Source organism: Peribacillus sp. TH14 (assembly GCF_016651145.1).
GTDB lineage: Bacteria > Bacillota > Bacilli > Bacillales > DSM-1321 > Peribacillus > Peribacillus butanolivorans.
Genome location: NZ_JAEKEK010000001.1, coordinates 5,206,932 through 5,264,602, shown reverse-complemented (window position 1 = coordinate 5,264,602; position 57,671 = coordinate 5,206,932). Strand labels below are relative to the sequence as shown.

Sequence of the window (57,671 nt, the reverse complement as noted above, 5' to 3'; positions counted from 1 at the left end):
TTGTGCGCTATAGAAAGGAAATCGCTATGGAGATTATATACAATATTTGTTTTATTACTCGAAAAAAATCTGGCAAAAATGAAGTCTTAATGCTTTTTCGCAAAAAAGAGCCAAATAAACATAAATGGAATGGTGTAGGCGGGAAAATTGAACCAGGTGAAACAATCGATGAGTCGATGGAACGAGAAATTATTGAAGAAACTGGTTTGAAGGTAAAAGGACTGACCTTTCGTGGGATTGTGACATGGAATCAAACGGGAGGAATGTATGTATACCGAGCCGAAGATACCGGGGGTGGACTTCTAGCTTGCGATGAAGGAGAACTTGCCTGGAAGCCATATCAATGGGTTATGGAGGCAGATGAAGTTGTGCCCAACATAAAGTATTATCTAAGCGATATTTTACTGGATGACCCTCCATACGAATTTGCTTGTACATATGAAAACAATCTTTTACTCTCCGTTAAAAAGAAGCCATTGCCTAACATGAAAAAAAGTATTTCTCCAACTAAAATCCGCCTTTGAGCGGTTTTTTTGAATTCAACGGAAGTATTTATTATGTCCTTAGCTATATAACATAAATTAGCAGATGAATATTTGGAATATTGGTATTATAGTGAGTTAAGCAAGCTTTTTATAGTTCCAATAGAATATTTCGGAAACTATACAATGTGAAGATATAGTGATAGATCATCTAATTTAGAGGGGGTAGCTGATTTGCGGAAAACAGAGCTGCTAAAAGGGAGTACGGAGATGGTGCTGCTTTCACTATTAGCTCAAAAGGATATGTATGGGTATGAAATGATTGAACAGCTTAAACAGTTAAGTGATGGCTATTTGCATTATAAAGAAGGTATGCTATACCCCGCTTTAAAAAGGCTAGAAGGCAAAGAGTATCTAATAAGTTATTGGCGAGATTCTTTAGAAGGTCCTAAAAGAAAATACTATTATGCGACGAAATTGGGTGTTGCTCAATTTCAAGTTCAATGGGAAGAGTGGAACGCCTTTCAAGATGTAATCGGTAAGGTTGTTTCACCTATCTATGATCGCACACAAAAATAGCTGCAATGTCTGCAGCTATTTTGTTTTTTCTTTGGCTTCAGCCTCAGCCAGCTTTTTCAGCAAGATGGGCGTGGGCATATGCATGATTTGCTCTAATGGCATGTTGAGAGATTCGGATAACTTTAATGCAGTTTCAGTTGATATTTGTAATGGTTTCATGGCTCTTCTCCTAAAGACGATTTTTGGTTAGTTCTAGTGTAGCCTCAATGCTTCAATTATTCAATCCTTATGAGGGCAATTTGCATGAATCAATCAGTCAGTCTTTTGCTTCCGCTAGTAGGTAGGAGATTAAAAGGTGAAACGTAATACTGCTGAACATATTTAATATTAACAATGAAGTTTGTTAAAAACATAATGATTTAGAAAATTGGGAATTATTCGGAAAAGGTGTTAGGACATGCCAGGATTCTGAAGCATATGGCCAATTAATTTTAGAATAGAAATAAGCCCGTAAAGACGGGCTTTTATTTTTGTTTAAAAAAGCCAATGGCCTCCTCTTACAACCATTTTACTTTTGGTTCAGTTTTATCGATTATTCGTTTGATGTTCGCACGGTGGCGGTAAAAAATGAAAATCGTTAAAATGCCAATTACAATAATAAGAGCCCAATCATCGGTATGAAACACTAAGCTGTAAATGAGAGCTAGTAGACAAGCAATCATGGAAGATAGTGAAACATATTTGGATATGTATAAGGATATAAAGAATATGATAAGGACAATAAGAAAAAATAATGGTTCATATGCAAGGATAACACCAGCCGATGTTGCGACTGCTTTCCCACCCCTAAAGTTTGCAAAAATAGGGAACATATGACCGATTACTGCAAAAACTCCGGCTAGCAATAGATTCATTTCCACGCCTAGCATTAACGGAAGAAAAGTTGCTAGAGTCCCTTTAAGTATATCCATGATAGTTACGGTTAGCCCTGCCTTGACACCAAGTGTCCGGAAGGTATTTGTCCCGCCTAGATTTTTACTGCCATGCTCCCGAATATCGATTTTGTAAAAGGTTTTTCCGATTATTAGACCGGATGGAATCGAACCAATCAAGTAGGCAGACAGTAAAGTGATAAATGTAAGCATTCTATGACCCTTTCTTTAAAGAAAAATCTTCTTATTTTATCTCGGTTAACAGGCTGAATGTTCCTTTTATCGATATTGGACGTGGAGGAACAGCTAAAACAGCCTTTAAATACCTGATAAGCTCCTCTTATTGTAACATTTTCGTGACAAAATGGTATGGCTGTCCAAAAAAAAATCCTCTAAAAAAAGATTTTTCCTTGATGAACATACATCATTTGATATACGTTTATGTTCATATAGGGTGGAGAGGTTTATGAATTCGTTTTTTCGTAAATATAAGATATGCGGGTTACCTATAGTGTATAAATTGATGCAATCCGTGGTAGTCTGTATGAAAATAAAGGAAGTTAAGAGAGACTTACCTTTTCGAAGCAAGTTATTTCTTGTATAATTGTTTTTCTTAATAATGGTAATAGTCAGCTTTTCTCTGTAAAATATCCATGTTGAGGAATACTTTATGCGTAAGAATACATTTTATTATAAAGGGGATTGATAAAAATGATAGAAAATCCAAGCAGAGAAGAAATGGGTCAGATGTTAAAAAAATCGAAGCGCATTGCTGTTGTGGGATTATCAAATAACCCCGAGCGTACTTCTTATATGGTATCAAAAGCAATGCAGGATAGCGGATATGAAATCATCCCGGTAAATCCAGCTGTATCTGAAGTGCTGGGCGTTAAGGCCGTAAAAGCACTTAAAGATATTGAAGGACATGTTGATATCGTCAATGTTTTTCGCCGTTCTGAATTCCTCCCGGGGATTGCAAAAGAATTCGCAGAAATCGATGCTGATATTTTTTGGGCGCAGCTTGGGGTTGAAAATGAAGAAGCTTATGATTATCTAAAAGAAAAAGGTTATACTGTCATCATGGATCGATGTATAAAAGTTGAACACGCCCTTACGAAGTAAATTGGAAAGAGCGGATTTTCCGCTCTTTCTTAAAGGTATCGAAAGCTTCATCCGAAGAAATCCAATAATGCCTAGCTATGACTGGATTTGGAGAACGTGGGGGCATATCGATCATTTTAAAGAATAATTTAAGCGAAATAGTAAAAGTGTATTTGCCAAATGAAAAATTACCGCTACAATTAGAACGGTAGCTAAGATACGTTTACAAAACTAACAAGTTCTAACGGATGGTGCTAACGCTAATAAAAGGGACTAAAAAAATAGAACACTTGTTCTTTGTTCGTGAAAGTATTATACTTTTTGTATGATTATCAACGTATGAATTATTTTGTAAGAGCTAGAGAGTCATTTCATTGCAGTATGATTTGGCCCGGAAATTGTGTTTAGTAAGGAAAGGGGAATTTCTGTGGCAAAGAAAGTAAAAACAATCGAGTACAATGATGATGCAATTCAGGTACTGGAAGGACTTGAAGCGGTCAGAAAACGTCCCGGTATGTATATCGGCAGTACTGATGCACGTGGACTTCATCATTTAGTGTACGAGATTGTAGATAACTCCGTAGATGAGGCTTTGGCTGGATATGGAGACCAGATTAGTGTGAAAATACATAAAGATAACAGTATAAGTGTGACAGATAAAGGGCGTGGGATGCCCACTGGAATGCATAAATTGGGGAAACCAACACCTGAAGTCATTTTGACGATTCTTCATGCAGGCGGTAAATTTGGACAAGGCGGATATAAAACGAGCGGTGGCCTTCATGGTGTGGGTGCCTCTGTCGTTAACGCATTGTCTGAATGGCTTGTCGTGACGATTAAAAGGGATGGCTTTGTTTATGAACAACGGTTTTTCAAGGGAGGAAAACCGGAAACGACCCTAGAGAAAATTGGAAAGACCAACCAAGTTGGGACGAAAATCCATTTCAAGCCAGACCCGAAAATTTTTTCGGTTACGACTTTTAATTATGATATCCTTTCTGAACGTCTACGCGAATCAGCCTTTCTTTTAAAAGGCATGAAAATAGAATTGACGGATGAACGTAATGACCTGCATGAGACTTTTCATTATGAAAACGGAATTGAAGCCTTTGTAGCCTACTTAAATGAAGAAAAGGAAACCCTTCATAGTGTTATTAGCTTAGAAGGAGAACAGAATGGGATAGAAGTCGACCTGGCTTTTCAATTTAATGATGGGTATTCAGAAAATATTCTAAGCTTTGTAAATAATGTTCGTACAAAAGACGGCGGCACCCATGAGATTGGCGCAAAAACGGCTATGACACGGGCATTTAATGATTATGCTAGAAAAATGGGGCTGCTTAAGGAAAAAGATAAAAACCTCGAAGGTACCGATATACGAGAAGGCTTATCTTCAATTATTTCTGTGCGTATCCCTGAAGAACTTTTGCAATTTGAAGGACAAACCAAGAGCAAGCTTGGAACAAGCGAAGCCCGTTCGGCTGTTGATTCAATCGTGTCGGAGCACTTGGCTTACTTTTTTGAAGAAGATCCGACTACTAGTGCACTGCTGGTGAAAAAATCAATTAAAGCATTCCAGGCACGTGAAGCTGCTCGTAAAGCGCGTGAAGATGCAAGAAGTGGGAAGAAACGGAAAAAGTCGGATGCCATCCTTTCTGGTAAATTGACACCAGCTCAATCTAAAAATCCTGAGCGGAATGAATTGTATCTTGTGGAAGGGGACTCTGCAGGAGGATCCGCAAAACAAGGCCGCGATCGCCGTTTCCAAGCGGTACTGCCATTACGGGGTAAAGTTATCAATACAGAAAAGGCAAAACTAGCGGATATTTTTAAAAACGAAGAAATCAATACGATTATCCATGCTATCGGTGCAGGCGTCGGGGCCGAGTTTAATACCTCGGACACTAATTATGATAAAGTGATTATCATGACTGATGCCGATACGGATGGCGCCCATATCCAAGTGCTGCTGCTAACATTCTTTTACCGCTATATGAAGCCGTTAATTGAGGCAGGTAAGGTGTTCATAGCCTTGCCGCCGTTATATAAAGTGAGTAAAGGGACCGGGAAGAAAGAAGTCATTGAATATGCATGGAGTGATGATGAACTTCAGGGAGCGATAAACAAGGTGGGGAAAGGCTATATGATTCAGCGCTATAAAGGGCTGGGTGAGATGAATGCCGATCAATTATGGGATACGACAATGAACCCGGAAACCAGAACATTAATACGCGTGAAAATCGATGACGGTGCGCGTGCAGAAAGACGTGTGACAACGTTAATGGGAGACAAAGTGGAACCACGCCGTAAATGGATTGAAACCAATGTCGCTTTTGGTCTCGAAGAAGAATCGAATATTTTAGATAATGAAAATATGTCGATTGAAGAGGAGGTCAATAACGATGGTATTTGAGGAAACGTTTCGTGATTTGCCGCTTGAAGAGGTTATTGGAGACCGTTTCGGGCGTTATAGTAAATATATTATTCAGGATCGAGCACTTCCAGATGCACGGGATGGGTTAAAACCGGTACAGCGCAGGATATTATATGCGATGTATGTAGAAGGAAATACACAGGAAAAAGGATTTAGAAAATCTGCAAAAACAGTCGGAAATGTAATTGGTAATTATCACCCTCATGGAGATTCTTCGGTTTACGAGGCGATGGTACGGATGAGCCAGGACTGGAAGTTGCGTAAAGTCATGGTCCAAATGCACGGAAACAACGGTAGTATTGATGGAGATCCGCCTGCTGCAATGCGATATACAGAAGCAAGGCTTTCATCAATTGCATCTGAGATGTTACGTGATATTGAAAAACGAACTGTTGATTTTGTCCCGAATTTTGATGATACCTCAGAAGAACCTATCGTATTACCTGCGATGTTCCCTAATTTACTTGTTAACGGCTCGACAGGAATTTCTGCAGGCTATGCAACGGAAATCCCTCCGCATCAATTAGGTGAGGTCATTGATGCTGCTATAATGCGAATTGATAATCCAGAAGCAACAGTAGCAGAATTAATGACGGTCATTAAAGGTCCGGATTTCCCTACAGGTGGTATCATTCAAGGAATTGAAGGTATCCGTAAAGCCTATGAAACAGGTAAAGGGAAAATCATAATTCGTGGCTTGGCTGAAGTGGAAACAATCCGTGGTGGTAAACAGCAAATCGTCATCACTGAAATCCCTTATGAAGTCAATAAAGCGAACCTTGTTAAGAAAATGGATGAATTCCGTCTTGATCGGAAAGTAGAAGGCATTGCAGAAGTACGTGATGAAACTGATCGTACAGGTTTACGTATTGTAATTGAACTGAAAAAAGAAGCAGATGCAAATGGTGTCCTGCATTATTTATACAAAAATTCAGATCTTCAAATTGCATACAATTTTAATATGGTCGCGATTTATAAAAAACGACCAACGTTAATGAGCCTTCCAAAAATGCTCGATGCGTATATCAATCATCGTAAAGAAGTAATTGTAAACCGTTCTCGTTATGAATTGCAAAAAGCACATGACCGGGCACATATTGTCGATGGTTTAATGAAAGCACTGTCAATTTTAGATGAAGTTATTGCTGTCATCCGTGCGTCTAAAGACAAACGTAATGCTAAAGATAACCTTATCGCTAAATTTTCTTTTACAGAAGCCCAAGCAGAAGCTATTGTATCCTTACAATTATACCGCTTAACAAACACAGATATTACGGCTCTTGAAGAAGAGGCAGCGGAGTTGAACAGCAAAATTGAGGAATTGACCAAAATCCTAGGCAGTGAAAGGGTACTTCTTCAAGTAATAAAAAAAGAATTACGATTCATTAAAAAAGGGTTTGATGACGGACGCCGCTCTAAAATTGAGAAAGAGATTGAAGAAATCAAAATCAATCTTGAAGTCTTAATCGCGAGTGAAGACGTGATGGTGACAGTGACGAAAGAAGGATATGTCAAACGGACGTCCTTACGATCGTATTCAGCATCAGGCGGGCTTGATTTTGGAATGAAAGATTCCGATCGAATGCTCCAGCGGCTGGAAATGAATACAACAGACGTTCTGTTGCTGTTTACTTCCAAAGGTAATTACCTTTATTGTCCAGTTCATCAGCTTCCTGATATTCGCTGGAAGGAAACCGGCCAGCATATCGCGAACATCATTCCTATTGATCGAGAAGAACAAATCATAAAAGCGATTCCAATCAAAGACTTTACCCTGCCGCAATTCTTAGTGTTCGTCACGAAAAACGGTATGGTGAAAAAGACTGAACTAGCTTCCTATAAAGCACAGCGGCATTCGAAACCGCTAGTTGGTGTCAATTTAAAGGGCGATGATGAATTGGTTGATGTCCATCATACAGATGGTCAGGCCGAGCTTTTCCTAGTCACTCATAATGGCTACGGTTTATGGTTTGATGAAGAAGAAGTAAGTGTCGTTGGAGTCCGTGCAGCAGGAGTTAAGGGGATTAATTTAAAAGAAGATGACTATGTTATTGGCGGCAAGGTTTTAGCTAAGGATAGTAAAGAATCAATTCTGATTGTTACCCAGCGCGGAGCCATCAAGAAAATGAAATTAACCGAGTTTGAAAAAACTGGCCGTGCAAAACGCGGGGTCGTGGTCTTGAGAGAATTGAAATCGAATCCACATCGGGTCATTGGATTTGAAACTGTCAATAAAACCGACAGTCTTTTCATTCTTTCTGAAAAGGGCATAATTGAAACAATCCATGCTGCTTCATTAAAAAATCATGATCGTTACACGAATGGATCTTTTGTTTTTGATGAAACTGTAAGTGGAAAAGCGAAAGAATTGTGGAAGATATCTTTAGAGGATGAATCTGCTTTAGAGTCGTAAACAATTTTTTTATAAAAAGGGATGCTGACAATAATCAGCATCCCTCAGACTGTAGACAAACTCGATGAAAATCGAGTTTGTCTACAGTTTTTTGAGGGGTTGTAAAAATTCGAACGTTGATTTCCACTCCAGGCACTCGCTTTCCGCGGGCGGTCAGGGAGCCTCCTCGGCGCCTTTGCGCCTGTGGGGTCTCCCTTGGACACGCTTTTCCCGCAGGAGTCTCGCACCTTCCGTTCCAATCAACTTTGTTTTAACAATTAGAAATAAACACTTTTTCCTACAGTCTTTTTTGTTTTAATATAGGAGTATTAAAACTTGAGGTGATGACGATGCTTTCGAAACATAATTCTATTCAGCGAGATCAACTTGAAATGATTACTTTGGATCAACTGGTGCCAGCGAACCATTTGGTTCGTAAAATTGAGGGGGCCATTGACTTCACTTTCATTTATGACTTGGTGAAAGAGATGTATTCAGAGATAGGCCGCCCAAGTATTGATCCAGTTATTTTAGTTAAATTGACATTCATTCAATATACCTTCGGTATTCGTTCGATGCGTAAAACGATTGAAGAAGTTGAAACGAATATGGCTTACCGTTGGTTTTTAGGTTACGGTTTCCATGATAAAGTACCTCACTTCTCAACGTTCGGGAAAAATTATGAGCGTCGCTTTAAAGATACAGACCTGTTTGAACAGATTTTTTATCGTATCTTAATGACAGCCTCAGAAAGAAAGTTAATTAGTGCAGAGCACGTATTCGTTGATTCAACACATGTGAAAGCCAGTGCGAATAAGCGGAAATTCGAAAAGAAAATCGTTCGTAAGGAAACACGAGCATATCAAGGACGCCTTCAAGAAGAAATAAATCAAGATCGTGAAAACAATGGAAAGAAGCCTTTTCCACCGGATAAATTTGATAAAGAAGAAACCAAAGAAATTAAAGAAAGTTCAACTGACCCTGAGAGTGGCTACTATGTAAAAGATGAACGAACAAAACAGTTTGCCTATTCATTTCATGCGGCTGCAGACCGCAACGGTTTTGTGCTGGGGACGATTGTAACACCAGGAAATACGCATGATAGTCATATCTTAGAGCCTCTTGTTGAACAAGTGATTGAGAAAGTTGGAAAACCTGAAGCTGTTGCCGCAGATGCAGCTTACAAAACACCAGCCATTACAAGCTACCTTTTTGGGAAAGAAATCACACCAGCTTTACCCTATACACGTCCACGAACAAAAGAAGGGTTCTTTCGCAAGCATGACTATGTTTACGATGAACATTTTAATTGTTATCTCTGCCCATCGGGCGAGATTTTAAAGTACTCAACAACAAATAAAGAGGGCTATCGCGAGTACAAATCACCCAAACACACTTGTGCGACATGCTCATTTTTATCACAGTGTACAGTAAGCAAAGACCATCAAAAAGTGGTGACACGCCATATCTGGCAAAATTATATGGAAGAAGCAGATCATCTGCGTCACCACAAGGATGTAAAACCTATATATGCGAAACGCAAAGAAACAATAGAGCGTGTATTCGGAGATGCAAAAGAAGCATGGTATGCGTTGGACTACTTTAAGGGGACTTAAAAAATTGTCGATGCAGGCGATGCTTACATTCGCTGCCATGAATTTAAAGAAGATTGCCAATTGGACATGGCAAGGTCCAATAATGGCTTAATAAAGTGGGCTCGTAGAGGCCCAATCTCTTAATCTTGATCAAAATTCAAAGGGAATTTCAAAAGGGGTCCAGAATTAAAACATTCTGGACCCCTTTTGTCTACAAACTGAGGGATGCTGACAATAATCAGCATCCCTTTTATTTAGTTTATTATGATGAAAAACAAACAAAACAAATAAACGGTAGGGTGCCGGTTATGTATCATGTTCATCGACCAAATAATCTCCTGATAATATCCCATTATTTGCAACTACTACAATTATTATTTTTTCGGGCTATATTCTTAAATCAAAAATGAATTATTGAGTCAATTTTAAATCCTTGTACTAGCAAGCTAATAATCTTATCCAAACAACAAATAATTCAATTATGAATTCTAATGCTGATAGAATCTATGCACCAGTACGATTTATTTTTGGCACACTCCTTGCATATTATTAGCATGACTTCTTTATTTTTTGAATGAAGAAAGGGGAGGACTAATGGATAGACCTTGGAACAAGCATATCCCGTCCGGAAATCCAATGGAAATTGATATACCTGAAATATCTCTAACAGAATTATTTTACCAATCAGTTGGACTGTATCCGGATAAAACAGCGATTACGTTTATGGATCAAACGTATACATATTCTGAGTTTGGGCAGTTAGTGAAAAGATGTGCCCGGATACTTGCTGATGATGGGGTTAAAAAGGGAGATCGTGTGGCTCTTATGCTGCCCAATTGTCCTCAATATCCGATTAGTTTTTTTGGAACACTTTTGAATGGTGCGATCGTTGTTCAAATCAATCCAATGTATAAGGCGAACGAATTGATACATGTCCTAAAAGACTCAGGTGCAAGACACATCATTGTGCTCGATAAACTTTATCCCACGGTAGAAGCCATATTACCAGAAACACGTGTTGAAAAGACAATAAGCGTGTCTATGGAAAATGGCAGGTGTGAGCTGACAAAAAGGCTTATGAAAATAATAGAGGAAGATTTTACTGTACCAATTGAACCTGATGAAGATGTTGCTGTCCTCCAATATACAGGAGGAACGACGGGGCGTTCAAAAGGTGCGATGCTAACACATCGAAACATCGTGGCTAACACCTTGCAAAGCGCGGCTACTTCACAAATCAATACTCAAAAGGCGAAGGAAAGGGTACTTGCCGTTTCTCCTCTATTTCATGTATATGGTATGACCTCTGCTATGAATCTGACGTTTTATAATGGAGGTAATTTAATTATAGTACCTAGGTTTGAGGTGGCTGAGATAGTTGATATTATTAATAAGCTCAAACCGACTATTTTCCCAGCTGTGCCGACGATGTATATTGCTTTATTACAATATTACCAATCCCATCCTTTTGATTTGCATTCTTTGAAAACATGCACTTCGGGTTCGTCGCCATTGCCTCTAAATGTATTGTCACGTTTTAACGAAGTAAGCGGATCAATGATTGCTGAAGGATATGGTTTGTCTGAGGCTTCACCAGTGACGCATCGAAATCCAGTTAGAGGCCTGCAAAAACCCGGAAGTATTGGTATACCTATCCCAAATACAGATGCCGCCATTATTGACAGTATTACAGGTGAGCCGTCCCTTTTGGTTGATACACCTGGCGAATTGGTTATTAAGGGACCTCAGGTGATGAAAGGGTATTGGGGCATGCCAGAAGAAACGTTGCAGGCGATTCAAAACGGATGGCTATATACCGGTGACATCGCAAAGATGGATGAAGATGGTTTCTTTTACATCGTTGGACGAAAGAAAGAAATGATTATCGCAGGCGGATTTAATATTTATCCTATTGAAATTGAAGAGGTTTTTTACAGCCATCCAAAGGTACTTGAAGCAGCGGTATTCGGTGTTCCCGACCAATATCGTGGTGAAACCGTTCATGCAGCCGTTGTTATTAAGCCAAATGAATGGATAACTGAAAAGGAACTGAATGAATACTGCCGAAAACAGCTCGCCGCCTTTAAAGTACCGGAAGTTATCACCTTTCAAAGTGAACTTCCCAAAACTGCGGTCGGTAAAATTTTAAAACGAAAGCTTCAAGAAAAATATAAAGCTGCTTATCCGGTAATGAATGAAAACGCTAACAAATAATTCATAGGTAAAAAGGGGAATGCAAATGGACTTTCGCTTAGATGAAGACATCCTACTTTTAAAAGAAAATATACGGCAGTTTATCGAAGAAGAAATTGAACCATATTCAATGCAAATAGAGGAAGATGATCATATTCCAGAATCCATCATCAAATTATCGAAGGAAATCGGGCTATTCGGACTCAGTATCCCAGAACAGTACGGCGGGCTAGGCATTGGGATGGTAGGGAAATGTGCTTTATATGAAGAAATCGGTAAAACACATAATGGATATACCACTCTAATTGGTGCCCATACTGGCATAGGGACGGTCGGAATCGTAGAAATGGGCAATGAAATACAAAAGCAAAAGTACCTGCCAGATATGGCAAGCGGAAATAAAATTGGCGCATTCGCTTTAACTGAGCCTGCTGCCGGATCTCATGCGACGAATCTAAAAATGACTGCTGTCAAAAGAGGAGATAAGTATATTCTTAATGGGACTAAGCATTATATAACGAATGCAGATGTGGCCGATATTTTTACTGTTATGGCGTTAACGGATAAGGGAAAAGGAGCAAAAGGAATCACGTCATTCATTGTAGAGAAGGGGTTCCCAGGTTTTCAAATTGGTAGCATTGAAAGGAAAATGGGACTTCGGGGCTCACATTCTGCCGAACTGGTTTTTGAAGATTGTGAGGTTCCGGTGGAAAATGTACTAGGGGAAGTTGGGAAAGGCTATGTCAATGCATTAAAAATCCTTGCAAATGGCCGGGCGGGACTTGCCGCACGAAATTTGGGGTCCTGCCAATACCTGCTTGATTTATCAATCCATTATGCTACTGAACGTGAACAATTCGATGTTCCTATTATCGATCATCAAGCCGTATCTCATATGATTGCCGAAATGGCGATGGAAGTAGAAGCGCTCCGCTCATTCACATACCGGGTTGCATGGATGGTCGATCAAAAAGAGAAAATTATTAAAGAAGCGGCAATGCTGAAGCTGTATGGTTCGGAAGTATATAACAGGATCGCTGATAGAGCAGTTCAAATTCATGGAGGGATGGGATACATGAAGGATTATCCAGTCGAACGTTTCTATCGGGATGCACGAATTACTAGAATTTATGAAGGAACGTCCGAAATCCAGAAAAATATCATTACAGGACAATTAAAGAAAAATTATCAAAAATAGTTTAATGAGAAAATGGAGGGGTTATAATGGATTTACGTTTATCAGATGAACAAAAAATGGTACAAAAAACAATACGCAAGTTCGTGGAAAATGAATTAATTCCTTTGGAAAATGAAGTACTTCGCAACGAAATAGCAGGAAAACCTAGTTTACCTGAAGGGAAATTAATAGAATTACAGGAAAAAGCAAAAAAAGCGGGGTTCTGGGGCATTAATACGCCGGTGGAGTTTGGCGGGGCCGACTTAGGGCAGATGATGATGGCAATAGTCTTGATGGAAGTATCAAAAACGTTTGTACCTTTCAGCTTTGGCGGTTCTGCGGACAATATTCTTTATTATGGAAACGAAGAACAGAAAAAGAAGTATCTGATTCCTACGATTAATGGGGAGAAAAAATCCTGTTTTGCGATGACGGAGCCGGGAGCCGGGTCCGATACTCGAAATATTAAAATGACTGCGATAAAAGATGGCAATGAGTGGGTGCTGAATGGAGAAAAAACATTCATTACAGGTGGAAATGATGCCGATTTCGTCATGGTCATTGCTGTTACCGATAAAGAACTTCATCAAGAAACTGGTACAAAAGGGGTCACCTGTTTCATCGTAGATCGGAGCATGGGCTGGAAATCTGAGTATATCAACACGATGGGAGAATGGGGACCGGCTGGTTTAGTTTTCGATAATGTTCGGGTACCCGAGGAAAATATTTTAGGAGAAGTGCATGGCGGTTATAAACTTGGCCTTGAATGGATTGGTTTTGCAAGATGGATCGTGGGGGCACGTGCTGTCGGTTCTTCAGAAAGATTGCTGCAAATGGCTATAGATTATGCAAAAGAACGCGTCACATTCGGTAAACCAATCGCTGAGCGCCAGGCTATTCAATGGCAGATTGCTGACTCGGCTGTTGAAATCGAAGCTGCAAGGTGGCTTGTGTTAAATGCCGCCTACACACTAGATCATGGAGAAGACAATCGTCATCTAGCTTCTATGGCTAAACTCTATGGAGCAAATATGGGGAATCGTGTCGTTGATCGCGTGTTGCAAATACATGGGGGCATGGGTTATACGAAGGAACTTCCAATTGAGCGCTGGTACCGTGAGGCAAGACTTTGGAGAATATATGATGGGACCGATGAAATACAGCGCATGATTATTTCACGGAATTTAATTAAAGGACATGTTAAATTAGGACAATTTTTATAATAGATTAGGAGGAAAAGATTATGACAGGAAGATTTTCAGGGAAAACCGCTTTAGTTACTGGTGGAAGTAGGGGAATTGGACGGGCAATCGTAGAACTATTTGCAAATGAAGGCGCAAAGGTTGCTATCATAGATATAAATGAGGAAGTTTTGACCTCAACAGGAAATGAACTAAGGGATCAAGGCCATACCATTTTTACAAGGGTCGCCAATGTGGTGGATTCAGAAGAGGTAGAAGCATCAGTAAAAGAAATAGCTGATACGTTCGGTTCGTTAGATATTCTTGTGAATAATGCAGGTGTCATTCGAGATAATTTACTATTTAAAATGACCGATTCAGATTGGCAGACAGTAATGGACGTGCATTTAAAAGGTACCTTCAATGCGGTTCGTGCGGCTCAGAAGTATATGGTGGAAAACAAATATGGGAGAATTATTAATATATCATCAACCTCGGCACTAGGTAACCGCGGTCAGGCTAATTATGCAGCGGCAAAAGCGGGGTTGCAGGGGTTAACAAAAACACTCGCAATTGAACTTGGTAAATATGGAATAACGGCTAATTCGGTAGCACCTGGTTTTATTGAAACCGAAATGACGAAAGAAACAGCACGGCGAATGGGAGTGAGTTTTGAACAATTTATCCAGGATAGGGCAAACAGTATTCCAGTTGCTAGAAGCGGTATGCCAAGTGACATCGCTAATGCTGTTGCATTTTTCGCTGATGAAGCATCATCTTTCGTTAGTGGGCAAGTTCTATATGTTGCGGGTGGTCCAAAAAATTAAGAGTAAAGGCGGGATGATATGTTCAATGAAAGTATTGGAAAACAATCTAAACCGGTTAAAAATCTGGTTGAACGGGGAGCCGTTAAAAAATTTGCGTTAGCAATTGGTGACCCGCATCCGATTTTCATCGATGAAGAAAAAGGTAGGCAATCAAGGTATGGTACGAATATTGCGCCCCCAACTTTTCCAAGAGTTTTTGATTTTGGAACGATTGAAGGCTTAGACCTCCCAAATAAAGGATTGATACACGGTGAACAGAAATATCATTATAACCGTCCGCTGAGGGTTGGAGAAGAAATTACCTGTTATACAGAAGTGAGGGACTACTATGAGAAAAAAGGGAAGCAAGGGGAAATGGGATTCCTAGCCTTGAAAAATTACGGGACAGATGCAAATGGAGAAATTGTTTTTACCGCTGAACAACTTGTCATTATCAATGAAACGATAAAAAGGATGGTGATGAGCAAGTGACTACATTAACTGAACTGCATATTGGCGACTCGTTGCATTCGATAGAGCTTGGACCTGTAACACGTTTGGATCTCATTAAGTATGCAGGGGCATCAGGTGATTTTAATCCCATTCATACGATTGATGAAGAAGCAATAAATGCTGGTTTGCCTGGGATTATTGCACACGGAATGTGGACGATGGGAAACCTGGCAAAGATTTTCAGTAATCTATATGAAATTGGGTACATTGAAGAATACAAGATTCGTTTCAAAGGTATGGTTTTCTTGAATGATGTTATAACCCTTCAAGCAGATTTAAAAGAGAAAAAGGAAGATAAGTATTATTTCAATGTAGCAGCAATCAACCAATCAGGTAAGGAAGCGATCAGTGGTGAGGTTATTTTTAGGACCTACTAAAGGAAAGTAGTGGTGAAATTTATTTCATCACTACTTTTTTTAGGATTAAAATTCGACAATATTAAAGGAGATTCGAAATCTATCCAGAATTGTACTAAAAAAGAATTCTTTTTGCGGCGGTGAATATTATTAATGAATCATGTAAAACAGGATTCTCAAATTAATTTGCTCAAAGAGTGGATCTTTCCTGCTCTAGTCGTTGATTCTGAATACCGGATTAGGGATTGGAGCAGTTACCTAAATGATCGGATAGGACAGAATGGGAAGAAACTACTTACCGAACAATTTGAAGAGTGGCAATTTCTCGATAATAATAGATTGGCAGCTGCACGCCTGCATGACAAACGGTATTTATTTATATTTCTGACACAATTGGATAATGGCGATATTCTTTATGTAGGCAGTGAAACACAATTTTTGGATAATTTATTGGTTGATGCCCATGAAACGGAAAAACTGAATCGCGCTCTAGATGCCATTATTGAAAATTCCTATGATGGGATTTATATCACCGATCAAAATGGCATTACACTTTACACAAATTCAGCGATTGAACGGATTACTGGCATTCCGAAAGAGTATTATATCGGCAAATCGGTGGACCAATTAATAAAACGAGGTATTTTGAATACTTCGGTGACACATAAGGTAGTGAAGCTGCGACGAACGGTTTCAGTCGTACAGGATAATTTTGCTGGAAAAGAAACATTAATTACAGGAAGTCCCGTTTTTAATGAAGAAGGTGAAATTGAGCAAGTCGTTACGAACATACGTGATTTGTCAGATTTAAATGAACTGATGCATGAATTGACGAAAGTTAATGAATTGAATAATCAATATAAGCAGGAAATTGAAAAACTTCGAAAGATAACAAGTCAGGATGGGGTTGTTTTTGTCAGTGATAAGATGAAAATGATTTATGAGATTGCCGAAAGAATCTCGGATATTGATGCGACAGTACTGATCTTAGGAGAAACGGGCGTTGGAAAAGATGTACTGGCCCGTAATATTTACAACCGGAGCATCCGATCTAAAAAAGGAGACTTCGTAAAGATAAACTGCGGGGCAATTCCGGCGGATTTATTGGAATCCGAACTCTTTGGATATGAAGGCGGCGCGTTTACCGGAGCTAATCAAAAAGGGAAACCAGGGATGTTTGAAGTGGCTGAGAGTGGGATTTTATTTTTGGATGAAGTGGGGGAGCTTCCTCTACAATTGCAGGTAAAGCTACTTAGGGCACTTCAGGAAAGGGAGATTCAAAGAATCGGAGGAACGAAGCCCAAAAAAATTGATGTTCGAATAATCGCAGCCACGAACCGCAACTTATTGGAAATGGTTAAAGTAGGTGAATTCCGTGAAGATCTTTATTACAGGCTGAATGTCATACCAATTACGATTCCCCCTTTAAGGGAGAGAAGAGAAGACATTCTAGCATTGACGGATTTATTTTTAACAAAAGCCAACGAACAATATAAATTCTCGAAAGAAATAGATTCGAGATTGAAAGAATATTTTTTTCAATATGATTGGCCAGGAAATGTCCGTGAGTTGAATAATATAGTGGAAAGGCTCGTCGTCCTAACAAATAATCAATTACTTTCACTTAGCGATCTTCCGGAAGAATATCAGCAGGTAAATCAGAATCATTCCAACCTTAAAGGCACACTTACTTTAAAAGAAGCGGTAGAAAGAGCGGAAAAGGAAATATTGACGAAAGCGGCGCAAACCTACCAAACTACATATGAAATCGCAGAAGCCCTAGATTCGAGTCAGGCGACAATTGTGAGGAAACTTAAAAAATATCAATTAAAGGTCAGTGAAAAGGATAGGTAAGTAAGAGGGGATTTCCGTTTATCGGAAATCCCCTCTTACTATTTATCGCTACCCGTTGAATAACAAATATTTTAGGTCTTCATTCACGAAACTAACTTAATTCAGAAATGATTTTTTCAGTCAAAAGTGAATGATGACTATCCTATATAGAACCCCTTTTTTTCATTTATATGATTCAATAATGAATTTTCTGGGACTTTGAAATAGCCACAGTAACTGTGTTTAACTATGGCACAGCACTTGCATATTAATAAGGAATTAATCTACGGAATTTCCATGTAGAAAGTGTGAGGTGAGATAGTTGATTGATCCAGGTGATCGACCATGGGAAAGCGGTTATATTCAGACGATGAAATCTACGAATATCCCTAAAATCAGACTATACAGAATGCTTTCCGTAAAGAGGTTTTGGGGACCGGGCGCCCATTTATTATGAAGAACAAATGATTACTTATGCGAAATGTGGATGGTCTTGCAACTGCTTGTTATAAGGCTGGGGCAAAAAAGTGTAATAAAATTGGTTTCTTGCTAGGTAATCAACCCGATTATCTAATCGCCTATTATGCTGCTATTAAACTAGGAATGATCATTATACTAATCAACCAGTTATGTATGGTTAGAGAAATGTGAGAGATTCAAGAAGACGTACAATTGCAATACTTAGTCACTGGAAATGAAAGCGCTAACAAGTTGGGCGTTTTATCAGCTACTTCAAGACCTCGTATATATGTAGGTGGTGATAATAAAGAAATAAGACTCACATTGCCTTTTGAATATCTTGATGACCTTATCCATGCCCCTCCGAAAGAGGTAGGGGAAGCGACTATAAGTCCAAAAGTAGATATGGCTGTGATTAGTATATAGGCGGGACTTCCGGACAGAGAATGGGTGTGGAACTAACCCATTTTAATTTAGTTGCCAATGTGATTCAGAACCAAAGTTTTCTTCAATCGAGGATTCAGTTCGGTGAGGAAGTAATCATGACGGCTTCTCCGCTTTATCATGTGTATATGATGACTATCACGATGAACTTGGCTATTATGCTTGGTGCAGCGAATGTCATCGTGCCCGTGTTTTAGGCTAAACGGGTAATCGAGTTGAGCGAGACTTGCAAAGTGACCATTTTTCCTGGCTTACCACAAATGTAAAACTCTTTAATCAAAGAACTCGGTGATACTCATAATGCTTTGCATACATTATAGCTCTGTTTATGTGATTCAGCCCATTTGTCTCCTACGATGTTACATCAGTTTGAAAAGCTAACAAAAATAAAAATCATTGAAGGCTACGGTTTATCGGAGGCTTCTTCAACTGCTTGTCGCAATCCATTATCGGGCGAGCGTAGGGTAAACAGTATTAGAATTCCGTTGCCGTTAACAGAATCAAAAATCGTCAGTTTGATTAATGTATAGATGCCTCTCACTTTTTTGAATGGCTGGTTTTCTAGGCATGCCTTTGATTGTGAAGCAGGAATAACCAAATAGCATGATAAAAATTCAATAATTAAGAAGGAGGAAGTAAATGGATATTTTAATCCAGCAGCTTTTTAATGGTTTGACAATTGGAAGCGTTTATAGTTTAGTTGCCCTGGGATTGACGCTTGTATATGGAATTTTGCATATCCCGAACTTTGCCCACGGAGCTCTCTATATGTTGGGAGGGTACATCACATTATCAATGATGACGTTATATGGCGTTAATTATTGGTTTGCTATGTTTGTATCCGTAATCGTTGTTGGTTTGATGGGTGTTCTATTGGAACGTTTCGTGTTCCGCTTGTTAAGGGAGGCACCGCCATTGCACGATAAAATTGCGGCAATCGGGATTCTTCTTTTTCTTGAAGCCTTTGCGCAATTTGTCTGGGGCGCCGATTTCCATACAATGAATTCTCCTTACGATCAAGTCGTCAACATCATGGGGTTGACGTTTACACTGCAGCGCTTGTTGATTATCGTTTCGGCTATCGTGGTGATGATTTTGCTTTATCTTTTCCTCAAGAAAACGTATACCGGTTCAACGATAATTGCGATGTCCCAAAATCGTGAAGGAGCTTCACTTGTAGGGATTAACATCAACAAAGTCGCTATGCTGACCTTCATGATATCTGGTGGCTTAGCCGCCATTGCCTCATCTCTTGCTTCACCGATTAACCTCGTTTTCCCCGGCATGGGACATCTCGTCATCTTGAAGGCATTCGTCATTATCATTCTGGGAGGCATGGGAAGTATTCCAGGGGCGATTGTCGGCGGTTATATCCTTGGTTTCAGCGAGAGCCTGGGCGCAACTTATATTTCAAATGATTATAAAGACATCATTGCATTCGTTCTTTTAGTTGTAATTCTAACAGTGAAACCAACGGGACTTTTTGCTAAGGGGGAGAGGTAGCATGAAGATTTTGACGAAACGAAATGGAATTATTGCTCTTATCATCTTAGCTTTTTTATTCCCTATTATCGGTCAAAACGACTATTATCTTCATATGTTAACACTCTCATTCATTTGGACAATTGCTGTTTACGGAATCAATTTGTTATCAGGCTATACTGGTTATCTCTCGCTTGCTCATGCTGGATTTTTTGCAATTGGTGCATACTCACTTGGGCTGCTGACAGTAAAATCTGGAATGAATTTTTGGCTGGCTCTTGTGGGGGCCTGTTTGATCACATGTGCGATTGGATTTGTAATCGGATTAATAGCATTGAGGACAAAGGAACACTTTTTCGCCATATACACATTATGTGTAGGCTATATCATATATCTGGTCATTGATAAATGGGAGGGGCTGACGGAGGGAGTTAGAGGATTGATTGGCATCCCTGCCCCAGGTAATATCGGTCCAATAACATTCGATACGGCAACTTCACAATATTATCTTGTCCTTGTGTTTCTGCTTGCGGTGATCATAGTCATGTATCGGATTATCCATTCGTTAACAGGTAGAACGTATATGGCCATCAGGAATAGTGAGGACCTTGCTCAAACGATTGGTATATCCACGATGAAGAATAAACTGACGGCCTTTGTCCTTTCTACATTTTTCGCAGGTTTGGCTGGAGCCCTGTATGCTTCATTCATTCGGTTTATTGGACCTGATATCGGCTCCACCTCCATTATGTTCGACCTATTGATGTATCTCTTAGTTGGTGGAATTGGGACACTTTCGGGACCGTTGGTGGGAACGTTACTGCTCGTAATACTTTCGCAAAATCTGCAATTTCTTCAAGAGTACCGAATGTTGATCTTCGGACCTTTGCTTACATTAATCATCATTTTTTATCCACGTGGAATCGCAGGTGCCATCTTTGATTGGAAAATCAAACGAAAAGATAAGAAGCCGCCTGTTTTGAGAAACGATGTTTCTATTAAAGTGGGGGAGGGATGAAAATGATTATTGAAACTAAGAATTTGACAAAGCGGTTTGGCGGCTTAGCAGCAGTCAATAATGTGGATTTTTTGATTAAAAAAGGAAAAATCAATGCTATTATCGGACCGAATGGGGCGGGGAAATCCACTTTTTTCAACTTGATTAGCGGCTTTCATCGTCCAAGCACTGGAACCGTCATTTTTAAAGGAATTGATATCACCAAGCTTCCAGCTAATGAAATAGCAGCGCTAGGAATTTCAAGGACCTTCCAAACAACCAGTCTTTTTGATAAATCGACCGTATTGGATAATGTCATTGTTGGGCATAGACTACGCACCAAATCGAATTTGGTAGACGCCATTCTAAGAACAAAACGCTTAAAACGAGAGGAAGCGGCATGTCGGGATAAGGCTATGGAGGTGCTGGAGATTGTTGGATTAACGGATGTGGCTGACAAAATAGTCGCTAGTGTTTCGCAGGAGGAAAAGAAACGGACAGCCATCGCCCTTGCTCTTGCAACGGACCCGGAAATTATCTTTCTTGATGAACCCGCTGCAGGAATCAACCCGGATGAAACGGAAGGACTGACAGTTCTGATCAAGAAGTTAAATCAATCCGGTCTTACGATATGTTTAATCGAGCACAAAATGCATATGATTATGAACTTGGCTGACCACATCATGGTTTTGAATTACGGAGAAAAAATTGCCGAGGGTACACCTAAGGAAATCCGAAGTAATGAAGCGGTTATTAAAGCCTATTTGGGAGGTAGTGCTAGTGCTAAAGTTATCTAATGTTGCAGTCAGTTATGGAAGTTTTACTGCAATCAAACATGTGAATATCGAAGTTGCCAAAGGGGAGATTGTCGTTTTATTGGGGGCGAATGGAGCGGGTAAAAGTACGACTTTTCGTTCCATTAGTGGTATCAGTAAGCTGTCTCAAGGAGAAATTTATTTTCAAAATAGTCCTATAGGCGGTCGGGCCCCGGATAAGAATGTTCAAGCTGGAATTGTTCAGTGTGCCGAAGGACGTAAACTGTTTCCGCAAATGACTGTCCAGGAAAATTTGAGGATGGGGGCATATGTGCATCGAAAGAAAAAGGCGGAAATCAAGCATTCTTTGGAAAAGGTATATAATTTATTCCCGATTTTAAAAGAAAAGAATCATAATGATGCAGGAAGTCTGAGCGGTGGGCAACAGCAGATGCTTGCCATAGGTAGGGCATTAATGTCTAAGCCAAAGCTGCTGATGCTTGATGAGCCTTCGGTTGGACTCGCACCTTTGATTGTGGAACAGATGTTTAAGGTTATCGAAGAAATAAACCGGGAAGGAATCACCGTTCTACTTGCAGAACAGAATGCGAATGCTGCCCTCAGCATTGCAGATAAAGGTTATGTTTTTGAAAATGGGGAAATTGTCGTTCAAGGAACAGCAGATGATTTATTGGCTAATGGTGAAGTACGGAAAGCGTATATTGGAGCATGAAAAAAAGAATGGGGGATTTATTTATATGAAACAACTGAAAGTGTTATTTGTATTCATGCTGGTAGTAGTAACTGCATTGGTTGGCTGTAACAAGGGAGACAGCCCCGCATCAAGTAGTGGTAAAAAAGGTAAAGGAGGAAATGTCGTTAACATCGGTTTTAGCGGTCCGTTAAGCGGGGCTGCAGCATTGTATGGGAAACGAACGTTAAATGGTGTGGAAATGGCCGTCAATGAAATCAATGATGACGGAGGGTTTGAAGTAGATGGGGAAAAATACACGCTTAATCTCGTTTCTTTGGATGATAAATACTTACCGAATGAAACAGGTTCGAATGCTAAACGCTTAATTCAGGAATATGATACACCGATTATATTTACGCCGCATAGCGGCGGTGTCCTGGCGCTGCAGGTTTTTAATGAACAAGAGAAATTTATCATTGGCGCCTATACGAGTGAGCCTTCAGTTACCGAAAGCGGAAATTCATTAACCGTACGAATTCCACCGAATTATGAAGGATATATCGAACCGTTTACAACGTATGCCATGGAACATTTCGGCAAAAAAATTGCAGCTTTGCCAACCTCTTCTCAATACGGAAAAGACTGGACAGAAGCGGTTCTCCCTCATTGGAAAAAGCAAGGTGGTAAAGTCGTTTATAATTCCTCGATTGATTTTGCTAAAGAAACAGATTTCTTTACGATTGTTACAAATGCATTGAAAAAGGATCCTGATGTGCTGTTTATCGGAGGTGCGTCTGAACCGACGGCAAAAGTAGCGAAGCAAGCTCGTGAGTTAGGGTTTAAAGGCGGTTTTATTATTATGGATCAGGCGAAGCTGGATCAAATGAAGCCGATTGCAGGATCATATGAAACATTGGAAGGCTCAATCGGTGTCCTACCTCTGATTAACTCCGATGAAGAAGCAGTGCCAGCTTTTATTGAGAAATATCAAAAAAATTATAAGGAAGATCCAAGCTCCGAAGTCGGTTTGAATTACATCGCGATGTATGCTTTTGTAGAAGCGATGAAATCAGCAGGAAGCGTGGATGACGTCAAGGCGATTCGCGAACATATGCAGGACGGGCTGACTAATATTTCTGCTGAACAGAAAATCTACGATATCCCAACAATTGATGAGAATGGAGGATTCGCATCTACAATTGTCGTTGGAGCGGTTGAAGATGGAAAAGTAGTTCCCATTCGTTAAGGTGAACAAAGCCAGTGCTGGTGTCACGAAAAATATCCCTGATAATCAAGTAAACAGTAATAAAAAAAGTAGGTAGTGTGCGGCAGAATTCTACCAGTATGTACTGATAGAGTAGATTGTTGTATTTCTTGGACGTGTACTGGAATCCTTCAAATGAAGGATTCCAGTACACGTTTCTTTTTTTTGTTTCTTCCACAATGTATCCATTACTAGGGTAAGATTCATACTGTCAGGTACTTTCTAGAAATGATAATATTCTAGTAAAGGCCTGAACGATAGAAAAACAATAATAAAGGCGACAATAGCAAAATGTGAGCTTCGTGTAGTTATTTCCAACTCTGGTAAAAGAGTAGATGACGGATCCTTACTTTCCTAAGTAACGATTGAAAAAGATTTTTATAAGAAAGTAAGGTCTACTCTAGATATTATGGGAAAAAAAAAGATATGGTAAGTATGGATATTCTAGACGTGTAGGACCATTAGGTAGTACAGCACCTATAATGGTATCAAACAAGGAGAGCATATTTTTGAATTATTAGGTGATAATGGAATCCTTACTTTAGATTTCATGTATTTAAAAATCAATCTGAAAATTCAATAAATTGTCATTACCATACATAAGATGATTTGTCTGATTATAGGGGGAATATTAGATTAAATAATAATTCATTGCTGAAATGGGGCTAGAAGTAATTGAAAGACTATTTTTTATTTACCTTTGGATGTAATCTTGATCATAGCAATATTGAATATTTAGTAAAAGAAAGGCTAGAATCTTTTGTACGACCAATAATGGTAAATAACAATTGGACCGACCAAAATCCTAAGATAAGAAAAGATTCAAATATACATTTTACGTATGATGTGTATGATGTGAATGACAAAAAACATAATGAAAATTTGTATTACATCAAAGATTATTATATATCGGAAGAACAACTTTTTGGTTTTGAATACTCTTTGAGAAAACTTAAAGGAAATCATATATGGTGCCGTCCTAATACCCGAGGTCACTTTAACATGAAAATTGAAGAAATCGAATATACTGGTCATATATATGTAACTATTAATAATGATATAGAGATACGTTTATTGGACAGGGAAGTGCCAAATTCATTAAGGGGGCAGATTCATTTAGTCCCTGAAAAAGATCAATGGATAGAACTCCCAAGAAGTCTGACAGAAGAGGAAAAAGATAAACGGACACTAAATTGGATAGTAGAAAGTCTGATTAAAGTTGAAAAAATGTAACGATAATTCAATTATCATTAACAAAGCCTTCCTCATAAAGAGAGTGGCTTTTTTTAATTTAATAATTGTGTATATATTAATGAATAGTGAAGGACCAAATACATTTCGACCAAATTCTTCAGAGAAACCACTAATACAGTTACCTAACTTACCTCAACAATTCAATTTAACTACAAGCCTTCTCAGCAACAATGAACCCAATATGAAATGAAATTCACAGGCAGTTCAAAGCATATTCATCTCGATTTCACTAATAAGCAGCCATACTAATTCATTAAGTATGGCTGCAACTATTCCTGTTTTGTTCTCTCGGGATGTTATGGGTGGATAATGTTTTATTACTCTTTATATTTCTTTAAGCTCTTCAATACCGACTTCTGACCTTTCCTCTAATGGCCCTCTTAGATGTACAGTAGCTGTTCTTCCATCTTCATTTATATTATCAATCCAAACTGAAGTGCCATTATATCTCACCTCAATGTCAGATGGTGAAGAAAGAATCTGTTTTACACGATTAACATCCACAAAAATCCCTCCCTTATTATTTGTCTAATTATTATTTGAAAAGGTAAATGATTTTATTCTTTTTTAAAAGAAATGCAGATGATAATCTAATAACACCGTCTACAATATAAGAAAATTCCGAAGTATTCATAAGAGTAGATATTATGCTATCAGGTTTATCCTCTAAGAATCCATCTGATGGCTGTGGTATTACATACTCCATAATATGACGTGGTAAGCGTTCTTTTGAAATAATAGAATGATTTTCTGAAATCAGGTATTAAAAAGTAAAATGATACTAAACTTACAAAAAAATCTTGTTATTTAGTAATGAAAGCGTCGCCATTTAATATAATATAAAATATAATTTCAAGATAATTGAGTATAAATTGAAATTATATTTAAGTAATTGATAATAGGAGGATCTATTTGTCTATGGAAGAACGACTGCGTTCATTAACGACTGAATTACGCAATGAAGGTACCATGAACATCGACAGTGTAAATACACTGGAAATTATTACTGCTATTAACAACGAAGATTTAAAAGTGGCAGTAGCCGTACAGGAGGTTTTATTAGATATTAAAACGGCGGTTGAATTTGCTTATGAATCGTTAATGAAAGGAGGAAGACTCATCTACATTGGGGCTGGAACGAGCGGTAGACTTGGTGTTCTTGATGCAGTGGAATGTCCACCGACTTTCAGCACATCACCGGATAAGGTGCTGGGAATAATGGCTGGAGGGGAAAAGTCATTTGTTCGAGCAATTGAAGGAGCAGAGGATAAAGAAGAGTTTGGGAAAAGAGATTTAACAAACGTGGATCTTACAGCTAATGATACGGTTATCGGCATTGCAGCAAGCGGTCGTACTCCTTATGTGAAAGGAGCTTTACATTATGCAAGAAAGGTAGGAGCAAAAACGGTGGCTTTATCGTGCAATAAAAACTCCATCATCACGGAAGTCGCTAATATTGGAATTGAAGTTGAGGTCGGACCCGAAGTTTTAACAGGGTCTACGAGAATGAAAGCGGCAACTGCACATAAAATGGTACTTAATATGATCTCAACAGCTACCATGATTAGAATGGGAAAAGTGTATGAAAATCTGATGGTAGATGTAAATGTAAGCAATCAAAAACTAAAGGATCGTGCAATAAGCATTATACAAACTGTTACGAATGTTGAATATGATATTGCAATGAAAATGCTCGAAAAGGCGAATAATCAGGTTAAACCAGCGATTGTAATGATAAAGACTTCAACAACTTATGATCAATCAACGGAGTTACTAGAAAAAGCGGATGGAGATGTCAGAAAAGCCATCTCGATGCGCGTGGATTAAGGAGAGAAAGCAATGGTTACTGGAGGATTATCCATTATACAGACGATGCTAAGTAAGCTTCCACAATCAGAACAAAAACTAGCAGAATATATCCTACAGAATCCTCATGAGGTAGTGAATAGCACTGTACAGGAGTTGAGCACTTCTGCTCATACAAGCGGGGCTGCTGTGATAAGGTTGTGCAAATCTCTCGGTTTGAAAGGATTTCAAGATTTGAAAATGCGGATTGCTGGGGATTTAATGAAGTCTGTTGAACAGGGTTACCGAGATATTGAGCCTTCAGAATCACTGTATCGGATTGTTGAAAAAACAACCAGTAATACGATTCAGATTATTCGTGACACTTCTGAAATTATCGATCACGATAATCTCAACAATGCAATTAAATTGCTGCTGAACGCTAAAACAGTTCACTTTTGTGGAGTGGGGGCTTCGAATATTGTTGCCGCAGACGCTCAGCAAAAACTGCTTCGAATCAACAAAGGGGCAACTGCCTTTACTGACATGCATTTAGTTGCAACTCTGATTGCCAATGCGGATGAAAATGATATCGTTTTTGCTATTTCATTCTCAGGAGAAACACCTGAAGTTGTCAATATATTAAAACTTGCTAAAGATCGAGGAGTCAAAACGATCGGCCTGACTCATTTTGGTCAAACAACGGTATCTTCTTTGTGTGACGCTTCGCTGTATACATCCTTTTCAAATGAAGCTCCGTTTAGAAGTGCTGCAACATCTTCCCGATTGGCACAGTTATATATGATTGATATTTTATTTTTAGGAATGGCGTCAGAACAGTACGAAGAGACTGTCCAATATATTGATAACACACGGGCAGCCATCCAATCGATGACAGATCGTTATAAATGAACATTCATTTGGAGATTTTGACAAAGGGGGCTTTTGAATGGGCAAGGGGGATAAGTACGCCGATTTAGCACGAGAATTATTAGAAAAGTTAGGTGGGGCATCAAATGTTGTAGGATCTGCACATTGTATGACCAGGCTGCGGGTATCACCAATCGATCGTTCAAAAGTAAACATGGATGAAATTAAAAAAACGGAAGGCGTTCTTGGTGTCATCGAAGAAGAAACGATTCAAATCGTTCTGGGTCCAGGAGTAGTGAACAAGGTGTACGCTGAATTTGAAAAGTTTCTCGCATCATCTGAAGATTTTAATTTAAAAGAAACTGCTACCAAGAACAAATCAGAGATTGATAGGAAAAATGCAAAACCTTTTAAACTATTTTTACGTAGAATTGCGAGTATCTTTATCCCGTTAATTCCTGCATTAGTAGCTTCAGGCCTGATTACAGGGATTACAAAAGCGGTCGTTCAAGCGGGCTGGCTTGCGGGAGATTCACAATTAGCCATTATATTAACTGTTATTGGATCTGGATTATTTGCTTACCTTGGGATTTTAGTTGGGACTAATGCGGCAAAGGAATACGGGGGATCACCTGCACTTGGTGCACTGGCTGGTATCTTGGTTATCAACCCGGCAGTAGGCGACATTTCATTGTTTGGTGAAAACTTGCTCCCAGGACGTGGAGGGTTAATTGGAGTCCTTTTTGCCGCGATTTTTATAGCATTGGTAGAAAAGCAGGTAAGGAAATTCATTCCTCAATCACTGGATATAATGTTGACTCCAACCATCTCTTTACTTATTACAGGGATAGTCACTTACATTGTATTTATGCCGGTAGGAGGATTTTTATCGGATACAATTACAACAGGTTTATTAAATATATTAGATTTCGGTGGAGTTGTAGCTGGATTTGTGCTTGGAGCAACATTCCTACCGCTAGTCATAACTGGTCTGCATCAAGGTTTAACACCTGTTCATCTTGAATTGATCAACGCGATTGGAGACGATCCTCTGCTTCCCATTTTGGCAATGGGTGGAGCTGGCCAAGTAGGTGCGGCATTTGCCATCTATTTCAAAACGAAGAAAGCAAGCCTAAAGCGAGCGATAGGTGGAGGTCTTCCATCAGGAATGCTTGGTATCGGCGAACCTCTTATATTTGGAGTGACATTACCACTCGGTCGTCCTTTCTTAACCGCATGTCTAGGGGCAGGGGTAGGAGGCGCATTTCAAGCTCACTTCGGAATTGCGACCACTGCAATCGGTGTATCTGGATTACCACTTACCTTTTTAGTTCATCCAAACCAAATTGTGCTTTTCTTGGCAGGGTTATTCATTTCCTACGCAGCAGGATTTATTTTTACGTACTTATTTGGATTTAAAGATGAAATGGCGGTTGAATTCAAGTGATTGGAATCTCTTTTTATCTACAAGACCCAGATGCAGAAACACAAATCATTCATGCAGCAAACTTAGGTGTGAAGCGAGCATTTACCTCGCTTCATATTCCTGAAGAAAAAGGTGATCACGTACAAAGAATGGTTGAACTATTAAAGCTTGTAGAGTCATATGAAATGGAAATCCATGCAGATGTCTCATTAAACACGCTTAGTCATTTGGGAATTAGCAATTTTGAGGAGTTATCGTCATTAGGGGTTAAGGGAATTCGCTTGGATGATGGGTTTGACTATGAAACGATAAGATCTTTATCTGAGGTATTTTCTCTTTCGCTAAACGCAAGTACGTTAAAGGAAGATGAACTAATGGCCGCACTTGGGAGCGGAATAAAACCTGATAGACTCATAGCCTGGCATAACTTCTATCCAAGGCGTGAAACGGGTCTCGAGGAAGAATTCTTTCAAAATCAAAATCGAATGTTCAAGAAATATGGGATACCTATTGTTGCTTTTATCCCGGGTTCAGGAAGTAAGCGAGGACCCCTTCATGATGGCCTTCCAACGCTTGAAAAACACAGGTTTATGAATCCTTTTGCTGCCGGAGTTGAACTGTTTCAGCATGTGAATGGAGTATATATTGGAGATCAAGGTGTGGAAAACGATTTGATTGAGAACCTATCCGCGTTTAATGATCGGAATATTCTATCTATTCGCGTGAAGTCTTCCGTTTTGCAAAGCGGTATTTACGATTTGCGGCCAGATGTTTCAAGGGATGTGTATCGGCTACAACATACCCGTGTCACAACACAGGTTAAACCGCAAAATACTGTCGAACGCTACCTTGGTTCCATTACGATGGACAATGATGCATATGGGCGATATCGGGGAGAGGTCCAAATTTGCAGGCGAGATTTAGAAGCAAATCATCGAGTCAATGTGATAGGGCTAGTTATAGAGGAAGATCTTCCTTTGTTAGCACTTCTGGAATCTGGTCAATCCGTAAACCTACAATGTGAAGAATTATATATATAGATTTAGAAATACACAGAAAATAGGTGATCATTTCACTCACTTCAGTTCTTACACTCTATTACACTCACGAACTAAAAGCCCTTGCCCACGAAGTGTTAATTAGCAACTAATGATACAACAAAAGGATTTTCTGTCATTAAGAAAGCTAAGATCCCAGAAAAAGAGCTGGATTTTCCTTGGAAAATAAAAAAGTGAATGAGAAATTGAAAAAGGTGGCTACTGGGATTTCAAGGTGCTGCCTTTATTTTCATAAGAGAGTAGAAATTTGTAAAAAAACGATCATAAGGCTAACAACATTTAGTACACATCATCACACACTTAAGAAGCATTGAAGATAGATGAGGATTCACTGACTTCTTTAGACAGATATTGATTAAAGCTCTTGGAAACCTTTTTACCTACTACTGCTAAGAAAGCCTTTTGAGATTAAAAAGTAAAAAGGAGAATGCCAAAATGAATAAAAAGATATGGGCACCTGCTGGGTTAGCTTTTTCCTTGGCTTTATCCACTCTTGGTGGAATTACATCAGCAAGGGAGTTTGCGGAAGAAAAACCAGTGCCGGATGTTCAGACAACCGTAGAAAATATGTCCATTGAGGAGAAAGTCGGTCAAATGCTCATGCCAGATTTTCGTAATTGGCAAGAACAAGGAGAAAGAAAAGCAACAGGTTTTATAGAAATGAACTCAGAAGTTGCAAGCATCATTGAAAAATATCATTTAGGCGGAGTGATCTTGTTTGCTGAAAATGTTGTAGATACCGAGCAAACGGTACGGCTGACAGATGGTTTACAGAATGCGAGCAGGGATCTTCCACTATTTATAACTATTGATCAGGAAGGAGGAATCGTAACTCGCCTTCAAACAGGAACGAATCTTCCGGGAAATATGGCGCTGGGTGCAACTAGAAATAAGAATTACGCCTATCAGTCTGGAGAAATCATCGGCAAGGAATTGTCCTCTCTTGGTATAAATGTAAATTTTGGACCGGCTGTTGATGTCAATAATAACCCTGGAAATCCAGTTATTGGCGTCCGTTCCTTCAGTTCTGATCCAGATCTTGTATCAAAACTTGGGATTCAAACCATAAAAGGATTGCAAAGTCAGAATATGATAGCAACGACTAAGCATTTCCCTGGTCATGGAGATACGGCGGTTGATAGTCATTATGGTCTTCCCCTTGTCTCGCATAATAAAGAGCGCTTACGTTCTATCGAGTTAGTTCCTTTCCAAAAGGCAATCGATGCTGGAGTAGATATGATGATGACCGCACATGTTCAATTTCCTGCATTCGATGATACTACTTATATCAGTAAAAAAGACGGACAAGAAATTATGGTCCCGGCAACACTGTCACAGAAGGTCATTACTGGTCTTTTACGTGAAGAAATGGGATTTGATGGCGTAGTGGTTACAGATGCATTGAATATGCAAGCCATTGCGGACAATTTTGGACAAGAAGATGCTGTTGTTTTGGCCTTGAAATCGGGTGTTGATATTGCATTGATGCCTGCACAAGTAAACTCGCTTCAAATGGAAAAGAATATAACCTCTGTATTCGATGCAGTGAAGGAAGCCGTGGAAAGTGGTGAAATTCCGCTTGATCAAGTCAATCGTTCTGTAACAAGAATACTTGAGCTAAAAGTGAAAAGAGGGATTCTAAAGCTGGGAAAAGTCGCTGCCGACACCCCAATTGATAAAAAAATATTAAGGGCTCTTCAAGTGGTCGGTAATAAAAATTCTTTGAAAAAAGAAAGGAAAATTGCGGAAGATGCAATCACTCTTTTGAAAAATGAAGATAAAACATTGCCCTTCAAACCTAAGAAAAATGAAAATATTTTAGTTCTTGCTCCTTTTGCCGATCAGATTGAATCTATGTCAAGGAGCATCAATGAATTAGTTGATCAAAAGAGGATAAAGAAAGTCCAAGTTACAGGTATGAGTTTTTCAGAAAAGTCATTCACTATTGAAGTGGCAAGACTCATTGATGAAGCCGACTATGTCATTACTGGGTCCTATATTGTAAAAAACGATCCGGCCGTAAATGATGGAGTGATTGATGACAGTATTCAAGATTCAAGCAAGTGGGCAACAGCCTTTCCAAGAGCGGCCATGAAATATGCACAGAAAAAAGATAAAGGGTTTGTGTTAATGAGTGTAAGAAACCCTTATGATGTTGCCAATTTTGAAGAAGCAAAAGCCGTGATGGTTGTATACGGATTTAAAGGATATTCAAATGGGCGGTATAGGCAGCCAAATATACCGGCAGGCATCGCGACGATCTTTGGAGAATCAAAACCGAGGGGGACGTTGCCAGTGGATATTCCATCCGTGACAAAACCATCCGAAAGCCTTTATAAATTTGGGTATGGATTAGATATTAAATCTGGCAAGCCTATTAAAAAGTAGAGGGGAAACACAATGAAAAGAATTCTTATTATATTCACCATTTGTCTGTTGGCCTTTAGTATAGTTTCCTCTAAAAGTGTTACTGCCGATAAGGAAAAGAAAAAACAAAAGGTCATGCCTGGTATTGAAGTTCTTTTAAAAGATGAGAAGGATGTACTAAAAGGAAAAAAGGTGGGGTTGATTACAAATCCAACAGGAATCGATTCCAAATTAACGAGCATCGTTGATCTGCTGTATGACGATCCGGATATTGAATTAACTGCGTTATATGGACCCGAACATGGGGTTCGTGGAGATGCGCAGGCAGGGGCAAGCGTTGAATTTTATATAGATGAAAAAACAGGATTGCCCGTTTATAGCTTGTATGGTAAAACGAAAAAGCCAACGCCTGAAATGTTAGAAGGTGTAGAGGCTCTTGTCTTTGATATCCAAGATGTCGGAACGCGTTATTACACCTATATTTATACGATGGCCTATGCAATGGAAGCCGCGAAAGAAAATAACATCCCGTTTATCGTGTTAGACAGGCCGAATCCGCAAGGGGGGATATCAGTAGATGGACCAGTACTTGAACCGGAATTCTCATCATTTGTTGGTTTGTATCCGATTCCGCTTAAACATGGGATGACAGTCGGCGAACTCGCTACATTGTTTAATAAAGAGTTTAAAATTGGTGCAGATTTAAAGGTCATTAAAATGAAAGGCTGGAAGCGCTCGATGGATTATGACGAAACTGGGCTTCCATTTGTCTTGCCATCGCCAAATATGCCAACAGTGTCCACTACATTTGTATATCCAGCTACAGGGCTAATTGAGGGAACAAATGTCTCGGAAGGCAGAGGGACGACTAAGCCATTCGAATTAATCGGTGCACCCTACATCAACAGCGATGAACTTGCGGGGAAATTAAATGGACTACGTTTGCCCGGTGTGAAATTTAGGGCTGCCTCTTTTACACCTTCGTTTTCAAAGTATGCAGGTAAACTTAGCCATGGAGTTGAAATCTATGTAACTGATCGTGATGAATTTAGGGCTGTACCAACTGGACTGCACATTATCAAGACCATTCATGATCTTTATCCAGATGATTTCGAATTTCTCGCAGCCAATAATTTCAGTCTATTAATAGGTAATGACTGGGTGAGAGCAATGATTAAAGAAGGCTCATCTGTGAATGAAATTATGAAAGAATATCAGCCAGAGCAAGATGCTTTTAAAAAGGTTCGCGCACAGTATTTACTCTATAAATAACCGGAGGAACTTAGAAAAGTCTGTAAGGGCTTTTCTTTTTTTTTATTAAAGGGGTATACCGTTAAGAATTCCCTAGAAATAGACAGTTTATAAAAGAAAAGAAGTTCTAAAAAAGAAGAAACCGCTGTCTAATAGGTGTATAGGGTTATCCTAAATTAATAACTGTCAGGGGGAAAGTGGGATGAAAAAATATCTTCAAAAAATTGGCCGTTCATTGATGTTGCCAGTAGCCGTATTGCCGGCAGCTGCCATTTTAATGGGGATTGGTTATTGGATAGATCCAGCAGGATGGGGAGATGGAAGTCCGATAGCGGCTTTCTTAATTAAAGCTGGTTCTTCCATCATTGGCAATATGTCTATCTTGTTTGCTGTCGGGGTTGCATTGGGGATGTCGAAAGGAAAAGATGGTTCAGCCGCTTTGAGTGGGCTGGTAGCCTATCTAGTCGTAACGACATTGCTTGCCACAGAATCAGTAGCTATGCTGCAAGGTATTGATGTAGAAAGTGTAAATCCAGCATTTGAGAAAATAGAAAATCAATTTGTCGGAATTCTCTCGGGCCTTATAGCTGCTGCTATGTATAATCGGTTTAGTAAGGTCGAGCTGCCGGATGCCCTCGCTTTCTTTAGTGGTAAAAGGCTGGTCCCCATACTGACTGCGGTTATTATGTTACTCGTTTCCCTTATATTATTTTTTGTATGGCCGCTCATCTACTCTTGGTTAGTTAATTTCGGTGAAGCGATAAGTGGATTAGGTGCTGCAGGTGCAGGACTTTATGGATTCTTCAATCGGTTATTGATACCAACGGGTTTACATCATGCATTAAACTCCGTGTTCTGGTTTGATGTAATTGGGCTTAACGATATCGGTAATTTCTGGGCAGGAACTGGAACAAAAGGAACTACAGGCATGTATCAAGCCGGATTCTTCCCTGTCATGATGTTCGGATTGCCTGCCGCGGCACTTGCTATGTACCATTCAGCAAAATCTAAAAAGAAAAAACAAGTGGCGTCATTAATGCTCGCTGCAGGATTTGCTTCATTTTTTACAGGAGTTACAGAACCTCTTGAATTTGCCTTCATGTTTGTAGCACCCGCTCTTTTTGTTGTTCATGCTTTATTAACAGGTATTTCGTTAGCCATTGCTGCGTCTTTTCAATGGACAGCAGGTTTTGGTTTTAGTGCAGGCTTTGTTGACTTTGTTTTAAGTTCAAGATTGCCATTGGCAAATGAACCTTATATGCTCCTTCTTCAAGGGTTAGCTTTCGCTGTCATTTACTATTTCTTATTCCGCTTCTTGATCGCAAAGTTTAACTTAATGACTCCAGGGAGGGAGGATGATACAGATGAAGAACTTAATGGTGGAGGAGTAGAGGCAAATGCAAGCAACCATGCTGAGTCAACAGGAAGTAAATTCTTTGGGATGGCTGCTGCGATTTATGAAGGCTTAGGTGGAGACGCTAACGTAATGTCTGTTGACAACTGTATAACCCGTTTGAGAGTAGAAGTGAAGAATATGGGAGCAGTTGATCAAAATAAAATTAAATCCACAGGAGTCGCGGGAATCAATATCGTTGGTCCACATAGCATTCAAGTCGTTGTGGGTACGCAGGTACAATTCGTAGCGGATGAAATTGAAAAGATTCGTAGACAATAGAGCTCCCATTATTAGTTGTTCGAGTAATCCTTCATCTTTCATCTAGAACTGCAAGAACAACTAGTTTACTTGCGAGATTAATAGACAAGGATTATACTCAACGATCAGGAATGAGATCCCGTTCCATACCTGATCGTTTTAGATTATTATAGAAAGCGTTTTAGTAACGAATTATCAAGCCTGAGTACACTTTGATCAAAAAACATTTATTTTGGCTTTTTTAATGAACACTGGGTAGAAATTAGAATAAAACAAATCAATGTTCTATAATAAATTAAGGATATTTGTTTGGAGGGTATTGGATGACGTTCGGAGAATAAATTAAGAGATTAAATAATATAATCTCACATAAAATCATTTGAAAGAATTCTTTACTCATACTCTTGCGTAATTTTCGGCTAAAGATGGCTTCAATTGCCAATAACTTCACCAGATATAACCTCCACGTCGTTATACCGCACCCGTAAGCCTGGTGAAACCATAAATATACCTGCTAAAACAAATGCAATTGTGATTATCAAATGATCTGAGTTTTAAGCATATGTTATCTTTGAAAAATATATATTAAATCCCTTAGTATAGGAGAGATTCTAATGTACCAACCAAAAACCAAAGAAACTGACAGCAGTGTTATCGAGTTTATTGAAAATGTCGACAGCCCCAAAAAGCGTGAGGATGCATATCAATTATTAGATATTTTTACTGAAACGACAGGTTTTATAGCAAAGATGTGGGGACCGAGTATAATTGGATTCGGTACATATCATTATAAATATGAATCTGGTCATGAAGGTGATGCTCCTCTTGTAGGTTTTTCACCTCGAAAAGCAAAAATCAGTTTATATTTTGCTACGGGTGACACAAAACGAGAGGAATTATTAAAGGGCTTTGGAAAACATACTTCCGGAAAAAGTTGTGTTTACATAAATAAAGTAGCAGATATTGATCTTAATGTTTTAAAAGAGTTAATTAACCAATCTGTAAAATTTTTGAGAGAAACCTATCCGAATAAGTAGAGTGAACGTATGTGGATGATTATCCTTTAATTGTTTCAGAAGATCAAGAAAGTGAGAGGAAGCAAAATGAGAAAAATTAAAGTGGGTATAGTTGGATACGGCCTTTCAGGTGCTACATTTCACGCGCCTTTGCTAAGTGTTTTAGAGCAGTTTGAAATAGCGAAAGTAGTAAGCTCTAAAAAGGAAAAAGTGCAGCAGGATTTGAAGCACGTGGCAGTAGTAAGTAGCTTAGAAGAAGTTTTAGAAGATGCAGCGATTGATTTAGTAGTTATTACGACACCAAGCGGTTTGCATTATGAAATGGCTAAACAAAGTTTACTTGCTGGAAAACATGTTATCTTGGAAAAGCCGATGGTAGTAGAAACATGGGAGGCAGAGGAGCTCATACAGATTGCTGAGGAAAAGGAGCTTCTTTTAAGTATCTATCATAACAGAAGATGGGATAATGATTTTTTGACAATTAAAAAACTTATGAATGATGGTGTACTTGGAGAAATCAATACATATCAGGTCCATTATGATCGCTTCAGACCAGTGGTTAGAGATAGGTGGAGAGAAAAGCAGGGTCCAGGAGCTGGCATGCTATATGATTTGGGCTCACATCTAATTGATCAAGCCTTACATTTATTTGGTTGGCCACAATTCGTATGGGCAGATGTTTTTGCGCAAAGAGAGAATGCAGAAACGGATGATTATTTTCATGTTATTTTAGGGTACGAAAAGCTGCGAGTGATATTGCATTCAGGGTCAATCGTTCCGATTAATGGACCGCGGTTTCAGGTACATGGAAGTAAAGGAACTTTTATTAAATATGGGCTTGATGGACAAGAGGCTGCGCTAAGTGAGGGGAAAAAGCCTATAGATAACTCTTGGGGTGCAGATAATCCTCAATTCTATGGTCAGTTGGTTACGATTGATGGAGAAAAAGAGAAACATGAAACAATACAAACTTTACATGGATCTTATTTAACATATTATAAAGAAATTGCAGAAAGTATATTTGAGGGGAAAAAGGCTCCTGTCACATCGGAAGAGGGGCTATCCGTCATTAAGATCATTGATGCAGCGTTGGAAAGCAGTCAAGGGAAAAAAGCTATATATGTTAATTGAAATACTTTGTTGTCCCATTGAATTCTTTTTTCTCTTTTTGCATCAAAATGAAATCAGAAGATGAAAATAATAGGCAGCCTTGTTTTTCCAAAAGGAATAAACAGGTTGCTTTTTACTGCTGTCGATAAAGCAGGAACTTTAGGTTAGTGTTAGTTCCAAGGGTTTTAATTTCCTAGTGGTCCTTACATATCAAGATAAAGTTACATGAAGGGAAATCAATTTTGGGGAACATTTTTCAAAGTGTATTAAATTATGGAGGTATTTATGAATTCTTATATTCAAGAACTGGTTAATGTATATTCAAAACACACTGATGTGGAATATGCAGAATGGTCTAAAAAATATTTGAGGAACCAATTTGAATTTTTGGGGATTCGATCCCCTATTCGTCGAACATTAACTAAACAGTTTCTGAAGGAACACGGATGGCCAACGGAAAGTAATCGTAAAGATATCATTCTTATGCTTTGGGACCTCCCAGAAAGGGAATACCAAAAAGCAGCCCTTGATATTCTTGAAAAGGAAAAAAAGAACCTCTGCCCTGAGGATATGCCTTGGTTAGTCAATTTGATTGTAAGTAAGTCATGGTGGGATACAGTAGATGTACTTTCTCCTCATATCATGGGCTATATGTTTTCAACTTATCCTAAACTTATTCCTCAATACTCCGATTTGTGGATTGAAGATGAGAATATTTGGTTGCAAAGATCAGCGATATTATATCAACTACAATACAAAGGCGGAACGGATGAAGAACGTCTATTCCGTTACATAATAAGACGAGCAAATAGCGATGAATTCTTTGTTCAAAAGGCAATTGGTTGGGTGTTACGTGAATATGCAAAAACTAACCCCGAGAGCGTGAAATCATTTGTTTTAAATCATCAATTAAAACCTCTTAGCAAGAGAGAAGCGCTAAAACATCTAACTTAAAATGAAATATTTTTGAATAATAAAGAGAGACTTCAAAGGTGAGGAGCTTCCCTTATTTTCAATAATACATAAATTTAACAATACCCCGAATAGTTGCTACTATTCGGGGTATTGTTAAAAATATATACATTATCTTTTATCGTAGCTCTACGATAATGCCTTCGCATGAAGGGATTTCTTTTGCCAAGCCATTGTAATCATTAAAGTTAGGATCAAGAGTAAGAGTCCTAAAATGAAAGGATAGGTAATTTGAACATCATACATCATTCCGGCAAGAGTGGGTCCAAGCACATTTCCAATGCTCATATATGCATTATTCATACCCATCGCAAATCCCTGCTCATTCCCCGCCATCTTAGAAATCAGTGTGTTTAAGACTGGTCGAAGGATGGAGGTAGAAAGGAAGATGATGAGAGAGATTCCAAAGAAAATTAGGTAACTTGAAGCAAAAAGTGAAAGAAGGAATCCTATGGCTGCGACGCTAATAAAGATAATTAGCACACTTACCTCCCCAAAACGACGAACAATCCGGTCGACAACAAAGAGTTGAACGATTACGCTGACGATACCAGTAGCTGTAACCATTGTTGCGATGTCCTTAGGTGTTGAATTAAATTGATTGTCAAGATAAAGGCCGATAACAGATTCATATGCCATTAATCCAAAGCTCATCACAAGTGTAATGATAAGAGGAATGAAATAGGGCATTTTTACAGACAAGGCAATTTTGCGAACCATCGATTCGTTATTTGCCATGTCCATACCTTGTGAAGCTTGTTTCGTTTCGCTTTCCTTTAAAACAAAAATAGAAAATATTACTGCGACGAGTGATACTAGCGCAGAAATCAAAAATGGAAATTTTAAGCCAAAGTCAGCTAAAAATCCACCAATTCCTGGGCCAACAACGATCCCTAGGGACATGGCAGCAGACACTAAACTATTGCCTTTAGCCCGTTGATCGAAAGTGGTGATATCAGCAACATAAGCAAATATTGCTGGTACAAGCAAAGCAGCCCCGACCCCACCGACAACCCGAGAAGCATACAGTAGCCAAATGGAATTAACAGCATAAAAAATAAACATGGAAATAGTCAAACCAATTAATCCATATATAATCATTTTTCTACGACCAAATTGATCAGTCCATTTTCCGGCAATTGGCGAAAAGATAAGTTGTGCACCTGCGAAAATGGCAATCATTAGCCCAGCAGCAGTTCCACCTTGATTAATGGAAGCCAGGTATGCAGGTAAGATTGGAATAATAATACCGAAGCTTCCTATTGCAATAAACATATTGATCATAAGGATAATTATCTTTTTACGTTGTTCTGCTGACATAAACAGCCTCTCTTTCTCTTTTAAATATCAATAACCAATTTAATTCGCATGGTTAATTTTTTGACACGTTAATTATGTTATAGTTTTAGATAGATAGTTGTCAATAAGAAAGGATTGTCTAATATGTATTCGAGTGAATTATATAATTTACATACTGCGATTAAAGAGCTTAGTAGTCTCTCACAGGAATTAATTGAGCCGTTATTAGTTAAATACGATTTAACTTCCGTGCAATATCACGCATTACAATTAATTGTCTTAAAGGAATCCATAGCTGTTAAAAATGTTTCAAATCATTTGAAAATTAAGCCTGCAGCTGGGACAGCGTTAATTGACCGGCTTGAACGGAAGAATCTAATTGAAAGAGTTCACAGTGAGGATGATCGACGTGTCGTTTATATTAAATCCACCGCAAATGGTAGAGAAACCTATCATTCTATCAATAAGTGCTTCGCAAATATTTTTCAAGATTTTTATAGTGTATTAAATGAAGAAGAAACCCAACGACTTAAACAAATCGTGGGAAAACTAACCGAACATGTGTCGTCACGTATAGAGAACAACCTATAGAAAAAAGTCAGAGGAAAGTTGAATGGTTTTTTAGGAGCCTCAACTGACCAATATTATGCAAGCGTAGTCAACTTGATGTCATCATCATCTTAAGCTTTGTACAATAAAAACCACTATAAAAGCAGTGAATTTCGCAATAATCTCACTGCTTTAACTCTTCTATGAGATGACAGCGGGTGATAGGCGATCAATCCATTGTTTACACCGAGTAGAAAAACAATTAAAACAAAAACCCTCTAGACTTTCTTCACCTCTCATCTGCTTCTAGTAACAACTGAAACTTCTCCTTGCAGACTCATAATCTGTTACCTCTAAGAATTTTTTTACTATTAAGCCTATTGTAGCAATAGAGAAAATAATCCCTTATAAATCGTTTTGTTAGTAAGCTTTCAAATAGAAAAGACTAGTATAAGATTCTCTTTAAATGCTTACTGATTTGAAGTGAGTGGCTAACTATTTATGGAAATAATTTTTTTTTTTGTCGGGTGACATTTCTTAATTAGAACATTGACGAAACTAGTAGAGGTAAGTATACTGAATTTTACAAATATTCAGGCAAATAAATGTTAAAAAAAGGAGTTGTTTATGATGTTTTCCCCATTAACCCCAATGGACTGGAAGCGTAGGGCGGTGAAATATTATCCGAATAAAGTGGCTGTCATTGATGAAGAGAAGGAGTTTACATATAAGGAATTTGGGCAGCGAGTAGATCAACTTTCTATGGCTTTAAATAAAGCGGGTATAGAAGAAGGTGACCATGTTGCAGTGATGTTGCCAAACACTCATTATATGTTGGAATGCTTCTATGGTATTTGTCAAATGGGTGCGGTAATGGTGCCTTTGAATTACCGTCTCTCAGCTGAGGACCTGGAGTATATTATCAGTCACAGTGATTCAAAAATGTTAGTCGTCGATGAAGAATTTATTGCTCCGATTGAGAAGATCGTTCATAAACTTGCCTTGGATAAAATCATTATGGTATCTGTTACAGGGCATAAAACATCTTTAAATGGTATAGATTATGAGAACTTTATTCAACAAGCTAAAGATTTTGATTTTGAAGCACAGCCAGAGGTTGTAATCGATGAAAATCAGCTTCTGACTTTAAATTATACGAGTGGAACGACTTCAAAACCAAAAGGGGTTATGTTAACTCATCGTGGAAATTACATTAACGCTGCAAATTTCATGTATCATCTTGGAGTAAAACATGATGATGTGTATCTTCATACCTTACCAATGTTTCACGCAAATGGGTGGGGGGGTTTGGGCGGTTACGGTCGCTGGTGGTACTCATGTATGTTTAAGAAAAGTTGATCCTCCTCTTATTCTGGACTTATTTGAAAATCAAAATATTACATTGTTATGTGGAGCACCTACTGTCGTCAATATGCTTGTGAATGATCCGAAAGCAAAAGAAACTAATATCAAGATGCGTCCACGTATGGCGACAGCTGGTGCTCCTCCAGCTGCGGCTCTTATTCATAAAGCACAAGATATTCTTGGTTTAAATATGATCCATGTGTATGGATTAACAGAAACTTCACCTTTCATTCTTTATAACGAGTGGAAGGATGAATTTGAATCTAAATCGCTTGACGAACAAGCAACAATTAAGGCAAGACAAGGAATAGAATTGGTTTTTAACGGGGAAACAAAAGTTGTTAATCAAGATGGAGAAGAAGTCGCTTGGGATGGGAAGGAATTAGGAGAAATCATTACCCGCGGCAATGTTGTGATGGATGGATATTATAAGGATCCGGAAAAGACTGCCGAAGCAATTAGAGGTGGATGGTTTTATACTGGGGATTTGGCAGTAACTTATCCTGATGGATATATTGAAATACAGGACAGGGCTAAGGATTTAATCATTTCCGGAGGAGAAAATATTTCTTCTACAGAGGTTGAAGGGGTGTTGTATAAACATCCAGATGTATTAGAAGTGGCTGTTATTGCCGTTCCAGATGAGAAATGGGGAGAAACTCCTAAGGCAATCATTGTGCTGCATTCCAATGCGAATGTGACTGAAGAAGAAGTTATTAATTACTGCCGGTCTCAAATGGCTCACTTTAAAGCGCCTAGATTAGTAGAATTTGTGGAATCTTTACCAAAAACAGCAACTGGAAAACTGCAAAAATATCGTTTGAGAGAAATACATTGGAAAGGATCGAAGAAGGTAAATTAAAGGCTTTCTCACTTGTTTTTCAGATAAACGGTTATTATCAACTGTTTCTAAATACTAAGATTATTGTATGTAATATAGCGGTTCTAAAAGGATCTTCTAATTGAAGATCCTTTTTTAGTGCTTTTAAGACCTGTTAAGACACCCTAATCTAACATTTTAGAAACTTCATTCACATTCCATGAAATAAATAGAATTGGTACATTGAAATTTTTTTCTTGCGTTGGGGAAATTCAGTTTTTCATAAGGCAGGAATTGAAAAAACGTCAGCAAAGTAAATGGGTTAAGTTAAGGAGTCCAACAATGGCTTAAACCACAAATTTGTATTTAGCTCCATCAGTTTAAACAAATATGTGGTTTTCACTGTTTATGGGATTTAACTTCCTTCTGCATTAAAAAGCCCTGTCAAACCTTCGTTATTCTTTATACCTAATTATTATTAATAATGTCCACTTATAGCTAGGGACCTATGTTTAAGAGAAAAAATTTTTTTCAAGTATTATCAGGCAAAGCAACTTACGCATAATTAGAACTTGAAAATGCCTCCGAAAAAATATAAAACTAAACATTATAACGTTATATTGATTAATCCAGAAAAATGTGATAATCTATTTTTGTTAAGTGAAATAAATAACTACTTATAAGAGTTGTAAACGTATACAAAATCGCTATTTAACAATCTTTAGGGCGTACCGAAAAGGATGAGTGAAATGACAGGTAGGTTCGTACTACAAAATGTAAAAATGGTAGAGGGAAATGCTGCAGATATCATATTGGAAAATAGAAAAATTGTAGAAATTGTTCCGCCCGGAACTGGAATCGGCGAAAAAGTAATGGACTACAAACACAAAGTATTTGTTTCCAGCGGCTGGATTGATATGCATGTACATGCCTTTCCCGAATTCGATCCGTATGGAGACGATGTTGACGAGATTGGTTATAAAACAGGTGTAACAACGATTATAGATGCTGGCAGTACTGGAGCAGACCGCTTACCAGACTTGGTTAGTAGTTGTAAAAATTCCAAAACGAATGTATTCGCCTTCCTAAATATTTCACGAATCGGATTGAAGCGAATCGATGAGTTATCAGATATATCTTGGCTAAACGAAGAAAAATTAAAAAAGGCCATTGCCGAAAATAGAGACTTTATCATAGGTCTTAAAGCAAGAATTAGTAAAAGTGTGGTTGGTACAAATGGTGTTGAACCATTAAAAATTGCTAGAAAATTTTCTGAAGATACTGATTTACCTCTTATGGTCCATATCGGTTCAGGACCACCTGATATAAAAGAGGTCCTTGAATTACTTGAGGAAAAAGACATTATTACACATTACTTAAATGGGAAAGCTAATAATTTATTTGATGATAAAGGAAAGCCTCTACCTGAGTTCAGTCAGGCTATTGAACGGGGTGTTCATTTAGATGTTGGTCACGGAACTGCAAGTTTTTCTTTCCCAACAGCAGAAACTGCGAAAAAGTGTGGTATCCACTTCAATACAATTAGTACGGATATATACCGGAGAAATCGATTGAATGGCCCTGTTTTTAGTATGGCAAATGTTCTTTCTAAATTTTTGTATTTGGGATATCCGCTAAAAGAGGTAATTGATGCGGTTACTATTAATGCATCAGAGTGGTTAAAGAAACCAGAGCTGGGAAGGATTTCTGTGGGAGATATCGCGAACCTCACATTATTCTCAATTGAGAATGAATCGACCCCTTTACTGGATTCCGAGGGCGAAAAGCGAGTAGCAGAACAAAGAGTTGATGTAAAAGGAGTGGTTATAAATGGAGAATTCATTGAATGCTAAATATGGTTTGAAAAGAGTTATTAATGCAAGCGGAAGAATGAGCATATTAGGTGTTTCTGCCCCTACAGATACCGTAATGGATGCCATGAAAACTGGCGGTCAAAATTACGTTGAAATCTCAGATTTGGTTGATAAGGCAGGACAACATATTGCGCAATTGCTTCAATCTGAAGCAGCGGTTGTCGTAAACTCAGCATCAAGCGGAATTGCCCTTTCAGTAGCCGCTATTGTAACAGAAGGAAACAGAAGGAAAAGCGAAAGACTTCATCAAGAACCTATTCAAAAGAATGAAGTCATAATGCTGAAAGGCCATAACGTTCAATATGGGGCGCCGGTAGAAACCATGATTTACCTGGGTGGAGGAAAATTGGTTGAAGTAGGGTATGCAAATGAAGGGAAGGCAGAGCATATTGCGGATGCCATTAATGAAAATACAGCGGCCATTTTATTCGTAAAATCACATCATGCTGTTCAAAAAAATATGATTTCAGTTGAAGAAGCCTGGGAAGTGGCCAAAGCGAATAACGTACCACTAATCGTTGATGCTGCGGCGGAAGAAGATTTGGGAAAATATGTAAAGGTTTCGGATTTAACCATTTATAGCGGATCTAAAGCGATTGAGGGTCCGACATCAGGTATCGTTGCTGGGAAGAAAAAGTATATCGAATGGTTAAAGGTTCAATTACACTGTATCGGACGGAGTATGAAGGTCGGTAAGGAAACAACATTTGGATTGCTTCAGGCATTGGATGAGTATTTTATCAAAACAGACAATAGTGAAAAAGAAAAAGCTAGTTTACAAGTTCTCACATCACTTGAATCAATTGACGGTGTAAAAGTAGTGATTGTACAGGATGAAGCTGGACGAGCAATCTATAGAGCACGCATTCATATTAATCCTGTGATTACGGATACAACTGCGAAGGAAGTTAATGATAAGCTGAGAAATGGAGTTATTGCTATTTATACCCGTGATTACGGAGTTCGCCAGGGCTTTTTCGATATTGATCCACGACCATTGCAAGGTGATGATATATTCGTCATTGAAGCTCAATTAAAAGCCATCTTAGGAGGAAACAAAGAATGACTAACATAAACAAACGTTTTCTAAATAATCGTGTAGCTTTAAATGTTCTCGCTAATAGTGTAGAAAATGCAGTAGAAGTTTTTGAAGCTGCCGAAGGGCATGTATTAGTTGGGGTACTTTCGAAAGATTATCCTACTGTAGAGGCTAGTGTTACAGCGATGAAGGAATACGGGGCTGCTATTGATGAAGCTGTTTCGATTGGATTAGGTGCTGGAGATAATAAGCAGGCAGCCGTCGTTGCTGAAATTGCTAAATACTACCCTGGTAGTCATATTAATCAAGTTTTCCCTGCCGTAGCTGCGACAAGGGCCAATTTAGGAGAGAAAGATAGTTGGATAAATTCCCTGGTTTCCCCAACAGGTAAAGTAGGCTACGTTAATATCTCTACCGGCCCTGTAAGTGCTGAAGCTAGTGATCTTGCGATTGTACCTATCAAAGCTGCGATTGCCTTAGTCCGTGATATGGGAGGAAATGCATTGAAATACTTCCCGATGAAAGGGCTAAAGCATGAAGAAGAGTATCGTGCGGTTGCAAAAGCTTGTGGTGAAGAAGGGTTTGCTTTAGAACCAACTGGTGGTATTGATTTAAATAATTTTGAGACTATATTAGAAATCGCATTAGAAGCAAAAGTGCCTAAAGTTATTCCTCATATCTATTCTTCTATTATTAATAAAGAGACTGGAAAAACAAATGAGGAGGATGTACGGAAATTATTAGCCATAACAAAAAAATTGGTTGATAGACATGCGTAAACAGATTGTAGCTTTCGGAGAAGTAATGATGCGTTTGCAGGTGCCAGGATATGAATTACTGACACAGGCTAACACCTTACAATACTCTTTTTCAGGCACAGGAGTTAACGTTGCTTCTGCGATGACAAAGCTTGGGCATGATGGATACCTTGTTACAAAACTACCTGATAATCCTCTAGGAGATGCAGCGATTTCTTCCTTGCAACGCTTAGGAATTAGCCGGAATTTCATTACTAGAGGCGGCAAATACTTGGGAATGTACTTTTTGGAAAATGGCTTTGGACAACGAACGAGCCGTGTCACTTACTCCAATCGTCTGGAAAGCAGCTTTAATACAGCGTCATTGTCTGATTATGATATTGAAGTGATTGCAGAAAATACAGATATCATCCACTTTTGTGGGATTACCCTTGCAATGGCGGATAATGTGCGTGAAAGTATGAAAGTGCTTGCTAAAAAAGTAAAAGAAAAAGGCGGAATAGTTTGTTTCGATTGTAATTACCGCCCCTCCTTATGGGAGGGTGGTTACAATAAAGCAAAATCTCATTATGAAGAAATGCTTGCGTTGTCTGATATTGTCATGATGAATGAAAAAGATGCCATTTATGTTTTAGGGATGGAGGCAGTGAGTACCTTAAGAGAAGAACAGCTTAGAGAGCTAATTCCTAAAGTTGCTAAAACCTTCAATATTCACTCGATAGCTGGCACTCATCGTTCGATTAATAGTGACAATACCCATTCTTTACGCGGGTACATGTATAAAGATCAAACGTTTTACTTTTCTGAAAACAACTCTTTTTCTGTATATGATAGAATTGGTGCAGGTGATGCTTATACCAGCGGGATCTTACATGGCCAATTGGCAGGCTTTTCACCTGAGAAAACTGTCCGGTTTGCAGCAGCAGCAGGAATGTTGGCATGCACGATTGTCGGGGATACCCCAATGTCAACGGAAAATGAGATACTGTCAGCTATGGCAGGGGAAATGGAAGATATAAAGAGATAAGGGTAGGAGATAAGGAATGAATGTGAATAGAAAAAAAGGACCATTGTATTTACAAATAAAAGAAATATTGAAGGATCGTATTTTACATGGTGTTTATGCTATCAACACAAACATTCCCTCCGAGCCTCAATTAGAAGAAGAATTTAATGTGAGTAAAATTACTATACGCAACGCAATTAAAGAACTTGTTCAAGAAGGCTATGTTGAAAAGAAAAGCGGTAAAGGAACAAAGGTAATCGCGAATGCTTCGATTGTGAGGCTTTCCAAAGGAAAACGCTTCACAGAGTTATTAGTTGAGGAAGGTCACTACATTATAAAAAAAGTGCTAAGCGTAAGAAAGATTGAATTATCTTCAGAGTCAGACCTCTATCCTTTATTTGGAGAAAATTGCATTCAGATTGAGCGAATATACTTATTGGACAATGAACCATATATTTACTTTACACATTATATTTTATTGGACATAAACGAAGAAGATTTAAAAGAAATTCAGATAAATTCATTGTATGGTTTTTTGGAAGATCAAAACATTAAACTTGAAACATTTAGAGACGAGTTTGCCGTTGCTATTCCTCCTAATCACATTTGTGAAACACTGAAAATGGAAAAAGACAGAGCAGTACTAAAGAGGATCCGGATTTCTAGTGATGGAGAAGGTAATGTAATGGAATATAGTGAAGGGTATTACAATACGGCTAAACAGAACTATATTGTGACCTATAACGAGCCGATACAATAATTCTGTTTATTGTATTGGTTTGATTGTAAGCGATTTCTTAGGGATGGGGAGAATATATGGATCTATATTTATTAGGAATCACGCTGATAGCAATCGTAATTGTTATTTTGGGAGTATCATGGTGGAAATGGCATGCATTCATAAGCTTAACTGTAGCCAGTTTATTTTTAGCAGTTTTTTCAGGGTTGCCTATGGACAAGATTGTAGGTGCTTATGAAACGGGTGTCGGTGCTGTCCTCGGTCATCTTATTGGTATCTTGGCATTGGGTACCATCTTAGGAAAGATGATGTCGGACTCAGGAGCTGGTATGCAGGTAGCAGACTTCTTCATTAATAAATTCGGTGTGAAGAATCTCCCATGGGCTATGCTTCTCTCTGGGTTCATTATTGGTATTCCGGTATTTTTTGAAGTTGGTTTAGTAATATTGCTACCTTTAGTCATTTCCATTCGTAAATCAACCAAAGTGAACATCTTATTAATTGGTATTCCAGTATTAGCTGGTTTATCGATTGTCCATGGTTTAGTACCCCCGCATCCGGGAGCCATGACGGCTATAGGCATTTATAATGCAAACATGGGACACGTATTACTTTACTCATTAATCATCGCATTCCCAACAGCTATAATTGCTGGTCCTTTATTCGCAAAATGGATTCATAAACGGGTTATTCCTGTGGGAGAACCGGAATTAATCCGAGTAGAAACAAAGTCAAGTGGTTTACCTGGGACTGGAGTTTCGTTCTTTATCATCCTTTTACCTGTATTATTAATGGTATTAACAGTAGTGGCACCTTATTTACCACTACCGGGTTACTTTGAAAAATTCTTATTGTTTATCGGGAGCCCGGTCATAGCCTTACTAATTTCTTGTTTTGCAGCTTACTATTTCTTAGGATACCGACAAGGGATGGACAAATCGTTAATTAAAAAACTAACAGAAGAATGTTTATTGCCATTAGCCTCCATAATACTTATTATCGGTGCGGGTGGCGGATTCAAACAAATTTTAATTGATAGTGGAGTAGGGACTGCAATTGCTTCCATGTCTGAAGTAATATCATTATCACCAATTGTCTTAGCGTTCTTGGTGGCGGGATTAATTCGGATTGCCACTGGATCTGCAACAGTCGCTTTGACAACTGCAGCCGGAATTGTTTCTCCAGTTGTTGCCAATATGACGGGTGTTAACTTAGAATTACTTGTTATTGCCACAGGGGCTGGATCACTTATGTTTTCTCATGTTAATGACGCAGGTTTCTGGTTAGTAAAAGAATATCTTGGATTAACCGTAAAAGAAACGTTCAAAACATGGACAGTTATGGAAACCATACTTTCTTTTGTAGCATTTGGTCTGGTTTTAATATTAGATATATTTATTTAAAGCCTATTAAAACTTAACCTCTAACCTCCGTGAAACGTCTAGTTCAAGGACATATCACGGAGGTTTTTTGATGAAAGTTTCGGATCTTGTATTGCTACTTTGCGAATTCGATTCATCCATGTTATAAGTTAAGGGCATTATAAATAACTGAAAACGTTTCTCGACTGGAAGTCTTAGCATTAGAAGTGGAAGTAACCTTTAGTTCAATTATTGATTTAGTGGAAAGGTTCATACAGAGTTAGTTTGTTTTGCCCCTCGAAAGTATAAATCCTGACAGAGACTTCTATATTGCAAAATTGACAACTTACCGCTCACATATTCTTGCTGAATATAATCTAATAATTCATTTGCATGGCTAGGCTTTTGACGTTTTTCCTGAATATAATGGAGTATTAAAACTTCAATTGTCACACACTCACCTTACATTTCTTGATTAGTATTTTTTCATTAACAATATAACATGGGTAATTAAGGAATTGTCATTTTTTGAATATTTTAACTATCGACATTTTTATACAAAAATATTCCCCATAAAATTATGGATTAAGAAGATATAGAGTTACTCTAAGTAGGGGTAAGCAGTCTTTATTAAAAGATGATGATTTCGATTACTTTTTTCTTTTTCGAGGTGAAGTAGAGAAAGCAAACGGCTTATATTAACGAGTTTTTTTCCTTTTCTTGGGCCATATTAACATCATCCAACTGCAGCCTGGCAAGCGGTTTAGATGCAATGTCGGTTCAAACTCTGGGATTGTACTTTGAAGAGAAGTGCAAAAATTTGATTTGCTTTTCTAAAGCGTACTATCAACCTAACAATGAAAGCTGCCAAGGTACAAGAGTATGAAAACTCAAAGTACTAGGGCAGCTTCATGAAATAACAGAATAGGGATATTGGCAATTGCACATATTCCTGCTCAAAATAATAATATCCTTGATATATCAGGGTTTAGAAAATCTATGAAAGAGGTCGGAGACTAGGAGCCTCCGACCTCTTTTTATAATTGAATTTTTTGTGCAGACAAGGGTGTTAAATGAAGTTCAGCTGCTTCCTTCTTGATTGAGAATATATAAGCACCTAAACCTAAAATAGCTGCAAAAATCAGCATCGCAATTGATGTACTGAAGTCCCCGCCTGATAAGTCACGAAGCCAACCCATGATATAGCTTGAAAAGCCACCCATAATATTTGTAAATCCTATCAGACCAGCTGCCCGGCCTGCTGTTTCGGGTGTTGAGTATTTTACCATGAGCATATTACTTAGATGGAACACACCGCCTTGGCATCCCATTGCCAGTCCCATACAAATCCCCGCTATAATTGGATTTGGGATGAAAACTGCTACTGTCAAAAAGACAGCAGTCATTGAAAATAAAATCGAGGCCATCAAACTTGGACGCCTCGTCTTGTCGGCCAGAAAACCGCAGGCTAGGACAAATCCTAAAGCAAATAACCAGGAGAGGGAAGTAATGCTTGACATCCCTTCTTTTTCGAATCCTTTAGCTTCGATAAGATAGGTAGGGAGCCAAATACTAATTCCAAAGAAAAGAAAAGAACATACAAGCATGCCAAACCAGACAATCCAGAAACGATAATCCTGAGTGAAACTCTTATTCACAGAGGAGTTTCCTTCCTTTTCTTCATCATCGGATTGACGGATGAAAGCCAGTTCTTCTTTACTAATTCGCGGGTGCTCTTCTGGTGTATTTCTTGTCATAAATATAAACATCGGGATATTAATAAATAAGTTGAAGGACGCAAGCATAAAGAAAGCAGCTTGCCAGTGGAGAGAGGAAATAACAAGCACCAATACAATGGCTCCAATCGCCGGTCCTAAATAGTTTCCAGTAAGCCATGATGCCTGTGCACGTCCTAATTCGCGTTTGTTAAACCAGCTAGAAATGAATTTACCTGATACAGGAATCATCATCCCTTCGCCAAAACCAAGAATAACGCGGCTTACTAAAAACATTTCATATGAATTAGCGAGGCCTGACACAATCATGGTAAGTGTCCATACGAATAAACCGGCGATGGCTGTTTTTCGGGCACCTAATTTGTCAATGATGAAGCCCCAAAAAAGATTTGAAACTCCATAAGCAATGGTGAATACAAAAGAAAGAAGACCGATCTTTGCATTTTTGTCATCGCCTGTCATACCGAGTGCATTCAAGAATTCTGGATCTGTTTGAATGATGGAAATGCCAACCTTATCAATTTGTCCGAAAAACCAAAAGAAAAAAATTGGAACGGCAATATATAACCATCTTTTTTGCCCATTTAACATAATACCATCTCCTTGTCGATTTTTAAGCATGCTTAAAACACTTACCATCGAGTATAAGTGAATTACGGTTGCCCTAATCAAAGTAATTTTGTATATGTACTAGTTTTGATTTTCTCGTTAATGAGCTGTATCCCGCCTTTCTTCACAATACTGACCGATAAATATGCACTGGTGATGTTTTGCTAGGAAAACAAAGTTTTACTTTCTTAACGATAAAATAAATAGAATTGATTGTCAATTTAATATTTTAATAATTTTATATTTTTTGAATAAATAAACTTTTGTGATTTTAACATTTTTATAAAGATGTTTTTTATTTAAAAAGTCACGTGATTTGTAAACGGTTTATTTCCATGGGCACAATAAGTCTTTCTAATTTGTACTTGAAAGGATTGCAATTCTTGGACCGTGAGAATATAGGTAAGAAAACATCTATTGATGTAGGGGAAGAGTGCTTTCTTAGTCAACATGCAGAGGGAAACTTTCTGTTAAGGAAGAAAGTTGAAATCTTAAAAAGACCATAACAATTTAAGGGAGATCACTGAGAAAGATTTTAAGGGATTTATCGAGGTACATAAGAATTAACATCCTGAATGGAAGAAGTTACTTGCCCTGATATTAATACTGCCAAACAAAAAAACTAGTATTGTCCATTTCTTTGGGTGATACAACAGAGACTAATTAGAAATGTGTATATGACTTTTTTGCGTCCAAAAAGGTTACTCAAACTTAAATCGAAAGATTCTGATTTATTCATATTGAATTTAAATTAAGAAAAATCTATAATTTATATATTAATAATGTTTTGTATATGAAATATTTATTACTGGAAATGATTAGATAAATAGTAGAAAATGTTACTAGATACACTAAATCAATATTTTACCTTCAGTGTATTAAATTTATATTTTTAGTAAAGTTTGTGTAGTTAACTGTAACTTTGGGAATAAGAAGTTCTTCCCTCATTTACGACAATAAAACTGGACCCCCCAATTAGTTTTATATACGGAAATATGTTTTAATTAAAAATATACATTAAAATCTATTTATTAGTGAAAGTGAAAAGATTGTGAGGTTAAAAAGGATGCCAATTTGTCAATTAGAAGAATACTCGATTCATTATCGGGAATCTGGTGAAGGAAAAGCGCTTGTTATTCTACATGGATTGGGAAATAATTCTCAATCTTGGGGACATCAACTCAGTCAGATGAAGGAAGAATTTAGAGTAATTGCTTGGGACGCACCTGGGTATGGTGAAAGTTCCGATCCAAAAGAAGAATTTCAAGAATTTTCCCAGTTTGCAGATGTATTGAAAGAATTCCTGGAGAGTCTGAGGCTGCACTCAGTTTACCTACTCGGGCATTCAATGGGATCGGCAATTGCAATCGATTTTACGAACCGTTTTCCAGAAATGGTAGAGGCGCTGATTATATCAGATGCGACACGTGGAGCAGCCGGAGTAAGTCCGGAAGAAAATAAAAGAAAGCTTCAGAGTAGATTACACTCTATCGATACGTTAAAGCCTAGTGAACTTGCGAAAAAAAGGGTGAAAGCGTTAGTGTCGCCAAATGCACCAGTTGAGGTAGTGAAAGAAGCAGAACGAATTATGTCGCAAGTGCGACCGCCTGGATACCGGTCTGTTTCCTACTCTTTATCAAATTTAAACCAAATGGAGATACTTTCTTCTATATCTATTCCGACACTTGTTATGTGTGGAGAGCTGGATCAGGTCACTCCGGTAAGTGAATCAAAGATTTTTCATGAATTGATTCCGAAATCAGAGTTTGCCATCGTTCCGAATACAGGTCATTTATGCTATCAAGAAGATCCTGGAGTGTTCAATAAATATGTCACTGAGTTTTTACAGAAACAACCGGTAGGTCAGAAATAAATGCTTACAAAAACAAAAAAGGAAATAAATAAAACAAGAAAATTTTCTAGGAAAACTGCAGAGAACGGTGGACATTTTACTGCATGTCCTTTTCTAAGTTTCAGGTGATCTGTGATAAAGCTATGTTGAAGTCGGGAATTACATTTTTCTACTTTTTCTTAATCGATGAATGGTTGCATGAAGATAGATTTCTAAATTGTCTCTATCTTTTTTTATTTCAGTGTAGAAAAGATTAAAATAGTTGAAGGTATCTCCTCTGCATAGTTTTTTGCGACGCCGAAATGTAATGAATTTACAACGGGAGGAATACTTGAATGGCAAGCGAAGAGAAAGAGAAGTATAGTGCCAATTCATTAGTAAGAGGATTGGAAATCATTAAGCTTTTTAATGAATCACAGCCGAGTTTATCGCTTTCAGAAATAGCGAAACAACTGGGAGTAAGCAGAACGGTGCCATATCGTTTATTATTTACACTACAAAATATTGGGTACCTGTCTCAGGATGAACATACAAAACGTTACAATTTAACGCCAAAAGTGCTTGAATTGGGTTTTAGTTATTTAAACAGCTTGAAATTCCAGGAAATTGTCCAACCTTATATGGAGACGCTGCGTGATGAAATCGGAGCATCTTGTCATTTGTCCATCTTGGATGGTCAGGAAGTGGTATATGTAGGTAGTGCCCCAATCAGAGGTGTATCAGCTGTCAATGTGAACATTGGTTTGCGACTACCAGCACACGCATTAGCCAATGGGAAATTACTGCTGGCCTATCAGCCAAAAGAAATGTTAATGCAAATGTTCCAAATCACTAACCTCACTCCTTATACAGACAAAACCCTTACAGCGCCGGGGGAATTCCAGAAGCAGTTGGAAACTATTCGGCAAAAAGGATATTCGATGACAAGCGGGGAGTTTCACCCTGGTATCCGTTCTGTAGCAGCGCCGATATTTGACCGGACTGGAAAAGTATTGGCTGCTTTGAATGTGGTGGCAACAGAATCTGCTTATCAGGAAGATTTTATCGATAAAATTGCCTTGCCGAAATTACTGGAAGTTTCTCAACAGCTATCCTCTCATATGGGATACAGTGGAGGAAATATGTTTCATCATAAGGACGTCTAAAAAGCTGGATTTTTAATCTGAAAAATGAATAACCTTTTTCAAAAGTGTGGGTACCCAGTCTTTATGGGTATCCGCACTTTTTTGTCGTTTTAAAAAAATTTATGAATGTTATAGTTCCAGCCCCCTGTTGAATAAGGCGCTTGAACATATGTTCATAAAAAGGGTTGTTTTGATTATAAACAAAGTTTCAAATATTCTAAAAACTTATCTTGACAATGAAGGGCTTTCATTTTAGAATTAATTCATAGATAAAACAATGTTTTGCTTATGAAACAATATAAGATTTAGAAACAACAAATAAGGGAGGATTTTTAAAATGACAAATGAAACTTTTTCGGTGAAAGAATTTGAAAAAAAATATGTTGCACGCTTGGAAGACCGTACACTCGATTGGAACGTCTTAAAGTTCCAAGAGGAAATTGATCCAGCTTATAGACGTGCTCAAATGAGATATATTGGACGAGGTGCCACAGCGAATAATGATACAAATGTAATTGCAGGGGAACATTTTACACTAAGTACAATGGTGCTTCCTCCGGGATGTGTCGGGCCGTTACATCTCCACGATGATGTAGAAGAAGTATTTTTCATTCTTGAGGGAGAAGTTACAGCGTTGATTCAAGAAGACAGCTACAGCGAAGTACATGAGATTAAATTGAGTGCAAGAGACTGCATAAGCAGCCCTCCGGGAGTGTATCGGGGAATTAGAAATGATGGGAAAGAAGAGGCGCGCATGCTTGTTATGCTTGGAGCGGTGAAGCCTAATTTGCCAACATATCCAGAAGGTAGCGAGCTTGAAGAATTACGAAAACAACGGTCCAAGGAAAGAGAAGCCATCATTAAAGACTGATCAATTAAAAGAAGAGGGGCACCTACATTATGAAAAATAATGAGGCGCCCCTTTCGATTAGATTGTTAAAGGTGAGCAAGACAATCTATCAAAAAAGCAATCTATTTAATGGGAGGCATAAAAAGATGCTTGGAATTACTCATTTACGGCATATTAGTTTGATCACTCCGAACTTTGAAGAACAGGCAAAGTTTTATGAGAAGGTTTGGGGCTTGGATAGAGTGGATGTTCCAGAAGAAGAGAATACAGTATATTTTCGCGGGGCTGGCCCAGAACATCATATTTTAAGCCTTTACAAAGGAGAAAAGCGTGGTTTGCACCACATCTCATTTGGAATGGTCGATAAAAACGCAGTGGATCGTGCAGCTGAAATATTACAATCAAAAGGCGTGCGTATTATCGAACAACCCGGGTATTTGGATGAAGCTGGTGCTGGTTATGGACTTCGATTTATTGATCCTGAAAACCGTGTTATTGAGCTTTCAGCATGGGTGGAAGTTCAAACGTCAATTTGGAACAAGAAAAATGTAGATCCTGTGAAATTGAATCATGTCGTCATGAATACAAAAAACTTAGATATGATTGTAGAGTTTTATACAAATGTACTTGGTTTTAAAGTTACTGATTGGAGCGAGCACCAAATGTCTTTCTTAAGGTGCAACCGGAAACACCACTCCATAGCATTCAACCAAGATGAACATGCTTCAGTCAATCATATTGCTTATGAGGTTGATTCTGTCGATGAACTAATGCGTGGTATAAGTAACGTTCGAAAAGCAGGACTGTCAGAACTTTGGGGACCTGGACGTCATGGGCCAGGAGACAATATTTTCTGTTATTTCCAGGATCTAGGCGGTTTTGTAATGGAGTATACATGCTATCTCGAAACGATTGAAGATGAATCTGAGTGGAGAGCACGTGTTTGGAAACGAGTACCTCACTTAATGGATCAATGGGGTATTGCAGGACCCCCGAAGCCTGAAGCCCGTAAAGCAATGGGGGGGGAACCGGATCTAGGCTGGGTAGATTCTAAAGTTGATGTTTCGTTAATTGGAGGGAAATGAGGTCAAAGATGAGTGGAAAAAGATATAATTCGCGGAATTCTTTACCTCCCATTGTCATCGGGCAGGACGTTATAGATTCACTTGAGATGTAACATCTTGTTCTTTTTTAGCCCTATATCGTGTAAGAAAAACCTGTTATAAAAGGAGTGACGAGATGGATTTAGGCTTGAAAGGGAAAGTTGCTGTTATTATGGGAGGCACGTCTGGTGTTGGATTAAAAACAGCAGAAATGTTTCTAGGTGAAGGTGCAAAAGTAGCTATCTGCGGAAGAAGCAAAGATCGTATGGAAAATGCCCAAAGTCACTTGCTGTCATTTGGGGACAAAGAAAATATTTTGGCATCAACTTGTGATGTTACTTCTAAATCGGATGTGGATTCATTTATTAATGGTACTGCAGAAAAGTTTGGCGGGATCGATATATTGGTGAATGCAGCTGGACAAAGCGTGATGGGTTACTTTTTTGATATTACAGATGAACAGTGGCATGAACAAATTCAATTAAAGTTTTTTGCTATCATATATGCCGTTCGTGCTGCGCATCCACATCTAGTTAAACGGGGTGGCGGGCGGATTATCAATATTAATGCAACGCTTGCAAAAGAACCTGAGCGTCACATGGTAGCGACGGCAGCAGCACGGGCGGGTCTTTTAAATTTAAGCAAAACGCTATCTCAGGAACTAGCCTTTGACAATATTTTGGTGAACTCAGTTAGCCTCGGATTGATACGGACTGATCAATGGGAGCGCAGAAGATTGAAAAATGCACCTGATATGGATCCGGAAGAATATTATGGAGATCTTGCGAAAAAACGGAATATTCCACTTGGCCGTGTAGGTGAGGCGGAAGAAGTCGCTAGTGTTATTGTATTTCTTGCTTCAGATAAAGCTAGTTATGTAGCTGGATCGACGATTGAAACTGCAGGAGCAATCGGTAAAGCGCTTTAATAATATTACTTAAAAAAGGTAGGATAACAATATGAAAAAACAAGAAGAAATAGAGTTTACGACCGCTGATTCCATCGTAAAAGAGCTAGTGCAAGCTGGCGTAGAAGCTGCTTTCGGGATTGTCAGTATTCATAATATGCCTATCTATGATGCGATTCTTAGAGAAGGAAGCATTAAACTCATCTGTTCACGTGGAGAGAGCGGTGCAGTCAATATGGCCGATGGTTATGCACGTGCGACTGGAAAACTAGGTGTAGTAATTACTAGTACAGGTACAGGAGCAGGAA

Annotated in this window: 50 protein-coding genes and 3 pseudogenes (1 of these 53 only partly in view); 47 read left to right on the top strand and 6 right to left on the bottom strand. The window is 38.5% G+C overall.

The annotated features are described in order from the left end of the window. The first annotated feature begins 26 nt into the window (after positions 1-26). Together JFU50_RS25320 and JFU50_RS25315 are read left to right on the top strand one after the other, a co-directional pair. Positions 27-524 (top strand): NUDIX hydrolase, encoded by a 498-nt coding sequence (locus tag JFU50_RS25320; RefSeq protein WP_201180775.1) that lies wholly within the window; start codon positions 27-29, stop codon positions 522-524. A 192-nt stretch (positions 525-716) separates the two neighbouring features. Beyond that, a complete protein-coding gene (locus JFU50_RS25315) occupies positions 717-1,061 on the top strand; it encodes a PadR family transcriptional regulator (protein ID WP_242485270.1) in 345 nt (114 codons plus the stop codon). Positions 1,062-1,076: 15 nt separating this feature from the next. Here JFU50_RS25315 and JFU50_RS25310 read toward each other — a convergent pair whose 3' ends face one another. Together JFU50_RS25310 and plsY are read right to left on the bottom strand one after the other, a co-directional pair. Beyond that, on the bottom strand, positions 1,077-1,220 hold the full coding sequence (locus tag JFU50_RS25310) for a YycC family protein (RefSeq protein WP_082527609.1): 144 nt from the start codon (positions 1,218-1,220) through the stop codon (positions 1,077-1,079). A 338-nt stretch (positions 1,221-1,558) separates the two neighbouring features. Continuing rightward, positions 1,559-2,146: a glycerol-3-phosphate 1-O-acyltransferase PlsY gene (gene plsY / locus JFU50_RS25305; RefSeq protein ID WP_201180774.1), complete on the bottom strand. Its 588-nt coding sequence runs from the start codon at positions 2,144-2,146 to the stop codon at positions 1,559-1,561. Positions 2,147-2,644: 498 nt separating this feature from the next. Between plsY and JFU50_RS25300 the strand changes: the two genes are divergently transcribed. From JFU50_RS25300 to JFU50_RS25200, 21 genes and pseudogenes are all read left to right on the top strand, one after another. Then, on the top strand, positions 2,645-3,055 hold the full coding sequence (locus JFU50_RS25300; RefSeq protein WP_201180773.1) for a CoA-binding protein: 411 nt from the start codon (positions 2,645-2,647) through the stop codon (positions 3,053-3,055). Positions 3,056-3,461: 406 nt separating this feature from the next. After that, complete coding sequence (parE, locus tag JFU50_RS25295) at positions 3,462-5,447, top strand: DNA topoisomerase IV subunit B (RefSeq protein ID WP_056526451.1); 1,986 nt, start codon at positions 3,462-3,464, stop codon at positions 5,445-5,447. Then, on the top strand, positions 5,437-7,881 hold the full coding sequence (gene parC, locus JFU50_RS25290) for a DNA topoisomerase IV subunit A (RefSeq protein ID WP_053345887.1): 2,445 nt from the start codon (positions 5,437-5,439) through the stop codon (positions 7,879-7,881). Before parE ends, parC begins: the two co-directional genes overlap by 11 nt. 329 nt (positions 7,882-8,210) lie before the next feature. Then, positions 8,211-9,567 (top strand): annotated as a pseudogene (locus JFU50_RS25285) (IS1182 family transposase). A gap of 482 nt (positions 9,568-10,049) precedes the next feature. Next, positions 10,050-11,669, top strand: coding sequence for a long-chain-fatty-acid--CoA ligase (locus JFU50_RS25280; protein WP_201224704.1), 1,620 nt, complete (start codon positions 10,050-10,052; stop codon positions 11,667-11,669). A gap of 25 nt (positions 11,670-11,694) precedes the next feature. Continuing rightward, positions 11,695-12,846 carry an acyl-CoA dehydrogenase family protein gene (locus JFU50_RS25275; RefSeq protein ID WP_201224702.1) on the top strand — a complete coding sequence of 384 codons (1,152 nt, stop codon included), beginning with the start codon at positions 11,695-11,697 and terminating at the stop codon, positions 12,844-12,846. Positions 12,847-12,872: 26 nt separating this feature from the next. After that, positions 12,873-14,048 (top strand): acyl-CoA dehydrogenase family protein, encoded by a 1,176-nt coding sequence (locus JFU50_RS25270; RefSeq protein ID WP_201224700.1) that lies wholly within the window; start codon positions 12,873-12,875, stop codon positions 14,046-14,048. 20 nt (positions 14,049-14,068) lie between these two features. Further along, positions 14,069-14,833, top strand: a complete 765-nt coding sequence (locus JFU50_RS25265; protein WP_201224697.1) for an SDR family oxidoreductase — start codon at positions 14,069-14,071, stop codon at positions 14,831-14,833. 18 nt (positions 14,834-14,851) lie between these two features. After that, positions 14,852-15,304, top strand: a complete 453-nt coding sequence (locus JFU50_RS25260) for a MaoC family dehydratase N-terminal domain-containing protein (RefSeq protein WP_056529604.1) — start codon at positions 14,852-14,854, stop codon at positions 15,302-15,304. Then, positions 15,301-15,702 (top strand): MaoC/PaaZ C-terminal domain-containing protein, encoded by a 402-nt coding sequence (locus tag JFU50_RS25255; protein WP_056529601.1) that lies wholly within the window; start codon positions 15,301-15,303, stop codon positions 15,700-15,702. Before JFU50_RS25260 ends, JFU50_RS25255 begins: the two co-directional genes overlap by 4 nt. Before the next feature lie 132 nt (positions 15,703-15,834). Beyond that, complete coding sequence (locus JFU50_RS25250; protein WP_201180766.1) at positions 15,835-17,535, top strand: sigma-54 interaction domain-containing protein; 1,701 nt, start codon at positions 15,835-15,837, stop codon at positions 17,533-17,535. Between the two features lie 453 nt (positions 17,536-17,988). After that, a complete protein-coding gene (locus JFU50_RS25245; RefSeq protein ID WP_201224695.1) occupies positions 17,989-18,165 on the top strand; it encodes a hypothetical protein in 177 nt (58 codons plus the stop codon). A gap of 21 nt (positions 18,166-18,186) precedes the next feature. Then, positions 18,187-18,399: a hypothetical protein gene (locus JFU50_RS25240; protein WP_201180755.1), complete on the top strand. Its 213-nt coding sequence runs from the start codon at positions 18,187-18,189 to the stop codon at positions 18,397-18,399. Next, a complete protein-coding gene (locus JFU50_RS25235; protein ID WP_342366367.1) occupies positions 18,396-18,614 on the top strand; it encodes an AMP-binding protein in 219 nt (72 codons plus the stop codon). Before JFU50_RS25240 ends, JFU50_RS25235 begins: the two co-directional genes overlap by 4 nt. Before the next feature lie 138 nt (positions 18,615-18,752). Continuing rightward, positions 18,753-18,947, top strand: a pseudogene (locus JFU50_RS25230) (long-chain fatty acid--CoA ligase); the annotation flags it as partial. Positions 18,948-19,056: 109 nt separating this feature from the next. Next, positions 19,057-19,920: a branched-chain amino acid ABC transporter permease gene (locus tag JFU50_RS25225; RefSeq protein WP_201224691.1), complete on the top strand. Its 864-nt coding sequence runs from the start codon at positions 19,057-19,059 to the stop codon at positions 19,918-19,920. Position 19,921: 1 nt separating this feature from the next. Beyond that, positions 19,922-20,917 (top strand): branched-chain amino acid ABC transporter permease, encoded by a 996-nt coding sequence (locus JFU50_RS25220; protein WP_201180747.1) that lies wholly within the window; start codon positions 19,922-19,924, stop codon positions 20,915-20,917. 2 nt (positions 20,918-20,919) lie between these two features. Continuing rightward, entirely contained in the window at positions 20,920-21,693 is a 774-nt protein-coding gene (locus JFU50_RS25215; protein WP_201224689.1) for an ABC transporter ATP-binding protein, read from the top strand. Next, positions 21,677-22,384 (top strand): ABC transporter ATP-binding protein, encoded by a 708-nt coding sequence (locus tag JFU50_RS25210; RefSeq protein WP_201180745.1) that lies wholly within the window; start codon positions 21,677-21,679, stop codon positions 22,382-22,384. Before JFU50_RS25215 ends, JFU50_RS25210 begins: the two co-directional genes overlap by 17 nt. Before the next feature lie 25 nt (positions 22,385-22,409). Next, positions 22,410-23,591 (top strand): ABC transporter substrate-binding protein, encoded by a 1,182-nt coding sequence (locus JFU50_RS25205; RefSeq protein WP_201183281.1) that lies wholly within the window; start codon positions 22,410-22,412, stop codon positions 23,589-23,591. A 693-nt stretch (positions 23,592-24,284) separates the two neighbouring features. After that, on the top strand, positions 24,285-24,842 hold the full coding sequence (locus JFU50_RS25200) for a hypothetical protein (RefSeq protein ID WP_201224687.1): 558 nt from the start codon (positions 24,285-24,287) through the stop codon (positions 24,840-24,842). A gap of 345 nt (positions 24,843-25,187) precedes the next feature. On the opposite strand, the gene JFU50_RS25195 is transcribed toward JFU50_RS25200, so the two are convergent. Continuing rightward, entirely contained in the window at positions 25,188-25,367 is a 180-nt protein-coding gene (locus JFU50_RS25195; protein ID WP_201180743.1) for an H-type small acid-soluble spore protein, read from the bottom strand. Positions 25,368-25,775: 408 nt separating this feature from the next. Here JFU50_RS25195 and murQ point away from each other — a divergent pair, with 408 nt between their 5' ends. The 10 genes from murQ to JFU50_RS25145 all read left to right on the top strand — a co-directional run bounded on the left by murQ (position 25,776) and on the right by JFU50_RS25145 (position 38,354). Beyond that, on the top strand, positions 25,776-26,690 hold the full coding sequence (gene murQ / locus JFU50_RS25190; protein WP_397443430.1) for an N-acetylmuramic acid 6-phosphate etherase: 915 nt from the start codon (positions 25,776-25,778) through the stop codon (positions 26,688-26,690). A gap of 12 nt (positions 26,691-26,702) precedes the next feature. After that, positions 26,703-27,560, top strand: coding sequence for a MurR/RpiR family transcriptional regulator (locus JFU50_RS25185; RefSeq protein ID WP_201224685.1), 858 nt, complete (start codon positions 26,703-26,705; stop codon positions 27,558-27,560). 37 nt (positions 27,561-27,597) lie between these two features. Continuing rightward, positions 27,598-28,965 carry a PTS transporter subunit EIIC gene (locus JFU50_RS25180; RefSeq protein ID WP_201180741.1) on the top strand — a complete coding sequence of 456 codons (1,368 nt, stop codon included), beginning with the start codon at positions 27,598-27,600 and terminating at the stop codon, positions 28,963-28,965. Further along, on the top strand, positions 28,962-29,984 hold the full coding sequence (locus tag JFU50_RS31830; protein ID WP_201224683.1) for a MupG family TIM beta-alpha barrel fold protein: 1,023 nt from the start codon (positions 28,962-28,964) through the stop codon (positions 29,982-29,984). The genes JFU50_RS25180 and JFU50_RS31830 overlap by 4 nt, the downstream gene beginning before the upstream one ends. Before the next feature lie 453 nt (positions 29,985-30,437). Further along, positions 30,438-32,390, top strand: coding sequence for a glycoside hydrolase family 3 protein (locus tag JFU50_RS25170; protein WP_201224681.1), 1,953 nt, complete (start codon positions 30,438-30,440; stop codon positions 32,388-32,390). A gap of 12 nt (positions 32,391-32,402) precedes the next feature. Beyond that, positions 32,403-33,641 (top strand): exo-beta-N-acetylmuramidase NamZ family protein, encoded by a 1,239-nt coding sequence (locus JFU50_RS25165; RefSeq protein WP_201180739.1) that lies wholly within the window; start codon positions 32,403-32,405, stop codon positions 33,639-33,641. Between the two features lie 181 nt (positions 33,642-33,822). Further along, positions 33,823-35,295, top strand: a complete 1,473-nt coding sequence (gene nagE / locus JFU50_RS25160; RefSeq protein ID WP_201224680.1) for an N-acetylglucosamine-specific PTS transporter subunit IIBC — start codon at positions 33,823-33,825, stop codon at positions 35,293-35,295. A 593-nt stretch (positions 35,296-35,888) separates the two neighbouring features. Continuing rightward, entirely contained in the window at positions 35,889-36,311 is a 423-nt protein-coding gene (locus JFU50_RS25155; RefSeq protein WP_201224679.1) for a DUF1801 domain-containing protein, read from the top strand. A 66-nt stretch (positions 36,312-36,377) separates the two neighbouring features. Then, entirely contained in the window at positions 36,378-37,421 is a 1,044-nt protein-coding gene (locus JFU50_RS25150; protein WP_056519205.1) for an oxidoreductase, read from the top strand. 264 nt (positions 37,422-37,685) lie between these two features. Then, positions 37,686-38,354 carry a DNA alkylation repair protein gene (locus JFU50_RS25145; protein WP_201224678.1) on the top strand — a complete coding sequence of 223 codons (669 nt, stop codon included), beginning with the start codon at positions 37,686-37,688 and terminating at the stop codon, positions 38,352-38,354. Between the two features lie 147 nt (positions 38,355-38,501). Here JFU50_RS25145 and JFU50_RS25140 read toward each other — a convergent pair whose 3' ends face one another. Next, the gene (locus JFU50_RS25140) at positions 38,502-39,698 is read right to left on the bottom strand and encodes an MFS transporter (protein ID WP_342366366.1); all 1,197 of its coding nucleotides are present in this window, start codon (positions 39,696-39,698) and stop codon (positions 38,502-38,504) included. A gap of 117 nt (positions 39,699-39,815) precedes the next feature. Between JFU50_RS25140 and JFU50_RS25135 the strand changes: the two genes are divergently transcribed. From JFU50_RS25135 to JFU50_RS25100, 8 genes and pseudogenes are all read left to right on the top strand, one after another. After that, the gene (locus JFU50_RS25135) at positions 39,816-40,262 is read left to right on the top strand and encodes a MarR family winged helix-turn-helix transcriptional regulator (protein WP_201224676.1); all 447 of its coding nucleotides are present in this window, start codon (positions 39,816-39,818) and stop codon (positions 40,260-40,262) included. Positions 40,263-40,850: 588 nt separating this feature from the next. Continuing rightward, positions 40,851-42,447 (top strand): annotated as a pseudogene (locus JFU50_RS25130) (long-chain-fatty-acid--CoA ligase). 707 nt (positions 42,448-43,154) lie between these two features. Beyond that, positions 43,155-44,258 carry an amidohydrolase/deacetylase family metallohydrolase gene (locus JFU50_RS25125; protein ID WP_201224674.1) on the top strand — a complete coding sequence of 368 codons (1,104 nt, stop codon included), beginning with the start codon at positions 43,155-43,157 and terminating at the stop codon, positions 44,256-44,258. Then, a complete protein-coding gene (locus tag JFU50_RS25120; protein WP_201180729.1) occupies positions 44,236-45,345 on the top strand; it encodes a DgaE family pyridoxal phosphate-dependent ammonia lyase in 1,110 nt (369 codons plus the stop codon). The genes JFU50_RS25125 and JFU50_RS25120 overlap by 23 nt, the downstream gene beginning before the upstream one ends. Then, complete coding sequence (dagF, locus tag JFU50_RS25115; RefSeq protein WP_201180728.1) at positions 45,342-46,097, top strand: 2-dehydro-3-deoxy-phosphogluconate aldolase; 756 nt, start codon at positions 45,342-45,344, stop codon at positions 46,095-46,097. The genes JFU50_RS25120 and dagF overlap by 4 nt, the downstream gene beginning before the upstream one ends. Continuing rightward, positions 46,090-47,103, top strand: a complete 1,014-nt coding sequence (locus JFU50_RS25110; RefSeq protein WP_201180727.1) for a sugar kinase — start codon at positions 46,090-46,092, stop codon at positions 47,101-47,103. The genes dagF and JFU50_RS25110 overlap by 8 nt, the downstream gene beginning before the upstream one ends. A gap of 16 nt (positions 47,104-47,119) precedes the next feature. Next, complete coding sequence (locus tag JFU50_RS25105) at positions 47,120-47,842, top strand: GntR family transcriptional regulator (protein WP_201180726.1); 723 nt, start codon at positions 47,120-47,122, stop codon at positions 47,840-47,842. Between the two features lie 56 nt (positions 47,843-47,898). Then, positions 47,899-49,224 carry a GntT/GntP/DsdX family permease gene (locus tag JFU50_RS25100; protein ID WP_201180725.1) on the top strand — a complete coding sequence of 442 codons (1,326 nt, stop codon included), beginning with the start codon at positions 47,899-47,901 and terminating at the stop codon, positions 49,222-49,224. Positions 49,225-49,452: 228 nt separating this feature from the next. Here JFU50_RS25100 and yppF read toward each other — a convergent pair whose 3' ends face one another. After that, positions 49,453-49,635 carry a YppF family protein gene (gene yppF / locus JFU50_RS31090; protein WP_201180724.1) on the bottom strand — a complete coding sequence of 61 codons (183 nt, stop codon included), beginning with the start codon at positions 49,633-49,635 and terminating at the stop codon, positions 49,453-49,455. A gap of 584 nt (positions 49,636-50,219) precedes the next feature. Beyond that, complete coding sequence (locus tag JFU50_RS25090; RefSeq protein ID WP_201224672.1) at positions 50,220-51,509, bottom strand: MFS transporter; 1,290 nt, start codon at positions 51,507-51,509, stop codon at positions 50,220-50,222. A gap of 1,084 nt (positions 51,510-52,593) precedes the next feature. Between JFU50_RS25090 and JFU50_RS25085 the strand changes: the two genes are divergently transcribed. The 6 genes from JFU50_RS25085 to JFU50_RS25060 form a co-directional block, all read left to right on the top strand. After that, positions 52,594-53,400 carry an alpha/beta fold hydrolase gene (locus tag JFU50_RS25085; protein ID WP_201224670.1) on the top strand — a complete coding sequence of 269 codons (807 nt, stop codon included), beginning with the start codon at positions 52,594-52,596 and terminating at the stop codon, positions 53,398-53,400. A 314-nt stretch (positions 53,401-53,714) separates the two neighbouring features. Then, on the top strand, positions 53,715-54,524 hold the full coding sequence (locus tag JFU50_RS25080; RefSeq protein WP_201180712.1) for an IclR family transcriptional regulator: 810 nt from the start codon (positions 53,715-53,717) through the stop codon (positions 54,522-54,524). A 316-nt stretch (positions 54,525-54,840) separates the two neighbouring features. Further along, the gene (locus JFU50_RS25075; protein WP_053345923.1) at positions 54,841-55,374 is read left to right on the top strand and encodes a cupin domain-containing protein; all 534 of its coding nucleotides are present in this window, start codon (positions 54,841-54,843) and stop codon (positions 55,372-55,374) included. 29 nt (positions 55,375-55,403) lie between these two features. Beyond that, complete coding sequence (locus tag JFU50_RS25070) at positions 55,404-56,438, top strand: VOC family protein (RefSeq protein WP_242485269.1); 1,035 nt, start codon at positions 55,404-55,406, stop codon at positions 56,436-56,438. 154 nt (positions 56,439-56,592) lie between these two features. After that, positions 56,593-57,384 carry an SDR family oxidoreductase gene (locus JFU50_RS25065; protein WP_201180710.1) on the top strand — a complete coding sequence of 264 codons (792 nt, stop codon included), beginning with the start codon at positions 56,593-56,595 and terminating at the stop codon, positions 57,382-57,384. A 31-nt stretch (positions 57,385-57,415) separates the two neighbouring features. Then, a protein-coding gene (locus JFU50_RS25060; protein WP_201180707.1) for a thiamine pyrophosphate-binding protein crosses the window boundary here: on the top strand, positions 57,416-57,671 show its start. It continues 1,433 nt past the right edge of the window; the window shows 256 of its 1,689 coding nt (coding positions 1-256); it begins with the start codon at positions 57,416-57,418; its stop codon lies off the right edge, out of view.

Excerpts from the sequence above, each read along its gene's own strand:
- JFU50_RS25320 (WP_201180775.1), top strand. The coding sequence starts at position 27 with ATGGAGATTATATACAATATTTGTTTTATTACTCGAAAAAAATCTGGC.
- JFU50_RS25310 (WP_082527609.1), bottom strand. The coding sequence starts at position 1,220 with ATGAAACCATTACAAATATCAACTGAAACTGCATTAAAGTTATCCGAA.
- plsY (WP_201180774.1), bottom strand. The coding sequence starts at position 2,146 with ATGCTTACATTTATCACTTTACTGTCTGCCTACTTGATTGGTTCGATT.
- JFU50_RS25300 (WP_201180773.1), top strand. The coding sequence starts at position 2,645 with ATGATAGAAAATCCAAGCAGAGAAGAAATGGGTCAGATGTTAAAAAAA.
- parC (WP_053345887.1), top strand. The coding sequence starts at position 5,437 with ATGGTATTTGAGGAAACGTTTCGTGATTTGCCGCTTGAAGAGGTTATT.
- JFU50_RS25280 (WP_201224704.1), top strand. The coding sequence starts at position 10,050 with ATGGATAGACCTTGGAACAAGCATATCCCGTCCGGAAATCCAATGGAA.
- JFU50_RS25275 (WP_201224702.1), top strand. The coding sequence starts at position 11,695 with ATGGACTTTCGCTTAGATGAAGACATCCTACTTTTAAAAGAAAATATA.
- JFU50_RS25270 (WP_201224700.1), top strand. The coding sequence starts at position 12,873 with ATGGATTTACGTTTATCAGATGAACAAAAAATGGTACAAAAAACAATA.
- JFU50_RS25265 (WP_201224697.1), top strand. The coding sequence starts at position 14,069 with ATGACAGGAAGATTTTCAGGGAAAACCGCTTTAGTTACTGGTGGAAGT.
- JFU50_RS25260 (WP_056529604.1), top strand. The coding sequence starts at position 14,852 with ATGTTCAATGAAAGTATTGGAAAACAATCTAAACCGGTTAAAAATCTG.
- JFU50_RS25250 (WP_201180766.1), top strand. The coding sequence starts at position 15,835 with ATGAATCATGTAAAACAGGATTCTCAAATTAATTTGCTCAAAGAGTGG.
- JFU50_RS25245 (WP_201224695.1), top strand. The coding sequence starts at position 17,989 with ATGCGAAATGTGGATGGTCTTGCAACTGCTTGTTATAAGGCTGGGGCA.
- JFU50_RS25225 (WP_201224691.1), top strand. The coding sequence starts at position 19,057 with ATGGATATTTTAATCCAGCAGCTTTTTAATGGTTTGACAATTGGAAGC.
- JFU50_RS25220 (WP_201180747.1), top strand. The coding sequence starts at position 19,922 with ATGAAGATTTTGACGAAACGAAATGGAATTATTGCTCTTATCATCTTA.
- JFU50_RS25215 (WP_201224689.1), top strand. The coding sequence starts at position 20,920 with ATGATTATTGAAACTAAGAATTTGACAAAGCGGTTTGGCGGCTTAGCA.
- JFU50_RS25205 (WP_201183281.1), top strand. The coding sequence starts at position 22,410 with ATGAAACAACTGAAAGTGTTATTTGTATTCATGCTGGTAGTAGTAACT.
- JFU50_RS25185 (WP_201224685.1), top strand. The coding sequence starts at position 26,703 with ATGGTTACTGGAGGATTATCCATTATACAGACGATGCTAAGTAAGCTT.
- JFU50_RS25180 (WP_201180741.1), top strand. The coding sequence starts at position 27,598 with ATGGGCAAGGGGGATAAGTACGCCGATTTAGCACGAGAATTATTAGAA.
- JFU50_RS25170 (WP_201224681.1), top strand. The coding sequence starts at position 30,438 with ATGAATAAAAAGATATGGGCACCTGCTGGGTTAGCTTTTTCCTTGGCT.
- JFU50_RS25165 (WP_201180739.1), top strand. The coding sequence starts at position 32,403 with ATGAAAAGAATTCTTATTATATTCACCATTTGTCTGTTGGCCTTTAGT.
- nagE (WP_201224680.1), top strand. The coding sequence starts at position 33,823 with ATGAAAAAATATCTTCAAAAAATTGGCCGTTCATTGATGTTGCCAGTA.
- JFU50_RS25155 (WP_201224679.1), top strand. The coding sequence starts at position 35,889 with ATGTACCAACCAAAAACCAAAGAAACTGACAGCAGTGTTATCGAGTTT.
- JFU50_RS25150 (WP_056519205.1), top strand. The coding sequence starts at position 36,378 with ATGAGAAAAATTAAAGTGGGTATAGTTGGATACGGCCTTTCAGGTGCT.
- JFU50_RS25145 (WP_201224678.1), top strand. The coding sequence starts at position 37,686 with ATGAATTCTTATATTCAAGAACTGGTTAATGTATATTCAAAACACACT.
- JFU50_RS25135 (WP_201224676.1), top strand. The coding sequence starts at position 39,816 with ATGTATTCGAGTGAATTATATAATTTACATACTGCGATTAAAGAGCTT.
- JFU50_RS25125 (WP_201224674.1), top strand. The coding sequence starts at position 43,155 with ATGACAGGTAGGTTCGTACTACAAAATGTAAAAATGGTAGAGGGAAAT.
- JFU50_RS25120 (WP_201180729.1), top strand. The coding sequence starts at position 44,236 with ATGGAGAATTCATTGAATGCTAAATATGGTTTGAAAAGAGTTATTAAT.
- dagF (WP_201180728.1), top strand. The coding sequence starts at position 45,342 with ATGACTAACATAAACAAACGTTTTCTAAATAATCGTGTAGCTTTAAAT.
- JFU50_RS25110 (WP_201180727.1), top strand. The coding sequence starts at position 46,090 with ATGCGTAAACAGATTGTAGCTTTCGGAGAAGTAATGATGCGTTTGCAG.
- JFU50_RS25105 (WP_201180726.1), top strand. The coding sequence starts at position 47,120 with ATGAATGTGAATAGAAAAAAAGGACCATTGTATTTACAAATAAAAGAA.
- JFU50_RS25100 (WP_201180725.1), top strand. The coding sequence starts at position 47,899 with ATGGATCTATATTTATTAGGAATCACGCTGATAGCAATCGTAATTGTT.
- JFU50_RS25090 (WP_201224672.1), bottom strand. The coding sequence starts at position 51,509 with ATGTTAAATGGGCAAAAAAGATGGTTATATATTGCCGTTCCAATTTTT.
- JFU50_RS25085 (WP_201224670.1), top strand. The coding sequence starts at position 52,594 with ATGCCAATTTGTCAATTAGAAGAATACTCGATTCATTATCGGGAATCT.
- JFU50_RS25080 (WP_201180712.1), top strand. The coding sequence starts at position 53,715 with ATGGCAAGCGAAGAGAAAGAGAAGTATAGTGCCAATTCATTAGTAAGA.
- JFU50_RS25075 (WP_053345923.1), top strand. The coding sequence starts at position 54,841 with ATGACAAATGAAACTTTTTCGGTGAAAGAATTTGAAAAAAAATATGTT.
- JFU50_RS25070 (WP_242485269.1), top strand. The coding sequence starts at position 55,404 with ATGAAAAATAATGAGGCGCCCCTTTCGATTAGATTGTTAAAGGTGAGC.
- JFU50_RS25065 (WP_201180710.1), top strand. The coding sequence starts at position 56,593 with ATGGATTTAGGCTTGAAAGGGAAAGTTGCTGTTATTATGGGAGGCACG.